Source organism: Bacillus sp. AP8 (assembly GCF_000321185.1).
Classification (GTDB): Bacteria; Bacillota; Bacilli; order Bacillales; family DSM-1321; genus Bacillus_AD; species Bacillus_AD massilioanorexius.
Map to the genome: position 1 here is coordinate 1 of NZ_CAPG01000071.1, position 57,671 is coordinate 57,671.

The window sequence follows — 57,671 nt, forward strand, 5'->3', positions numbered from 1 at the left end:
TTTTGAGAAAACAGCCAAGAATTTATTAGAAAAATTTCACATATTTTCTGTTTATCTTACTATTTCCTGTATCAATTTACGAATAAAAACCCTTATAGAATCATTCTTATTCATTTAGTTGAACGTTGGAATTACATTTCAAACCTCTAAAAGGGTATAATGAAAATATCTATGCACATTTTTATGAAAGAGGAAAAAATACTACTATGAACTTTTGGAGCATTACTCTTAATATTATTTTGGTGCTAAATATCCTTTTAGCAATTGTTGTTATTTTCCGAGAAAAAAGAGATCCTGCCTCAACATGGGGATGGCTATTAATTTTATTTTTCATTCCATTAGTAGGATTTGTTTTATATTTATTATTTGGACAAGATTTAACCAGAAAGCACATGTTTCAATGGAAAGATCAAAAAAAATTAGGCTTAAACGAAAAAATCGAACAACAAAGAGAAGAATTAAGTAACCAAACCTATCCGTTTCACAATCCATCAACTAGAGAACATTTTGATCTTATTTACATGCACTTGATTAACAATGGTGCACTCTTATCAGAAGACAATGATGTAAAGATTTTCACAGATGGCCAAGAAAAATTTTCACGTTTAATAAAAGATATTCGAGAGGCGAAGCATTTTATACATATGCAATACTATATCATCAAAAATGACCGACTTGGAAAAGAAGTCATTGCTGAGCTAACAAAAAAAGCTAAACAAGGCGTTAAGGTACGAGTTCTATATGATGAATTAGGTTCGAGAGGATTATCTAAAAAAGCTTTTACTGAATTAAGACAAGCTGGTGGAGAAGTCGAAGTATTTTTCCCCTCCAAGCTAAGATTAATTAACCTTCGTCTTAATTACCGAAATCACAGAAAATTAGTCATTATTGATGGACTAGTCGGTTATGTAGGAGGATTTAATGTCGGAGACGAATACCTCGGTCTCAATCAAAAATTTGGATATTGGCGTGATACTCACTTACGCATTTCCGGAAGTGCTGTCTGGGAAATGCAAATGCGTTTTATTTTAGATTGGAATCAAGCCTCACATCGTCATGATATTGCCTATCACCCATCCTTATTTCCGGAAAGTGGTAACTCCGGAAATATTAGTATGCAAATAGTAGCAAGTGGACCAGATTCAAAGTGGGAACAAATTAAGCAAGGATATATTAAACTAATACTATCCGCCAAAAAATCAGTTCTCATACAAACACCTTATTTCATTCCAGATGCGAGCTTGTTGGATGCAGTAAGAATTGCATGCTTATCAGGTAAAGACGTTAAAATTATGATTCCTAACAAACCAGACCATATTTTCGTATATTGGGCCACTATTTCCCATGTCGCCGATATGTTAAAAGCCGGTGCTAAGGTTTATATATATGATAATGGCTTTATTCATGCCAAAACAATTGTCGTTGACGAAGAAGTAGCTTCTGTTGGTACCGCTAATATTGATGTTAGAAGCTTTCGCTTAAATTTTGAGGTTAACGCTTTTATTTATAGCTCGAAAGTTTCAAAAGAGCTTGTAGAGGCCTTTAATCACGATATAACATTATCACGTTTACTAACTCTTGAAGAATATAATAATCGTCCACTTATAATTCGATTTAAAGAGTCTATATCCCGATTATTGTCACCCATCCTATAATAAGAAAAGCGCAAGTGCTTTGGTCAGCCCAGATCAGCATAAGGCGAGATGGCTAGAAGGTACTCTTTGCCTTCTGGACAGATCGGCTTATGACCTCGAGGAGCTAAGGCGCTGAAGCTAGACAACTAATCCAGCTCCAAAATTTTATCCTTTCTTACCTATAAAGAAAAGGATCTCTATAGAAGGCTAGGCTTCTAAGAGATCCTTTTTTATATGAGTTAAACAATAATCTAACTTTATGCGGAAGTACTTATTATTAAAGGACAGGTACTCCAACAAAAAACTTATTGTACAGTGCTTGCACTGCTTTCTTCTCATTAACCGCTTTAATACCAAACATCATACTTACTTCAGATGATCCTTGGTTAATCATTTCAATATTAACACCTGCATCTGCTAACGCTTGAGAAGCACGAGCTGTAGTACCTACATTATGACGCATCCCTTCCCCTACTAACATTAAGAGTGCTAGACCATGCTCTACTTCGACCTTATCAGCATGTAATTCTTCATAAATTCTCGCTACTACTTTCGCTTCCTTATCAGCATCTAGTTGATTTTCTCGTAAAATAACCGTCATATCATCAATTCCAGAAGGTGTATGCTCATATGATATATCATGATCCTCTAGAATTTGAAGTAATTTACGTCCGAATCCAAGCTCACGGTTCATTAAGTATTTACTAATATAAATACTGCAGAATCCTTTGTCAGAAGCGATTCCTATGACTGGACCATTCGTATTATGTCTTTCATTTACAATCAATGTTCCCGGCGCAGAAGGATTATTCGTATTTTTCACATTTACAGGTATTCCAGCTCGAAATGCAGGAATAAGCGCTTCATCATGAAAAACGGAGAAACCTGCATATGACAACTCACGCATTTCTCGATAAGTAAGCTCTTTAATTTCTTTAGGGTTATCTACAATATTTGGATTAACAGAATATACAGCATCAACATCTGTAAAGTTTTCATACATCGTAGCTTTTACTCCATTCGCTAAAATGGATCCTGTAATATCTGAACCACTTCTAGAGAACGTCGCAATTTCACCTTCTTTTGTATATCCGAAGAACCCTGGGAAAATAACGATTTCTTTACGATCTCTTAGCTTATAGAGATTATCATATGATTCTGTTAGCACTTGAGCATTTCCAGGCTCATCACTAACATATAGTCCAGCTTCCCTTGGATTTACATAGACAGCCTCGGTTCCCATACTAGTAAAATAAGCCGCTATTAATTTAGCATTATTATCTTCACCTGCAGCTTTCACAGCATCCATATATTTTTCTGGCTTGCTCCGATCTCCCTCTAATAGCTTTAATAAATCCTTTTCGATTGCATCAATAATATCCCTTGAAAGATTTAACTCATTAGCAATACTTGCATATCTGTCTAATACAGCATTAAGTGGTTTGCTTCCATCACTATTATTTAAATATAGCTCGGCACATTCAATTAACAAATCTGTTACTTTTGTATCGACTGATGTTCTTTTACCAGGTGCTGATACAACGACAATCTTTCGTTCTGGATCACCTGTAACGATACGATAGACTTTTTCTAATTGCTCTCCTGATGATAACGACGATCCGCCAAATTTCACAACTTTCATTATGACAACTCCTAATTGTTAAGATACACGAATAATTTTATATAATTATGAACTTTCCAAATAAAACTTGCAATACATTTTCGTAAGTTTATTCAAACTATTATATTTTTTTAGAAAATTAATCTTTTTTTATTAAATAGTATACAAATAATCTTCTAAACTACTTACTAAATGCATATTTTTAACAAATATTTTGAAATCAAAATTCATTATTTTTTTCAGATAAATATTTCATTTATATGTGCCAAGTACGAATTGACACACTTTCCTTTATCCTAAATAATGAACGTATAGGGAGTTGAGAAAATAGTGTGTAATAAAACCGTCGCTTTACAAAATTTCTTAATTGGTCATGCAACTGAATTTGCGCTAGAATGGCAAAACAAACAACAAATTAAAACAGGTTCTTTTTATTCACCAGACGCACCACCTCATATTCAAGAAAAAATAAAGGAGCAATTAGCCGAATATTTTATCCACATAGCAAACTCTTTACTTCAAGAAGAAGCAGTAATGAAAGAAAACATATCAAAACTAACAAGTATTAGAGCTGCTGAGCGCATAGAATCAAACACTACATTAGATGAAGTATTGAAAAACCAGAAGTACATAAGAAGTATCACATGGCAATACGTTCGTGAATTTTCCCATAGTGGACAATACGAAGTGTCGATTGATGATTTCTACGAATGGCAAACAAAATTAGATTTAACAACAGATTATATTTTCGAAAGCTTTTGTAATGAATATCTCAAAATTTTATTCAATCGTATAAATGAACAAACTTTATTAATCAAAGAATTAAGTGCACCTGTTATTACTTTAAATGAGAGCATCGGTTTATTACCAATTATCGGAAATTTGGATATTGAACGTGTACAAAACTTGATCGAATCTACGCTTCAAAAAAGCGTAGCAGCTGGAATTAATTTGTTAATCATCGATTTATCTGGTGTCGTAACGATTGATACAATGGTTGCTCATCAATTATTCCAATTAGTAGATTCATTACGCTTAGTCGGAATTAACACAGTATTAACCGGATTACGTCCAGAAGTTGCTCAAACTTCCATTCAAATCGGATTAAACTTCTCTAATATTCAAACGGAAAACTCATTGCAGTCCTTTTTTAAAAAACTTCCAAAAGAAAATGCTTTACTATAAAGACGAATCGCCAATTCGAAGTGATGTGATCACACAATGATTAGATCATAAGCTAGACTTCAATTCCTAAAAGATGAAAAAACGTAGCAATCAGCTACGTTTTTTATCTTTGACATATCATATGTTATTCTTTCTTATCTTCCTTCTCTTGTACAATAGCTGGAACTGGAATACTATTTCCCCCACTATAAAAATCTGGAACTTTTCCTGGAAGTAAATAACTACCTATTAGCATTTCTAATTTAATTGGTTCTTCATCTGTAGTAAATGGAATGACGATACCGATATCAACTTCTATATCAAGATATAATTCCATTAGTGTATTATTAATTCCACTACTAGTCATTTTCGTTCGAATCTTTGATTTCACTTCTCGGACCAAGGAGACTTCAACAGGAATTTTCGGTCCAACATTTGAAAGTAATGTATTACGAGTCGCCACTCCTAGCGGAAGATAATAAACGATATTTTCTAATTGACTGCTTTTGATTTGATTAAAGTCTCGATTTGAGAAATCACCATTGTGACCAATACCTAGTCTTTTTTCAATATCCTTAGTGGTTTCGGTCATTACACGTGTATATTCGTTTGGATCGAAACTGTAAATGGATGGATTTCCCCGTACAACAATTAATTTATTTATATCAATTTTACCTTTGATATTTTCATTTATCGATTCATTAATAATTTCAGTAGCTATTCTTTTAACCTCTGTTTTTGCAACCTCTTTAATAATGGGCGTAATAGATCGATTGACAATCCACAGAGAAAGTAAATTCAATAGTAGAAAGATAATAAACGAATAAAATAATACTTTAGGGAAGCTTAATGGTTTTCGACGAAACGAGCTCCTCCTGCGATATCTCCATCTCCTCACTAAGTACCAACCCCTTTAAAACATACATATGCCTGGTCACTCTAAAAAATGAATAGAATTGGTTTCTATAATTCCAATCAAAAAGAGCCGGCAGAATAATCTGCCGGCTCTATATTCCTATAAGTTCTACTTTATAGCACTTTACTTAAAAATGATTTTGTTCGATTATGCTGTGGGTTTTCAAATAGTAGCTTAGGCTCATTTTCTTCAACAATGTAGCCATCATCCATAAAGATTACACGATCACCAACTTCTCTAGCAAAGCCCATTTCGTGTGTAACGACAATCATCGTCATACCTTCTTTAGCTAATTGCTTCATTACTTCTAAAACTTCTCCAACCATTTCTGGATCTAGAGCTGATGTTGGTTCGTCAAACAGCATTACCTTTGGCTCCATTGCTAATGCTCTAGCAATTGCTACACGTTGTTTTTGTCCACCTGATAATGAATCAGGATAAACGTTTGCTTTATCTTCGAGACCAACTTTTCTTAATAGTTCTAAACCTTTTGCTTTTGCTTGATCTTGTGGGACACCTTTTACTTTAACTGGTGCTAGCATAATATTTTGTATAACGGTTTTATGTGGAAATAAGTTAAATTGTTGAAAAACCATTCCAACGTCTGTTCTAACTAAGTTGATATCCGTTTTTGGATCTGCTATATCTTTACCTTCAACAAAGATGTGTCCTTCTGTTAACTCTTCTAATGCATTGATACAACGTAAAAAAGTCGATTTTCCTGATCCTGATGGACCGATTACAACAACTACTTCTTTCTGTTGAATATCAATCGAAATATCTTTTAATACTTCATTTTTTCCAAATGTCTTTTTTAAATTTTTTACTGAAATCATGCAGTATCAAACCTCTTTTCAACACGGTTTAGGATGAAGCTTAGTGAAACTGTTAAAATTAAATAGATTAAGGCAACCGTTAAATATGGCTCCCATACTTTGAAATACTGAGTTCCCATTGCTCTACCCCAATACATAAGCTCTGGTGCAGCTACCACACAGGCAATTGATGATTCTTTAATTAATACGATAAATTCATTACCTAACGGAGGAATGATTCTTTTAGTAGCTTGTGGCAAAATAACATATCTCATCGCTTGGAAATGATTCATACCTAAAGAACGGGCAGCTTCCATTTGTCCTTTTTCAATGGATTGAATTCCACCACGGAAAATTTCTGCTACATATGCTGCTGAGTTTAAAGATAAAGCAATAATGGCTGCTAAAAGGCCATTTGTTTCCCCTAAAAACATTGGTACAACACCAAAGTGAATTAATAGCATTTGAACAAACAGAGGTGTTCCTCGGAAAAAGCCTATATAGATAACAAAAGGAAGAGACAAAATTTTATTTTTCATCATTTTCCCTAAACCAATTAATAAACCTAATATACAGCCAATTGCAATCCCTGCTAATGACAACCCGATCGTAACTAATGTTCCTTTTAATAGAAAAGGAGCGTATTCTACGATTATATCAAAATTAAAATCCATATTATTTCCTCCTAAGAATGAAGAAAAACCGGCACTGATTTTTCTTTAAATCAACTTATCCTATCCAAAAGCACTAAAAATATAACAAAAACATCTTAATACTTGCATAAACATCCCGAAATCGCTTTAACTACTTCAATACGACTTAATCCTCTAAAAAATAGTATTCTCCATTTCTTGAAGTGATTCAATTGTAATGAGGCATAGTAGGCATAAGGTGTAAAAAAGCTGCGCCGGTATATTTAAACATTATATATCTTTCTAAAATTCTAATTATATTTCTTAAAAAGTGGAAAAATTGCGTCCTTTAGCTTACAGTCCGCAATTTTTCATTTTTGATTGTTACTATTCTTGTTGTTTTTTTAAGAAATCAATATCAGGAGATTTTCCAAACCATTTTTTATAAATTTCTTCATATTTACCGTTATCTAGGATTGTATTAATGGCCTTATCTATTTTCTCTTTTAATTCTGTATTTCCTTTATTAAACAAAATACCATAAAATTCCGATTCAAAACCAGCTCGGTCTTCAATAACTACTAATTTATCTTTAGGATTATTTTTTACATATTCTTCAACGACTATATTATCGGCAATAACCGCATCTGCTCCACCTTTAGTAAGCTCCAAGATTGCTAGGTTATTACTTTCGAATTTTTTAATATTTTTGTTGTTCTTACCTAAATATTTCTCTGCTGCAATCATTCCAGTTGTACCAGATTGAACCGCTACTGTTTTCCCTTTTAAATCTTTAGCTGATTTAATCGGACTACCTTCTGGAACGAGAATCTCAAGTGTTGAAATGAAATAAGGTACTGAAAAATCATATGTTTTTTGACGATCCTCATCAATTGTAATAGCTGCTACAGCCATTTGAGCACGATCATTTTCAAGTTCAACAAACATTGGATCCCATCCAACATGGTCAATTTTCACATCATACCCAGCTTCTTCAGCTACTGCTTTGGAAAAGTCTACATCAAATCCTTTTACTTGATCTTTATCTAAATATTCCATTGGTGCAAAGGCTGCATCTGTTACAATACGTAATGTTTCTTTACCTTTATCTCCACCGCTCTTTTCATCCGATGTTCCGCACCCTGTTAACACTAACAGGAAGGCACAAGTTAACATTATTCCTATCATTATTTTTTTCATTACAATTACTCCTTCTATCTTAGTTAGTATAATAGTTATTATGATGAATTCATTATATCGATAGAATTATTTTTATGCAACTAAATGCATATTTATTTTGTTAAAAATTTTTAGATTCTACTAAAATATAAGAAAATATCCTTATTACATATAGAATAACTCATTACACTCAGAAATTCTAATATATATCACCGGCATTTTTCATGTTATTTACTTTATTATCCATATCTATTTACATTTAATAATAATAGAATTTCATTCTACATATAAATAAAAAATTGTATTTGTATTTCTTATACAACTAATAATTTATTTAGAATATTACATCAAGTCGTTTCGTACTATCTTTTTTTTAAAAACACAATAAAAAAGAGACTATTTTTCTACTTTCCATTACTAATCATTTGGTTTGATGTTACTATTATAATATACTTATTTTCGGAGTTATTTTAATAATCAAGCAATTTTTTCATGTTCCTTTCATAAACTAATTTGTAATGCATTTTTAGGGGGAGATTATTATGAGAAAAATACTAGGAATCTTCGTAACTGTTATTTGTTTATTCCTTTTAGGTTCATTAGTACCTACACACGAAGCAAGTGCGAAAGCTGCAACAAGTCAACAGCTGATTATTATAAATAAAAAAACCAATCAGCTTGCTTATTATGACAAAGGAAATTTAACAAAAGTACTTATGGTTGGTACTGGGCGACAATCATCTTATACTCCTGAAGGAAAATTTAAGATTGTAAATAAAATTGTAAATCGTCCTTATTATAAAGGTAATATTCCAGGTGGAAGTCCAAAAAATCCACTCGGCAATCGCTGGCTAGGTCTGAATGCTAGGGGAACTTGGGGAACCACATACGCCATTCACGGTAACAATAATCCTGCCACAATAGGAAGATACGTTAGCGCAGGATGTGTAAGAATGTACAATAATCAAGTGCAATGGTTATTTAATAGAGTAGCTATTAATACACCTGTTATCATTACAACAACGAATAAATCTTTTAATGCTATAGCCGCAGCCAATGGTTTTAAAGTAACTGGAGATGTTGATGTTTCATATCCTGCTGTTAAAACCACAATGAAAAAAGGCAGCAAAGGAGAATCTGTCACTATCCTTCAACTAAGATTAAAAGAACTAGGCTTTAACAATACTGTTGATGGCATTTTCGGATCAGGTACAGAACAAGCACTAAAAAAATTCCAAACTAGTAAAAATATAAAAGCTGATGGCATAGCTTCTATACCAACGCTTAATGCACTTGGTCTTAAATATTAATTTATTCGAATCATCAAAAGACCTAACATTAACTTTAGAAACCATTTCATTCTCCATATATGAAATGGTTTTTCTTTTTGTCATTTTTTTAGTTAAAACCATTCTTTACCCTTTTCAACTATCCTTCTTAATCGTTTCATCTTTAACCATCTAAACCAGCGAGCATGTCCATCAGTCTCTGCTATGATATTTTTAGATTCGGCTCCATCTAAGAAATAATCCAGATGTAAATATTTATCGTTCACATTATTATATAAATGATATACCTCTCTACTTTCTGCTATTTTTTCAATTTTACAAAGGAATTCTTCCTTTACTTCCTTTGGCATTTGATTCGCTACATGAGTATGATAAATACACAATGCTGAATCTGCTGGAATTTGTTCAACTAAAGATTCTAACAAGTCTACTCCATCACCTTCTATTAAATGCTTTTCTTGTTTTCTTACAATACTTGCTGCTGAATGAAAAAGCTGTAATCGATCTTTATGATCTGGCCAAATTAATGCTTTTAACCAAAGAAAGTGATCTGGATTATTTAAATCAATTATATTTAAATCAACTCCTACTCTCGATACAATAGGAGGACTATTCTTCAAGAGGAATGGGCTTTTTTCTCCCACTATTTCAGAAGTAATCAATACATTAGATTCCTTATTCCCATAAATTTCGCCATCATAATAGTTATATTTAAATTGATCCCAAAAGAGATTCATGCCTGAGCTTGTTCCTATTTCTAGTAATGATAACGCCTTCTCGGAAATATGGTGTACATAAGAAAAACAAGGATATAAGTATGCACACCGCCGAACCTCATTTGTTTGAACAGCCATACTTTGTAATAACTCTATTAGTTCTTGATCATAATTCAAGCAAAAATCTTTAAAAGGACCGAAGGAAGATTCCGCTTCCTCAATTTGATCAACTAGACTACGATAAAAGTATTTTAAATCATGCTCGACTCCTGATAACAATAAATAATGAACGCTCGCGAATAATAAATTTGGAATAGGTTGCCCTTTCTGAGAATGAGAAGCTAATTGTAGTAATTCTTCATCTTCTGCAATACATAAAGACAAAAACTCATACAAACGAGAGGATCCTTTACATTCTTGAACGGCAAATCTATTAAAAATATCCGAAATACCCATCCACCCCACTCCTTTCCTGTTAAGACAAACCTTTCCATATATATACTATATTCTTCACAATGAATCCTTCTTATAATGGCTTCTAATCTTTTTCTAATTTGAGATTGTCACAATTACATTTCATAATAGCAATGAAGAAGTAATACAGCTTCAGATTAACAGTAAATAGCCGCAAAAAAGAAAAACCTAAGAAGTTTCTCTTTTTTGCGGCTATTTGCCTTTTTTATCGTTTAATGAGGCTACATGAAGTAATTTATTATTATTTGTTCCATTACATTCACTTACCGCTTATTCTTTTCTTATTGAATGTAGCACTAATATTTATTCAATAGGAGATAATTCACTCTCGGTCACCCATTTATGATTTTTTTATTACTTCTTCGCTATTGGTTGGTGTGAAATCAATCATATATACAGTTGTTTGTTCTGCCGATTCTATCATTACTTTTGCATTTTTCATTCCTTCCATATGATAGGCCTCTGTAGCTACCTCTTCTCCAGGTTGGAATGTTTTTTCACTAGCATCTATAATTTCCTCTTGAATAATCCATTTATGATTTTCTACACGTTTACCACCAGAAGTTGGATTATAAGAAATAATATAGGCTGTAGTGTCATAAGCACCTACAATAGTTGTACCATCTCGTGGTACATCTTCAAATTTTTTTGAAACAAGCGTTTGCTCTTCGTCATCTAAATTCGAAGAAGAAATAATGACACGTTGGTTATAATCGGTAATTACTACTTCTGTTTCCGCATTCTCTTCCATTAATGCAATATGCTTAAGGGTTTCCGTTTTGCAAGAATTTTCCAAGACATCCCTGTGACTATTTCCTCTTACTTGAAAAGACGCCAATTCTTCTTTTATTCTGGAATCTACTATGCTTGTATGTAAAAAAAGAATAAAAACATTTCTAAAATAAGCATAGCCCCTAAAAACCAAAGGCCGAATTTCATAGAAATTTTGTTCAAAGAAATCACCACTTTTATTGAATTACAGTCATTTATTACAACTAAAAATATCAAAGAATTGTGCAGTTTCTTAGGATTTTTGATTTATTCCATTAGCTCATTACTTTCAAAAGTGGGTATAAGTCTGAGGGATATGCGACTGAAGGAAGATTAAAAGTATGTTATTAATAACGTCTAATCCGTTTGCTTTCCGTTAATCTCTTCTTATTAAAGGCTATTTTCGTATAATTTTGTTGCTTATGAACAAGTAGTGAAAGTTGTTTGAGATGAATTCCACTCCAGTGTCCTCCAAAAGACTTAAAAAACAACAATACAATAGAATAGAGGCAAATGAGAAAAAAAGATGAAAACCTTAGTCTTCATCTTTAATATCTTTATCTTCTGGAATTGGCTCATTGGCTAGCTCATCTATTAATAGCTTGTACTTCTCCAATTGTTCAAAATGCGTTTTAAATTGATCTTTGTATATAAGATATTGTTCACCATCATGGAGTGCACGAATTTGTCCTTTATAAATCAAGTTCTCTACGTAAGCTGGAGACACTGATAAATATTCCGCTGTTTCCTCTACTGTTAAATACAATCTTATCACTTCCTTATCTATATTATTGTAGCAAGAAAAAAGCTAGCAACTCAATTTAATTCTGTTGCTAGCTTTCATTTTATTTTTTCATTCGTTTTCTTTTATTCGTTTCCATCATGAATAAACCGATAACTCCCATGAGGAATCCAATAACTTGGATATACTTAATTCCTGCAAAATCCGAAAACAACGTTGATGCACTAATTGATGTCGCAACACCAAGTATGAGTAACACAATTCCTAGTTTAATCATTTCTTTTTCAATCCTTACTGCTCTATTTCCAATACTGTTACCATTATATCCAGAAACTAAGGGAATATCGTTTTGAAAATATTAACAGTATAAACCATTGCGCCCTATAAGAAACAATGTCTTTTTTTCTACCTATCCTTTCACCTACCAAACTCGGGCCTGCAAGATATAAGTCACAACAACTTTGTCATAGGAAGTAGTGTTTTTAATCGTTGTTTCTCTATATACGCCACCCCTTTTGGATGTAAAAAAATCCAGACTGCCTCTCACACCAAAAGGACTGTGACGTTTTTTTACTTTACGATATTTTTGTATCCCGTATAAGTAGCTAAGAAATAGCCTCCATAGACAACAATCATAACAATAGAAGTAAATGTTGCCGGCAGTATGACACTCGCTTTTCCTTGCTGCACTAAGATTTGATTAACGACTTGAATACCGAAAATGGAATGCACAATTGCCAATAAAAGTGGCATCATAAAATATATAAGGATTTGTCTAAAAATCGCTTTATTAACGACTTTCTTTGTCACCCCTATTTTGCGTAACATGATATATCTTTCTTTATTATCACTAGCTTCAGACAATTGCTGTAAAGCAAGTACAGCAGCACTTGAAATTAAGAAAATGATACCTAAATATATACCGAGAAAAACAATAATCGTTGAATTCCCTACTGAAACGTCATATATCATCTTCTTAGTTAAACCATAAAACTCTATTTCCTTGCCCTCTTTCATTGAAGACATCATGAATTTATCTATCTTATCATCATTATCTTTTTTATTACCCGTATACATAAGATTGGCCATAGAGGATTGTATCGGCATTTTAGATATTACTTGATTAGGAACGACTACAGTTAAAAAATCTCTTGCCATGTAATCTGTCATATAAGTAAATTCTCGTACTTCACTATTCACGTGAAACGTTTTCTTTGCCAAATTAATCGTTTTTTTGCCTTCAACAAGCTTCAAGATCGATCCTTTTAATTCTTTCATATTCGTCATATAAGCCACTTCATCATCTTGCAAATGAATAGGATCCTGATCTTGCATTTTAGCCAGAGCATTATAATCTGACTGTGTTAATGCAACTAATCGTAACGAAAGTGCGCCAAATCCTTTAAAAACATTTTCAACATCCTTTTCTAAATAAGGTGTAAGTAAATTCGGAATACTTAATCCCGTATCATAAAGGTAAAAGCTATGTGCCTCTCCCATTTGATCCAGGTCTAAGCCCTCTTGTTTAACAATCTCTTTTACATTTGTTATCTTACTATTTTCATCAACATTCAAAGTAAAAGTAGCGTCGTATGGTGTTGTATTTCTAAGGGTTTCATTTGCCATAGTTTTATAACTAAATCCTGTCGACAATACACCTATTGTAAAAAAGAGCATGATACAAATGACTGTCATTGAAATAAAAGTAGTATTTACCTTACTATTGATTTGACGCAAAATAAACATGTTTACTTCTTTGAAATAGATCTTCTTATTCTTTTGAATCATATTCAAAGCAAAGCCTGATAGTGACATGAAGAACAAAAACGTTCCTAAACTTCCTAATGCAACGCAACCCCAAACTATATTCATATCCTTCAATAAACCATTTTTAAGAATCACTGTATAAGATATTCCTAAAATAATAATCGATAAGATAAAAATAATAATAGAAGTCGATGTCTTTCGAACCTTTAACGTTTCATTCTTTTTAGCTGCTGTTATTAAATCTATTAATTTATATCTAGAAATAATGATACTGTTGAAAACCATCACGAGGAAAAAGATAATTCCAAAATACAATATCGTTTTTAACATTGCTTCACTAGAAAATACAAATGAATAGTTTGTTATATTCACTTCAAACATCTTGGCTGTTAATACAGACAGTCCTTGAGAAAAAATAATTCCTAATAATAATCCAACAATTAAAGAAACTAGCCCAACGAATACTGTTTCAACAACGATAATTCGAGAAATAGAATATTTACTCATGCCGAGTGTCATATAAATTCCAAGCTCTTTTTTCCGTCTTCTAATTAAAAAATTATTAGCAAAAATAATTAAAAAACCAAGAACAACCGATACAAATACTGAAACCATTGATAGAATCTCTGTTAAGCTTTCAATCATTGCTGATTGAGTCGCATTCAAACGCATCATAGCGTTTTGAGAGGAAATTGAATTGAAACAATAAAATACACAAACCGCAAAAGTAAGCGTTAAAAAATAAATAAAATAATCTTTAAAGCTCCTTTTTACGTTTCGAGTTGATAACTTAAAATACATTGTTCGTGTCACCTCCAAGTAAGGTTACAACTTTGATAATTCGATTAAAAAACTGTTTCCTTGTATCATCTCCACGAATTAATTCATTAAAGAGTTTGCCATCTTTAATAAATAGAATCCGTTTAGCATAGCTTGCAGTAAAAGCGTCATGTGTGACCATTAAGATGGTTGCATTCAATTCTTCGTTTAATTTTTCAAATGAATCTAGCAAAAGACTAGAGGATTTTGAATCCAGTGCCCCTGTCGGCTCATCAGCTAATATAAGAGTTGGATTTGTAACAATCGCTCGAGCTGAAGCTACTCTCTGTTTCTGACCACCTGACATTTGATAAGGAAATTTATTAAGTACTTCCTTAATTTCTAATTTAGTCGCCACTTGGTTAACTAATTCTGTAATCTCACTTGGTTTTCTCCCTTGTATCGTAAGGGCTAAAGCAATATTTTCAAATGCTGTTAGTGTATCCAATAAATTAAAATCCTGAAAAATAAATCCTAATTCATCTCTTCGAAACTTCTCTAGCTTTCCTGCTTTTAATTTTGTAATATCTTGATCCTTAATTCTAATTTGACCAGTCGTTACCGTATCTATTGTGGAAATACAATTGAGCAGAGTCGTTTTTCCGCTTCCTGAAGGGCCCATAATTCCAACAAACTCTCCTTGCTCCACTTCAAAACTAATGCGATCAATTGCTTTTGTAACATTACCTTTATTACCAAAATATTTTTCGATATCCGTTACCTTTAGTACGTTACTCATCCTCTTCCACTCCTCGTTTTCTTATACTCATAGTGTACACTCTCTAAACAGAATGAAATATTGGTTAATATTTCACTAAGCTTACACTTTTGAAAGATTTGAATTTTATAATAACTACGAAATAATTTAGAAATGCTTCTAACAAAAAATAATCGTTTATTAGAAAGTCATATAGAACAATAAGAGGCGTCCAACAGTGATATTCCATCACTATTGGACGCCTCTAATCTTATTTTTAACAATAACCATGTTTATGAATATTTGTTCATTGGCAACAAAGTATGCGGTAAAACCTCTATTAAAAGATAGATTCAACTTTTAATCCATGAAAAATAATAACAAATGACCTTTTAAGTCAAGTTTCTTTTCTATTCCTTGACGATATTTTTATACCCAAAATAGGTTGCTAAGAAGTATCCTCCATATATAACAACTATTATGATCGCAGTAATTACGGAAGGTAGTAAAACACTGGATTCACCAAAGAAAACAATCGCTTTATTTACTACTTGAATACCAAATATAGAGTGAACGATCGCTAAATATAATGGCATCATAAAATAAATAAAGATTTGTCTAAAGATTGCTTTATTAATTCCTTTCTTTGTCACACCTATTTTTCTCAACATTGTGTAACGTTCGATATTATCACTTGCCTCAGATAATTGTTGTAAGGCAAGTACTGCTGCACTTGAAATTAAGAATACAATACCAAGATAAATTCCAATGAAAACGAAAGTTGTAGATTGTCCTACACTCATATCATAAACGAGCGTTTTTGTAACACCATTTAAGAAGAAGTCATATTTCTCCGTATTACCGCCTGGTGTCATAAAGGAATTAAACATTTGATAAAATTCATCATCAAATTTTTCATTGTTACCTTTATAGCTTATATTGACGTTAGACATACTTGGCTTCCAATTCTTCACCGCTTGATCTGGAACAACCACTACTAGCGTTTGCATGGCTACATAATCTGTCTTAATAGATAATGTTTGCACTTCATTTTGGGTAATCTTATATTCCTTACCATCTAAAGTGATTTTTTGTTGATCCTTAATAAAGCGATTTAATGTATCTTTCATCGCTGATACATTTGATAGTAAAATGGCTTCATCTTTGTCACTCGACAATGGTTCTTTCCCTTGCATTTTGGCTAAGTGCTCATAATCTGATTTCTTAATAGCCATAATAGGAGCATCATACGATCCTGAAAACATCGATGCTGTTTTTTCATCTGCATATGGTTTTAGCATAGCATTCATTCCAGTATGCGTGTTGTACTCATAAAAGCCAAAAGCATTTCCATAATGGTTCATATCAATCTTCATTTGCTTTAACGCATCTGGTACAGATAATGTATTCTCTTCATCAAGATATTTATAAATAGAAACATCATAAGGTGTAACTTGATCTAAATCCTGCTGCATAGAATTTTTCAAGCTAAAGCCAGTCGATAATACCCCTATCGTAAAAAATAACATAATGCAGATAATAGTCATTGAAACAAAGGTAGTATTAACCCTGCTATTAATTTGACGCAAAACAAACATATTGACATCTTTAAAATAAATATTTTTGTTTCGTTGTAGCATGTTTAAGGCAAATCCTGATAAAGACATAAAGAAGAGAAATGTCCCAAGAGATCCTAAGCCAACACAAAACCACGTTAGATTCATGCTTTCAACAAGGCCGTACTTTAGCATGACTCCGTAAGAGACACCTAAAATAAGCACCGATATAATAAATAAAATGACAGACGTTGACGTTTTACGTATTTTTAAGCTCTCATTCCTTTTAGCTGCTGTTAATAAATCAATCAGCTTATATCTAGAAACAATAACGCTATTAAAGAGCATCACAAATAAAAAGATAATACCAAAGTATAGAACCGTTTTCACTAAAGCATCACTAGAAAAAACAAATTGAAACTTCGTGACATCAATTTCAAACATTTTTGCTGTTAATACTGAAAGACCTTGAGATATGAATATCCCTGCTCCTAAACCAGCTGCTAAAGAGATCATACCAACAAAAAACGTCTCTACTACGAGAATACGTGAAATAGTATATTTGCTCATACCAAGTGACATGTACAAACCAAGCTCTTTTTTCCTTTTTTTTATTAGAAAATTATTCGCAAAAATGATTAGAAATCCCAAAACGACAGAAACAAATACAGAAATCATGGAGATGATTTGAGTTAACATCTGGATATTATCTGATACACTTGCTGATACATCAGCCATCGCCTTTTGATCAGACAATGAATTGAAGCTATAAAAAATACAAACAGCAAAAGTAAGTGTTAAGAAATAAATAAAATAATCCTTAAAGCTTCGTTTCACATTTCTAGCTGATAATTTAAAGAACATTATTTGTGTCACCGCCTAAAAGAGTTACAACCTCGATAATACGATTGAAAAACTCTTTTCTTGTATCATTTCCACGTACTAATTCATTGAAAATCTTACCATCCTTAATGAATAAAATTCGTTTTGCATAGCTAGCTGTAAATGCATCATGAGTGACCATTAATATGGTAGCTTGTAGCTCTTCATTTAATTTCTCAAAGGAATCTAAAAGCAAACGTGCTGATTTTGAATCAAGAGCTCCAGTAGGTTCATCGGCTAATATCAGTGTAGGATTCGTTACTATTGCGCGAGCTGAAGCGACCCTTTGTTTCTGTCCACCAGACATCTGATACGGAAATTTATCTAATACGCCTGTAATTTCTAACTTTGTAGCCACGTCTTTCACAAGCTTTGTTATTTCAGATGGCTTTCGTCCTTGAATCGTTAAGGCAATCGCAATATTCTCAAAGGCTGTTAAGGTATCTAAAAGATTAAAATCTTGAAAGATAAAGCCTAGTTCATCTCTTCTAAATTTTTCAAGCTTACCTGCTTTTAACTTCGTAATATCTTGTCCATTAATAGAAATCTGTCCTGTCGTAACTGTATCAATTGTAGATATACAATTTAATAAAGTCGTTTTTCCACTTCCAGACGGACCCATAATTCCAACAAATTCACCCTTCTCTACTTCAAAACTTATATGATCAATTGCCTTAGAAACATTACCTTTATTTCCAAAGTATTTTTCAATTTGATTCACTGTAAGAACTTTTGTCATATTCATATATTCTCCTTTTCTTAATGTTCTTAGTGTATCTATAACTAGACAAAATACATATTGAAGTATATTTCGAAAAGCTTACATTTTTGTAAGTTAGCAAACCGGAATAACACGTTTAGCTCCGCATGTTCGGGAGCCTGCCGCCTGAAATTAAGGAATTAGAAATGTATAGAATTACGCTCTGTCTATGACCCCGAGTGGCTAGGTGCTGGAGCTAGACAATAAGAAATGCGGAAGTGCCTTACTCAGCCCCGACCAGCACAAGACTAGCTGGACAGAAGGTTGCTCTTTGACCTTATGGACAGATTGGCTTGTGTCCCCGAGGGGCTAGGTACTGGAGCTAGACAATAAGAAAAACGCAAAAAGAGTCTTTATCAAGACTCTAATAACACCACTTTACTTTTCGGAAAGACAAGTTGTACTTCCGTTCCTTCGTTTTTAGTTGATTGAATAGAGATACCTAAATGCAATTTATCCGCTAACATCTTGCATAAATACAAGCCCATTCCAGTCGATTTCCTATATATTCTACCATTTTTACCTGTAAAACCTTTATCAAAAACGCGGCCTATATCTTTTTCATCGATTCCAATACCATTATCGACAATATGCAATATTAGATTATGATTACTTTTACTCGTGAAAATACGAATTTTACTATCTTCTTTCTGACAATAGTTAATACTATTCACGATTATCTGATTTAAAATAAATTCAACCCATTTTTCATCACTAAAAACTACTTCATCTAACTCAGTTAATTGGAGCTGTATTTTTTTATGAATAAATGATTTGGCGTTTTTCTTTATAATCTTTGAAACACAATCTTTAAGATGAAATTCCTTAACAATATAATCTTTACTTGCACTACTACTACGTGCATAATAAAGTGCCTGCTCAACATAGTCTTCGATTTTCTCTAATTCTTCAGCTAAACCCTTCGTTAAAACATTCTTCTGGTTTTCTAGCATAAGCTTACTTGAAGCAATTGGAGTCTTCACCTCATGTACCCATGCTTCTATGTATTCTCGATATTCTGTTTGACTATTCTTGTACTTATTTACATGCTCATGCATTTGCGTATCTGTCATTTTTAAAATATCATATAAAATTTGACCTTCTAAAAAATCTGGTTCATCTACAATTTCTGGCAATAAATATTTTTGATCTAGAGATTCAACATTTGCTATTAATTCATCATAAAATCTTTTTCTTCGAAAAAAATCAATAAAATAAGAAGTAAGTAATGGTACAAACCAGCCTAATAATACAATTACCATTACGACTAGCTGCGCGTGAATTAGCCATAAAAAAATCAACACAAAAATACAAAGAGATATATTAATAAACAAAAACAGGAATCTTTCTTTGAAATAATCTCTGATGTTCATGACATGATATATCCTAATCCACGTCTAGTTTCTATTGGATTATTCATTCCAATTCCCTCGATTTTTTTACGAAGTCTTGTTATGTTAACTGATAAAGTATTATCATCAATAAATAAATCAGATGACCATAAATCTTCCATTAATTCTTCTCTTGAAACTATGTTCCCTTTGTTTTTCATTAAACAATGAAGAATTCTTAATTCATTTTTTGTTAACTCTTCCTGCCTATCGCGATATGAAATCGTACCATTTGATAAATGTAATTTTAACTCACCACTTACTAATATTGCTGCTTCTTGATTTGCATAAGTTCTTCTTAATAAATTTTCAATTCTTGCTAATAAGATTTGTGTATTATAAGGTTTAGTTACAAAATCATCGGCTCCTAAATTCATACTCATTAGTTCGTCTATTTCATTATTACGACTTGTTACAATAATAATCGGTACTTGCGATGACTTACGAATCTCTCTACAAATATAATAGCCATCAAATACTGGTAAATTGATATCTAATAAGATAAGATGTACATCCTCCTTAGTCGTATAGCTCATAATGTTCTGAAAATCGTCAGGTGCTTCTACTTCATACCCATAGTTCATTAAAAATTCCTTCAATTCATTTCGAAGTGATTCTGCATCTTCAATAACTAATATCTTCATTTTCGACAAGTGTTCTCACTCCTAAATTCAACTTTTTTATCTATTCAAATTAACTCAATGTCTACACAATGAAAGTTTAATCATCCACTATTATCGTTCATTTTATTATTAGAAAAACAAATAAACATCTCACCAATTAAAAGGTTCACTTCATTATAACTGTTTTTAACCTTTGATGTCTTTTACCCTGAAAAGGATGTCGTTCAACACCGTACATTATCATGAACATTTTTTATGCAACCTTTTATCATTCAGGAAATATGACTAATGTAAAAGGGGGGATGTTAGTTGAACACATCAAACACAGCTGCGTTTACGTTTTTAGCCTGGGCTAGTTTTATTCTGGCATTTTGTGCAGAATATATTGGCATTTATAACTTACAAGAGTCATTAAGTGTAAAAGGGTACTATGCCGTTTCAGGCGCATTTTTAATTATGAGTAGCTTTGTTTTACAAAAAACAATTCGTGATAATCATGAAGCCAAAACGCAAGAGGAAGTTGAATTAAAGGAAACTACTAAACAAGAAGAATGATAAGGAAAATCGTTATAGGTCCTTATTGATATAGCTATTATCTCAGAGAAATCGCGAAACCATTTACATTTTTATTCTATGATATACTTCAACTAAAAAAGGAACGGCTCATAACCAAGCATGGCGTGTATTAGGTTAGACAATTGTCCTGGCTCCAAATTATATACTTTCTTATCTTATCAAAAATCCTCTCATAACAAGGTAAGTACTAACTTGTTATGAGAGGACTCTTTCTACCCATAAAAATATTCATCATTTTATTCAAAAAAATTCACTAAATCATAACAACGCTTCCTTAATCAAGCTAGCATATGATATTACTCCTAAAAATGCTATAAAAAAAGAACGCTTCCTAGCAAGAAGCGTCCAATATGGCTTAATCATATTTTTTATCGAAATCAAATTTAATGTCTTCAATTTTGACAAATTTAGTCTTTTTAATCAACTTATAACCAAACCACAAAACAAGGAAAAGTGGTATTCCTAAATAAGCTGCTACTATACTACCCCAATCAATCTTGTCATCAAGAAATGCTTGAAAATTTTGAGCTAGAATTACTATTAAACCACATGCAATTGCAAAAATTGGTCCAATTGGATACCATTTCGCTCGATACGGTAATTTATCCAATGAATGACCTTGAGAGATATATGCTTTTCGGAAGCGATGTGACTGATGGAGATACCTAACCAGAAGATAAACCCTGTAATGCCTATGGCGTTCATTAACCAAATATATACGATGCCATCTCCGAAGAAAGAAGCTAAGAATGCAAGAGTTCCAATAGCACATGTTAAAATCATACCTGCTACAGGTACACCACGTTTGTTTAATTTAGCAAAAATGCGTGGTGCTTGTCCTTCTTTTGCCATTGAATATAACATACGTGTTGACGCATATAAACTTGAATTTCCAGCAGACAATACAGCTGATAGAATAACAGCATTCATAAGAGATGCAGCAAATGCAATACCTGCTTTTTCAAAGATAAGTGTAAATGGACTAACCATAACATTATCATTTTGTAAATTTGGATTTGTATAAGGAATAAGAAGTCCTACTACAAAAATAGCTAAAATATAGAATAGCAATATTCTCCAGAAAACACTTTTAATTGCTTTAGGAACATTTTTCGCTGGATTTTCACTTTCACCAGCTGTAACACCTACAATTTCAGTACCTTGGAAAGAAAAACCAGCAGCAATAAAAACGATAAATACGCCTAATACGCCACCAGAAAAAGGAGCATCATCAACTGTAAAGTTTTTAAAACCTACAGCTTCCCCACCCATAATTCCGATAATCATGAGCACACCCACGATGATAAAAATAACAATCGCAGATACTTTAATTAAGGAAAGCCAGTATTCACCTTCTCCATACCCTTTAACTGATAAATAGTTTAAAAGAAAAATAAGAGCTAAAAATAAGGCACTCCATACCCATGATGGGCTATCTGGAAACCAAAATTTCATAATCATTGTGGATGCAGCTAACTCAGCAGCTATCGTCATCGACCAATTAAACCAATATGTCCAACCAATCGCGAAACCAAATGCTGGATCAACAAATCTAGTACCATACGTACTAAAAGCACCGCTTGTTGGCATAAAAGCTGCCATTTCTCCTAAACTAGTCATAACGAAATATACCATTGCACCAACAAGTGCATAAGCAAGTAGTGCTCCACCAGGTCCAGCTGAGCTTATAGCTGCTCCACTGCTTAAGAACAATCCAGTACCAATTGCTCCACCAATAGAAATCATTGTTAAATGTCGCGACTTCAAATCACGTTTCAATTTCTGTTCTTGTTTTGGGAGTTCCTGTGTAATGTTCTTTTCTTCTTTTACTATCATTCTTTTTTCACTCCTTTTCCATGTTAATAAAACGCTTACAATTCCTTCGTTAAGCTTTTTATTTTTAAAGGCATTGTTAAAGGATACTGCTATTGATGAAAAAGCTTGCTTTCTGCGGTCAATTCGTAAGCCTCCACACGCTTGAACTGTTTTGCCTCAGTGATCTTGCTGTTCTCGCTCATTCACTACTTCGGTGAAAATCAACATAGAAATTTAACAAAGCCTTCTATTAAAAGTTATCTTTTTACAAATCATGTAATAAAATAACCTTATTTCAAAATAATTGCAATTTCCATACCATTATTCAAACAACCGCAAAATTCAACAATTTTCTAACATTTTTTCCATGAACAGCCGAATTCTATTGCTTTTCGAGCAAAATAATTTTTCTTCGCGCAAATATTTTTTGCTTTATTAAAAGAAAATGGATGTCTTTCGCACAAAAAAGGTAACCACCTAAAAAGTAGATGATTACCTTTTTTCACTCTTACTATTTACAAATAGATTAAATGAATGTCTGTATCCTTTTGGACACTGTAAACAACTCACTACGCCAATGAAATTGACTCTACATTAACGTATCTCTTTTCCAAAAGGCATTAATGATAATTGAGCCATCTTTAATGCCTGTACTGCAAATGGAATACCTATAATCGTAATAGCCAAAATAAACGCACTAACTAAGTTAGCAATGGCTAATGCCAAACCCCCAAAAACAATCCATAAAATATTTAATAATAAGCTACCAGCTCCGTCACTGACTGTGACAATTTCTTTTCCAAACGGTGCTAGCTGTAGTTTCGCCATTTTAAAACATTGAAGTCCTATCGGTAAACCGATAATAGTAATACTCCAAAGGCAGCCAATCAAAAACCAGCCAATTGCATTAATAAATCCTCCAAATATAAACCATAATATATTCCCGATACAACCCATTTAAATCACCTTCAACTTTCTTTCTATAACCTGTATACGATTTAAATAGGTCAAAAGTTCCATATAACCTTCTTAATCATTATGAAATTTTCATTCGTATCTTTATAGGATAACTCTATTTTTCATTTATCTCACAGCACTAGCACCGCCCAAAATGGGTAATTCAACTTTACTTAATGTTGGAACCACTTTTATTTTTGTTCCTGCTTTAGGGCGAATGGAATAATCATAATCCGAAGAAATAAGCACTACACCTATACGGTGGCCTGTCTGAAAAACATAATCTTGAGGTTGCATATCCCATTTAAATGAATAAGCATGCCCAGGAACAAGTGGCTTGGAATTGCTAGAAGAAGTTAAATTCTGTGGGTCCATCCATCCTCGTGTTACAATTTTAGGCGTTGTGCCACCATAATCAACTAATAATGCTGTTAAATTTGCAACATTACGATCGATACTTGCCCTTATATTAACCATTGGTGTTCCACTTATCCGAACATCTTTCGTTAATTGACTTGAAAGATATGCAAGTCTGTTTGGTAATGTTGTTTCAGGATCAGCAACAAGAACATTTGCTTTCTTTAACGGATCATCAATAATGGTTTGATTTTCGTGTGGCTTAGTAGGTAATGATTTTAAATTTAAAGTACCTGCCCCGCTTTCGCTAGCGTTTAATTGAAATTTAGTTGATACTGCATTGATCTCCGGCCAATTTGCTTCTTTGCTCCATGTCTTGTCTTCACGTTGGATATCTACCATCGGCTCTTCCATAATTCCATTTTCTACTCCATACAACCAATAATCGAACCATCGATTTTCAGTTTGCTTATAATTATTAGCTGATGTACCACCATGCCCACCTTGATGTAACCACATTTTTCGTGGTACCTTGTTTTTTTCTAATGCTTCCCACCATTGTGCAAAATGCTTTGTTTTAACATTCCAATCACTAAGACCATGTACAATAAACACACTTGCTTTTACTTTTTTAGCATCTTTCACATAATCACGTTCTGCCCAAAAATCATTATAATCACCTGATGAACGATCAAGCCCTTTCGTTAATTGTTTAATTACTTTTTGACATGCTTCAGGGTTCTTTCGCGTTAAAACAGCTTCAGCCATATTATCAGCATCTTCTCCTTGATAACCACCTGGCGCTATTACTGCACCATTCGCACGATAATAATCGTACCAACTACTAATAGCAGATGTAGGTATAATAGTTTTAAGTCCTTCTACACCAGTAGTAGCAACTGCATTAGGTAAAGTTCCATTATAAGAAACACCCGTCATTCCTACATTTCCTGTTGACCAATCTGCTAAAACTTCTTGTCCATTTGCAGTAAATGCTTTTGCCCGCCCATTTAGCCAATCAATTACAGCCTTAGTACCTTCAATTTCACGATAATCACCAGTTGTAGGACATCCATCTGAAGCACCTGTTCCAATACTCTCTCCTAAAATAACCCCATATCCACGAGGTACATAATAATTCCCAAGAGATCCGAGATTGGCTGCCTGTCCTTCCGCAATTGCGTAAGCTTTATTCATTGCAACTCTATTTCCAGGTCTACTTACAGGTATCAGGTCAACATCGACATTATAGACTGGTGGATTAAGTAGTCCGGAACGATAAGGGCTCATTTCATAGATGACGGGAACTTTCACATCAGGAGCTGTTTTAGGACGCATTACTTTAATTGATACTCGATCTTTCTTCCCATCCGAATCACTGTCTACAGTTGTCTCTACTAACAAAGTTTCAATAATGGCATTATCTGTTGAATAAATTGGTTTTGTCATACCATTTTCTAATTCAATCCTCGTAGAGTTTATCAAAGTTTGTGAAAGGTGTTCATCTAACACTTGATTGCTCGACGGTGTGAGCGACGTCTTATTTTTGGTTGTAGTTGCACTTACTGTTGAACTGGATGCTCCAATTAGTACAGATAGTGACAATAATGAAATAAAACAAACTCCTAACAATTTTTTGTTCAATCAGATCTCCTCCTAAATAAAATGATTTAAAGATTTTATTCACCTTAATTATAGTTATTTTATTCTGAAAATTATGTAAATTTATGTTGGAAATAGAAAATAAATCTGATGTTGTTTCATTAATGATCTGTTCATCAGCATCCATTTCAGTTGTCAGCCAAGCAAAATTACTAAATTTAAAGATCAATTATATTTAGATAAGCTTTTAATAAAATGATAGAATACGAGAATTTATGTTATTTCTCTATTCGTATGAATATCTTTTGATTTACGTTTCTTTGATACTCGGTCATACACTTCTAAACACACATAACCAGTAGCTAATATTAAAATAAATAGAACAATATTTAAATTCCTTCATATAAAGTAGTTTTAAATAAGCACATTCTCAGAAAAAAACTGTCGCATTAATACACGACAGTTTTATCTCGCTCCATATTACTACTAGATACATCTTTAATCATTTTTGACTTTAACTGAATCCCTCTAATTGATTCTCTACGTTTCGAATTTTCTCTATTCTATTTTGCTTTTCTTCTTCAGATAGGTCATTCTCATCTTGGCCTAAAAGAGCTAACATCTGTAATTCTAATAAATACTTTTCTGTGTTTTCTCCTATAGACAATGACGGATTTTCATTTCTCTTTTCCCATTCCCTAAAGCTTCCTAAATAGGTTTTAACTTGATGATTTTGAAGAGATATTACCTTATTAGACAAACGACGTAATAAATAAGAATCATGAGAAACAACTATTATAGAACCTTCATATGCATCGAGCGCCTCTTCAATTTTTTCACGAGTAGCGATGTCCAAATAGTTTGTCGGTTCATCTAAAATCAGTAAATTTGCATCTAAAAAATACAATTTAACAAAAGCAACCCGACAACGTTCACCCATGCTTAATTGTTGAATCGACTTATAAACGTCTTCTCGTCGGAACAAGAATGAGGCTAAAATAGTCCTTGCTTCCGCTTGCCCCATTTCAGGTATAGTCAATATTTCTTCTAGAATGGTATGATGCATATTTAAATTATCTAATTCCTGCATAAAGTAACCAATACGAAGCTGAGGATTCTTTTGGATACTTCCATTAGTTGGTTTCAATATTCCACTTAAAACTTGTAATAAAGTTGTTTTCCCTGATCCGTTTTTACCAATAACTGCAGCTCGATCTCCTCTTTCTATCATCAGATTCACATCTTGAAGAAGAGGTTCATCCTTAACGTAGAAAAAAACACATGTGATAATTGAATCATTTTCTTTGCCGAAAAATCACCGCTTTGAAAGTGAGCTGAAATTGTAGCCGTCTCTTTCGGTTTAGGAATACTATTCTTTTCTAATCGTTCTAGTATTTTCTCTTTAGCCTTATATTTGTCTGCACCTCTACCTGCCTGCTTTTGAGCAAATGGATCTCTTACACTAGCAGCAGACTTCGCTTTTTGATGCCAATTCTTATAAACTTGAATCATTTCTCTTATTTTTTTCTTTTCTTTTTCCCCCTTATCATAAAGCGTTCTTTCCGATTTTATTTCCTGTTCTTTTGAACTTTTGTAGAAGGAGTATCCACCATGATAGGTTCTAGTACCATCTGTAGTTAACTCAATTGTTACTGTAGCAACATCATCTATAAAAGCACGATCATGTGAAATAAATAAAACGGTTCCTCTAAAACTTTTCAGCCACCTAGTTAACCATTGCACGGTCTCAAAGTCTATATGATTGGTTGGTTCATCCAAAATTAAAAAGGTTGGTTCATTTATCATAATTTTAGCTAATCCTACTTTTGTTTTCTGTCCACCACTTAATTTTTGAAATGGTGTTTTCCATAGAGACTCACCAATATCCATTTTTAATAAACATCTGTCTATGTCTTCTTCCCATTGATAGCCATCATTTTCTATATATTTCTCCAGAAGCTTGTTATACTCTTCAACTTGATTAAAATGATCACCTTTTTGTTCCCATTCTTTTAACATAGTATCTAATTTTGTTTTCAAAGAATATAAAGCTGGATTTTGTTTTTCTACCCCTTCTCTTACAAGCTCACCCTTTTGTTCAGAAACATCCTGATGAAGTATTCCGATTTGTTCCTCTTCTATATTCATTAAAAGTGTTCCTTTAGAAAGCTTTCTCTCTCCAGTAATAACCTTCATTAACGTTGTCTTTCCCACACCATTTTCTCCAATTAATGCAACTCTCTCACCAAGATTCACACCAAAGTTCATATGGTCTACTAATACTTTTTGGTTTATCTCAATCATTCCATTATTTATTTTCAAAACAGACATCATACATATCACTCCATTTCTTCAAACATGCTTTTATAAATGCTTAAATTCAAATAGTGAGTATGATTTTCTACAAAAATAAAAAACCACAAGATTTTCCTGTGGCTTGAAATGGATTAATTTCATTTGAATCTTCAACGCTTTAAAAATGTCTAGCTTCATAAGCCGTAGCCTAAGAATATTAGTTATCCCTACTAGTAATGGAAACCTTATTCCTTTCGAGATTACTTTTTGAGGAACTCTAATAAACCATATTTATTCATGGTTTACTCGTTTCCTTAACTAAACATCTAAAAATATACATACTAATCCTATTTCTCTACCAACAGGTAAAGACCTTTTCACTATTAAGTTACATAGAAAAAAGTTATAGGATATCCATGATATATAAATTAGATGCCTCCTCCATTAATATACGTTCATTGTAACATCAATCAAAGTCATTTTAAATGGCTGTTTTCACAAAAAATTGTTAGCTACTAACAAAGCAGATCTTATTGACAAACTGCCATCTTTTAGAAAATAGCCTTTTAAATCCTTTCCTTTAACATATACAAGTTTTTCTTTTTACACCAATCTTGCCTTTATCAGCTACTTTTTCAATATACTCAGTTGCTAACGGAACCTTACAAGCAGTGTCTCCCATATGAACAGTTACTTTACCAATCGCTTTTGCCGTGTCTATTGCTTCTTGATTTAGATTTTTAACAAATGATCCAACACCAATAACAAATCCATTCATTACATAACGAACGCGATTCTTCTCCTTCGATATCGTATCTTCTATTTTCTTTAATAATTGTTTTATTTCATTTATATTCAATTCCTCATCAGGTGTAATAGATATGTAATTTGTATATGTACTCCAACCGCCAGCGGCCACTATTTCATCATCAGAATCTATCCATTCTAACGCAAGCTCGATAGCAAATGGACTTTCTGCAGCTACATTAGCAACTGTATATTCAGTAATGGCATGCCAATTGGCACGATTCATCCAATCTTCTAGCTCTTCCTTTGTTACATGCTTAGGATTTATCGTTAAACCCGCTAAATACATGGCATCTGAATTCCCTGTTCTGTACAATTCCCTTACAAGCTCCTGATCTTTTTTAACAAATTTCGTTAACTTTTTCAAATCACCTATCTTTACTCCAAATAACGGCTCTTTTGCTCCATGTCTTAAAAAAGTTTTCTTCGTTTGCTCTGTTCCTAACTCTTCTAACTTTTCCATTACATCTTGTAAATTCACTTCAATAATCATCCTTTACCATCGGTTTGCTACTCGTTCTGCAAATCCTAATAAATCTTTTATCCATAAAACGGTACCATCATCTAATACTGCTCTACCAGAAAAACGACCAAATACCTGATGCTGATCACTTGCTATAAACCCTATCGACGTATAATCACTACGATCCAAAATTGGAACAAAATCCATTTCAAATCGCCCGTCACTCGATGTAAATGTCCATGAACTCATAAAATTATATTCTTCCCCGTTCATCGGTATCTTAAAAGTTATCTCTTCAAGCTTGTGAGCTCTACCCTCATAAAACAACATGTTTTCACTAGCTGCCGAAGTGTCTCCGAACCCATAACCAATATTAAAGCCAAAACTTTTTCCATTAACTACTCCTGAGGAAGAGCCCCAATACCAAGTGTTATTATATGTCCATACACCTCTACCCCAATCTAATGTTCCAAATGAAGAATGAGGTTCAAACACATATTTTCTTCCATCATACGCAACATAACCATCCGCTTTCATACAATTAATTTTTTGATTATAATAAAATGCCTTTGTATCTTCTTTAAAAGGTGTTGCAATAACCATTGAATCCTCTGGTTCATCAAACAAAGTAAGATCGCATTCTATGTCTTTTCCATTACTAAAATTTCGCAAATAGCATTGCAACCTGCGTGTTTGACCATCATTTAAAAATCGGATATCAACTCGCCTATCTTTGTATAACACATCACCATTTTTTGAGCTAGATGGAAGTTTAAACTTTCCAAAGGTAAATGGTTTAATAATGCTCGTTGTTTTATACCATGGATTATGGAAATCCAATAAAGAAATACTGATTAATCCCATATAAGAATTGTCTGCTATTGTTAACGCTACTGCAAATTCATCATTTGTAATTAAATAATAATCCCATTCCTTTATCCGCATAAAGTTGGCTTTTACATCATTCCGATGATATTCCAGAATTAATTCTCGAGCATATCCTGCTTCTTGAAGCTGTCCTTTACTGTTTAATAAACGCTGAGGTGAAATAATTTCTTTTTGCATAAACATCCCCCTATAGTATTATCAACCAAATCGAACACTTCTTCTATTCCAAAGAGCTTTCTCAAATATATATATAGACATATTCTCAAAATACCTACAAAGTCCTTCTTTCTTTTCTAAATCTGACGGTGATTTTAATAGTCCTTAACTATTCCAATAAAAACTGCTCAACAAAAGAGGTAGTATACCTCTGCATACTACCTCTCGTTTTTTTAAAATATATGATATTCATTATAAGTTCATGATTTTTTTATGAAACTTCTTGCTCGCTTTTATCACTTTTCTCTTCAGGTTTAATGGTTGGGATTCTAATAATAACAAATAAATGACAGCATCCAATAAATAATAATAACAACCTGATATATATAGTAGAAACAACAATTCCACTAATCATTAATATCGTGAAAGACGTTAAGGTAATCTCGATTTTGGTACGTAAGGTTAATCCACCTTTCGTTTTAAAAGGTACGACATAGTTTTTATATACTTTCGTCGATTTCAACCAAGCCTCATACTTTTTCGAATTTCTTGCAAATAATGTAGCTGCTAGTAACAGAAACGGTGTTGTAGGTAAAACAGGTACTACTACACCAATCATTCCTAAGCCAACACACATCCAACCAATAGCTATCATAAATTTTGCTTTCATAATCCATCTCCTTTATTTAAAATAACGAAACACGTTATCCAACGGAATTTTATATCAAAAAATGCAATTCTAGATGATTTTTAATTAAATCTATACTTTAAATAATAATTTTTACCTCAGCCGATATTATAACACTACATGAATTCAACCGTATTTGGTAATTGTTTCGTTATATTAAATAAACTCACATAAAAAAGCACTGTAATCGAGTTATCCTTTCACTCTTATACATGTGCTTTTCATATAAAGTACTATTTTTTTGATTGAAGCAGAATTTCGGCAACCTCAACAAAATAATCTACCCCGTATTGCAGAGCATTTTCATCAATTTTGAATTGCGGGTGATGCAATGGATATGCTTTTCCTAATAAAGCATCATTATGCACACCGATGAATTGCATAGAAGCAGGTACAATTTCTGAATAAGAAGAAAAATCCTCTGTGCCAAACATTGGATCCTCAACATGTATGACATTTTCTTTACCCAAAACCTTCTCAACGGCATTTCTTGAGATAGATACAGCATTTTCTTCATTTACTACCGCTGGATATCCTAAATACCATTTCACTTCATATTTCGCTCCATGTGCATCACATATTCCTTTAATGACTTGCTCTAAATACTCTCTTGCCTTAACACGACTTTCTGAATCTAAAGAGCGAATGGTTCCTCCAATTTCTGCGTATTCAGGAATAACATTTAATGCACTTCCTGAATGAAATTGTGTAACAGAAATGACAGGTGCTTTTAAGGCAGAGATTTTTCGAGATACAATATATTGAAGGTTTGTTGTAATTTCTGCCGCAATAATTAATGGATCAATTGTTAGCTCTGGGGTTGAGGCATGACCTCCCTGTCCAATAATTTTCACTTCAAAATCATCAGCCGCTGCACATAATACTCCTTCTTTAATACACATTGTACCTGTTTTTTCATATGGAGTTACATGAAGGGCAAACACATAATCTACACCATCCATTACACCTTTCTTCACTAATTCTGATGCACCACCTGGATACGATTCTTCCGCATGTTGAAATATAAAACGAATTTCTCCAGTCAACTCTTCTCGCTTTTCAGATAAAATTTTCGCTGCCCCCAGAAGCATAGCGGCATGTACGTCATGGCCACATGCATGCATGACTCCTGGATTTTTTGATTTATAAGGAACATTTGCTTCCTCTTCAATTGGAAGTGCATCAATATCTGCTCGAAAAGCAATCGTATAACTCTCTTCAAGAAGACTTTTTGAACCTTTTAATACTGCTAGGACACTTGTTTCAGTAGGTCTTGTCACAATTAAATCTGGAAAATCACTTAGAATATTGTAAATATAGTCAGAGGTCTGATGCTCTTGATAGGAAATTTCAGGATTTTCATGGATATGACGTCTCCATGAAATAACATCTTCTAGAATACGTTTCATTTTACTATCCCCTTTTTTAAATATTCCATTATTTTAAAACGGACCATAATTAATGAATTGAGCAATGATTAAAAATACAATCGATATGACGACTTGCAATAAAAAATATGGGAAAACCCATTTAATCCATTTTGTAAAAGGTATACCCGCAACAGCTAATCCGGCTAAAAGCACTCCTGCAGTTGGGAATATCATATTGGAAATACCATCTCCTAATTGAAACGCCAAAACAGCTGTCTGTCTGGTAATTCCGACGATATCAGCAAGTGGAATCATAATAGGCATTGTTAATGCAGCTTGACCGCTTCCGGACGGAACAATAAAATTGATAAACATTTGCAAAACAAACATCCCTAATGCATTGATAGAAGGTGGAAAATGTTCAACTAAATCAGACGTATAATACAAAATCGTGTCTAATAAACCACCTTTTGTCAGAATAACTAAAATAGTTTGGGCTACCCCAATAATAAGAGCTCCTGATACCATCTCACCTGCTCCTGAAATAAAGCCATTAGCCATACGCGAAGGTGTTAACCCACTAATAAATCCCATAATAATCGCACAGAATAAAAACAAACCAGCAATTTCACTAATGTACCATTTCAGCTCAATAACCCCATAGATTAATGCAAGAAAATTTAACAATAACACGAGTAAGGAAAACAGATGTTTTCTGCTCATTTTAAAGCTTCGATCAATCTCCGTATTCTGACCTCGATTAAACTTCCCATAAATACCGATTTCAGGATTTCTTTTTACTTTTCTAGCATGTAGATATATAAAAGCAACTGTTGCAACATAAAAAGTTGCATACAGAGCAATACGTAGTCCCATTCCAGAATACATAGGTAATTCAGCAATACTTTGAGCTACTCCTACATTAAATGGATTGGTTATACCAGAAACAAAACCCGTAGCTAATGTTCCCAAAATCACAATAGCAAAGCCCGTCATCGCATCAAAACCTAGTGCCAAACATAACGGAACAACGATTGCTATATAAACTAAGGAATCCTCTGCCGAACCAATTAAAGCTCCTAATAAAGAAAAAATCAAAACTAACAAGGGAATCAGTATTTTCTCTCTCGCTCCTAATCGGGCTGCTACAAATTTTATTAAAGAATCTAGGGCACCAGATGCTTGCATAATACCAAGAGCTCCTCCAAACATAAAGACAAAAAGAATGATTGTAGCTCCTTCCACCATCCCTAGATGCACGCTACTGAACATATCCAAAAGTCCTACAGGGGAAGAATCAACAAATTCGAATGAATTAGGATTAACTACCATGCGTCCATCCTTTTCAATACGTTCATATTGTCCTGCTGGCACAATATACGTAAGGATTGTCGCAATAATTATAACGATAAACATTAATACGAAAGGATTCATTTCTTTTTTAGGTTTAACATCATGTTGAAATGCTGGATCTGATTGTTCTTTAGGAATATTACTCATAACTGACCCCCATTTAAATTGGATTATTGAAAGGATGGAGCTATCTCTGAAAAATTGTGTTTGAGTAAAGTTAATATGCTATATTTTTTTTCGTAGAATAGGAAGAGGTTATTACTTAAAATGACCCTTTTAAAAATATAGTCATTTCGAATAACCTCTTATTTTAATAAGAAATGGATAACACAGAGGACAAGATGTTTAACAAGATTGTAAATCTACTACATTTTGAAACAGATGTTTTATTAGCCCTTCAAGCATAGCGGGTGTTTGAATGAAGGCACTATCTATATGAAGACGTTCTGTAAGCTGATGAGCATCCTTTCCAAATGGACCAACATTAAATACCGGCGCTTGTAGTTGAGCCATTTCTTTAAATGGAATACTATAGGAATCTCCCCAGACAGGTGTATTTTTTTCAAAAGCGGTCCATCCATCGTCATGATTGTTATATTGAACGTAGCTTAGATCACACAGACCATTAAAATAATGGATTTGGTTCACTTCAATACTGAATTGGTTAGCCACTTTCTTAATTAATTGCACAGATTCTATGATGAGTGGATCATGTGATGTATTAACTGGAGGATAATATGGTGGTGCAAATAATAGAACAATTGTAGGTGCTAATTCTTGGCATTGTATCATTAATTTATCAGCAATTCTTAATGACTTTTCTCGGTCATCCCATTGAGGTTGCTTCATAACTTCCTGTTTAATCTCTTCTACAATCGAATTTCCTAGTTTTTGCTCCGCGTATGTAAGTAATCTATCATAGCGTAATACTTGTACTTTACCTACCCCATTCATTTGTTCTCGTCGACAAAGTTCTTCATATGATCTATTACAATTATTTGCTGCTTCTTGTGCAACCTGTTCAAATAAATCCATGACTTTTGAAGCACTTCGTTTCATAACGAATACATTGTATAACGCAACAGCACGATATGGCGTTTGAGTAGAATAATGTAATTTTAAATCCTTTTGCTGAAGAGATACTGGTAGCGGTGCTTTTTCTCCTAAATCTTGCTCACTGAAAAGAGAGTTCCACTCCATTAATTGGGTTAAAAAAGAAGAAATATAGTTTGCTGTCATTCCTTTTAAAGGTTCACCAACATGTGTTTCTTTTCCATAAAAAAGAGCAGCTGGCATAATCTTGCCTATAGATCCTGTGTATATATAGTGCTTGGTATCACCTGGTTTTTGAGAAAAAGATGGTTCGCTATTTAAAAATAGTTTATATCTCAGATTATATTGATTACGAAGTTCAACAAGCTTTTTAACAGCTGCTCGCATACCAGAAGAATTCACTTCTTCATCAGGAACTGTTAAAAGTATTAAATTTATTGGCCATTCTTCTACACTCGCTTTTTCAATAAGAGACATATGAAGAGCTAATCCCATTTTCATATCCATCGTGCCTCTTCCAAACAAGTATTTTCCTGACTCAAGATCATTTCTGGCTTCTTCTGATAAATTATGTTTCCGTGTATGAAGCACCTTCGTAAGCTCTTCAGGAAAAAATGCTAACGGCTCTAAATCTCCATACTCTTCTGTATGAACTGTATCAAAATGACTGATTAGAACGACCGTATCTAGAGCATTTTCATTTTGATAAAATGCTGTGACAAAATTCCGATCCAAATCCACTTCATGCAAAGAAACATTTTGTGGATTTTTTTTAAAATATGTCGTTTCCCGCAGTTTTTCTCCCACTTTATAAGCAAAATCTTTTTCGCCTTCTGTTAGAGTTCGACTTTCCCAACTTACAAGTTCACAAAGTAGTTCTCTTAGTTTTTCAGGTTTTCTCCATAATAGATGATTCATGAACGTTCTCCTTTCTAGCTAACAGATAAAGGGATTATAAACTCCTTCAACCCATTCCTTTCACATGACTAAAAACGAAGAGATAAACAACTTAATCCTCCATCTTGCTTTTGGAATTCAGACATTTCAAGTTCAATTGTTTTCAATCCAACTTCTTCGATTTGACGTTTTGTATTTTCATAACCTTTAGGGATAATGACATATTCATTAACTAAAATACAATTTGCCGCATATTCCTCTTCAGTTGGAACAATAATCTTCTCATATTGTGCGAAATCAGGATGATCAATAAATTCACCAGCAGCAACTATTGTATTGTTTCCAAGATAAGCAATACCTGTTTTCAAATGAAAAAACTTTTGCAAAGGTACAATAGAAACCACATAGCCTTCACCTTCTAAAATTTCTTTTAGCTGTCTAGCTCCATCTTCGTTTGTCCGATCAGAAATTCCAATATAAAAATGATTTTCAATTTGGAGAATATCTCCACCATCTAATGTTCCAGGATTTTTAATATAGTACAGTTTTTCATAAAATTTCTTTAAGATAGGCTCCATCTCAATAATTTCTTTATTTCTAGATTCAGCTCCTGGGTTTGTAACCGCCGCAAATTCTGGTGTTAAAACAGCGGTATCTTCAACAAATGTAGAATCTGGAAATTCTTCGTTAGCGGGCATATGAGTCACAGATACTCCGCATTTTTTTAATGCTTCAACATAAGCTTGATGCTGAACAAGTAATTTTCCATAATCTGGTTTACCAAGATTTGAAGTCGTTAACCCTTTCACGTAGCTTTCTCCTGGCGATTTTACAATGACATTTTTGAACATTTTATATACCTCCATTAAGTTGAAATATCATCCATTTTTAGAAGCATTATCACTTCTTTTTCCGTATTACGGAAAAACTTTCCTAACAATGGAAATTTAATTAAATTATAAAATCATCTATGTTATACTGTCAATGTATTTTAAATTTTCTAAAAATAAATTAAGAGGTGCTTTTTAACATGCAATCCATTGATAGAGCCATGAATATAGTGAAAGTTCTCGTTACAAACGCTAATGAGGACGGATTATCTATCACAGAGCTATCTCATATTTGTAATTTACCTATTAGTTCCATGCACCGCATACTAAAAGCGATGATCGGGCATCGATTAATCAAACAAGATGAAAAAACGAAGCAATATCAATTGGGAGACATTTGGATGGAATATGGTTTAAAAATGTACGACTCGATGGATTATATCAGTTTAATCCGTCCAGAGTTAGAAAAACTTATGCATCTTACAGATGAAAGCGTTTATTTAAGTCGTCCAATGGGATCTGAGTCACTTATTATTGAAAGAATTGATAGTGAGAATAATACAATTCGAATCTTTGACCAACTAGGATCTCGAATTCCAATGCATATCGGAGCTGCCAACAAAGTTATGCTAGCCCACATGCCTATTAAAAAAGCAAAAAAATTAGTTGAAGAATATATTGCGGAGCAAAATCGAATGTCTTTTTGGAATACTCTTAAAGAAATCAAAAAACAAGGATATGGCATTAGTCATGGTGAACGAACAGAAGGTACAACGTCCGTTGCAGCTCCTATATTAAACCACTTTGGTGAAGTACATGGTGCCGTAAGTGTAGGATGTATTAGCTATAATCTTTCCGATGAAAGACTACAATTTTTAATAAACAATGTGAAAGAAACTGGAAAAATCACATCTGCCAAATTAGGCTATATCGGTTATTAAATCGAGGGTTATTTCTCTACTACAAAAAACATGTTATTGTAGCATGAGTAAAATATTAAGCTACAAAGTATCCGAAAACTGATATAAAAAAAGAGTGCGTAACTTCGATCAGAAATATTCGGAGCTACGCACTTTCTATATTAAATTAGGGTATTTAATGCTTTTACTATCTGATTTCAGATAGCAATAAGGGAAGTAACTATAATAGTCAGGGTATCTTATAGTTACTAAAATTTATAATTAATAGATAAAGGGTTATTAGGGTTAAAAGTTTTTCTTCCTAAACTAATACTCTCCGCTTTACTGAGAGTATGTACTATAAAAATAGGAAGACATAAGAAAATGAGAATTTCTATACAACAAATTGACGTTTCTTAGTAGAGTAATTCCTCTACTTAAAGAGGTTACCTCTTACAATTCCAAATCGTACTTTCTAGAGAATGTATTATGCCCATCCTCTTAAATTTACAGCTTCAGCAGTTCGTCTAATTCCTGTAATAAAGGCAGCTAGACGCATGTCAACTTTATAACGCGTAGCATTTTCATATACAGAATCAAATGAATCAACCATTACTTTTTGAAGCTTCTGCATAACTTCCTCTTCAGTCCAATAATAGCCTTGATTATTTTGGACCCACTCAAAATATGAAACTGTTACACCACCAGAGCTTGCTAAAATATCAGGCACTAGTAAAATTTCACGTTCTGTTAAAATCTTTGTAGCCTCAACAGTAGTAGGACCATTTGCAGCTTCCACAATAATTGAAGCTTGAATACGCCCTGCATTATCTTCCATAATTTGGTTAGCGATGGCAGCTGGTACAAGAATATCACAATCTAGTTCAAGCAATTCTTGATTAGAGATAGTGTTTTCAAATAAATTTGTAACAATTCCAAAGCTATCGCGACGATCAAGTAAATAAGGAATATCTAATCCATTTGGATCATGAATCCCACCTAGAACGTCTGAGATGCCAATAATTTTTGCACCTTCATCGTAAAGAAATTTTGCTAGGAAGCTACCAGCGTTTCCAAAACCTTGAATTACGACACGAGCATCCTTTAATTGCATATTTTTCTTTTTGATAGCTTCTTTAATACAAATCGTAACACCTTGTGCAGTAGCTGTCTCTCTTCCAAAAGATCCTCCTAAAACAATCGGTTTTCCTGTTATAAAGCCTGGAGAATCAAATTCACGGATATGACTATATTCATCCATCATCCAAGCCATAATTTGTGAATTCGTATAGACATCAGGAGCCGGTATATCTTTTGTTGGACCTACCATTTGACTAATGGCACGGACATAACCTCTACTCAATCGTTCTAATTCACCAAGGGACATTTGTTGAGGGTCACAAATAATTCCCCCTTTTCCTCCTCCATAAGGTAAGTTAGATAAGCCACATTTTAGAGTCATCCAAATTGATAAAGCTTTAACCTCATCTTCATTTACATAGGGATGAAAGCGAACACCTCCTTTTGTTGGACCAACAGCATCACTATGCTGTGATCTAAAACCAGTGAAAACTTTTACTGTTCCATCATCCATTTTTATAGGGATACGTACTGTCAGCATACGCATTGGCTCTTTTAAAAGCTCATAAACACTTTCAGAATAACCTAAAGTATCAAGAGCTTTTTTTATAATTGATTGGGTTGATTCCAACTGACTATACGTTTTTTTCTTTGTTTGCTCTTTTGAAGTAGATGAAGATTCTTTTACTACAGTCATTTTTTCACCTCATATATTTTTAATAAAACTTCTATGTAGCATCTTTATCAAAACTTTCTTTTGATAAAGACTCCGTTCTACAAGAAATTGGTGACATTTTTTATCACTTATACCTAATAATGCAAATAACATGCCAATGTAACTTAAAACATACCTACAATTGGAGAAATTAATCTTATCCATTAAATTGGCTAACATTTTTCACTTAATAATTTCGCTAATAGACAAGACCATAGAAGGATTTAATGCGCTAAAATCACGTCAATCATCTTCACAATAAATATTTAATGTTACAAATCTTTCCAACTATTTTATGTTAGTAATGATAAACTCTACAATTTCCTTTAACAAAAATAGACGTAAAAAAGAAAAGTAATTTTTGCATACATGTGCAAAAATTCTTTTCTTTTTTTTAAGTGTATTGCCCCTTATTTAAAGAGTTTAAGACATAACTTACTATAAATATGCTCTAACACCCAAAAATGTTTTTATATAAAAATACTAAACCAAATCATCATTATATCAATAGAATAATTATCAGAATATTCTATCTTAAATATACTTAATTTACATAGAGTCAAGATTTAGAATATAATAAATATTACTGTATAATTAGTATTAAATCCCATTCTCATCTTTTAAACCTTATTCACAACCTAAATAAAAGATATAACAAGAAAGAATTTTAAAATAGTTTATGATAAACCAATTACCTTTTTTGATATATCTTTTATTCATGATTAACAAATTTTTAATAAAGGGGAAACGCGAATGAAAAAAATTCAACTTAGTTTAGCTAGTCAAATTCTAATCGGATTAATCATTGGGATTATTGTCGGAGCTATTTTTTACGGTAACGAAACGGCTCAAAATTATTTACAGCCACTAGGCGATATTTTCTTACATTTAATCAAAATGATTGTAGTACCTATCATTATTTCAAGTATCATCGTAGCTATTGCAGGTGTTGGGGATTTAAAAGCAGTTGGAAAATTAGGAGGAAAATCGATTCTCTACTTTTTTGTTGTTACTCTAACGGCAATTGCAATTGGATTGATATCAGCAAATATTTTTCAACCTGGACAGGGTTTAAATATGGACAAGCTGGAACAAACCGATATTTCCAAATACGTTAACACAGCTGAAACACAAGAAGATAAATCTATTATGGATATGATTGTTCATATTGTTCCTTCTAATCCTTTCGAAGCAATCGCTACTACTGATATGCTTGCTATTATTTTCTTCTCTGTTATGTTCGGACTAGGTATAGCAGCTGTTGGAGAAAAAGGAAAAACCGTATACTCCTTCTTCTACGGAACTTCACATGTCATGTTCTATATAACTAATCTTGTTATGAAATTTGCTCCTATTGGTGTATTCGGTTTAATTGGGGTAACCATTTCGAAATTTGGTCTATCTTCCCTTATTCCTTTAGGAAAATTAATTATAACGGTTTATGGAACAATGATCTTTTTCGTAATTGTTATTCTTGGTATTATCGCTAAAATGGTTGGATATAGTATTTTTAGATTAATTAAAGTTCTGAAGGAAGAGTTAATTTTAGCTTTTTCAACAGCTAGCTCTGAGTCTGTACTTCCAAGAATAATGGATAAAATGGAACAAGAAGGCTGTCCAAAACATATAGCAACCTTTGTCATTCCTACTGGATATTCATTTAATTTAGACGGTTCCACTCTATATCAAGCATTAGCAGCTTTATTCATCGCACAAATGTATGGAATTCATCTAAGTATTTTTGAACAAATAACATTAATGTTTGTATTAATGATTACATCTAAAGGAATTGCTGGTGTTCCAGGTGTTTCTTTTGTTGTATTGTTAGCAACATTAGGAACTGTTGGGATTCCAGTAGAAGGATTAGCATTTATTGCTGGTATTGATCGTATACTAGACATGGGTCGTACAGTAGTAAATGTACTAGGAAATTCTCTTGCTTCAGTTGTTATTTCTAAATCTGAAAAACAATTTAATCCACCAACTCAACATTAATGAACCCAAGCTCAAGCGGCTTGGTCAGCTACTACTAGAAGATTGATTTGACCTTCTAGTAGTATTGACTTATAACCCTAAGAGGTCAGGAGCCGAAGCTGGACTTCAACCTATTCGAAAAAATTTTCCACAAGTAGGTTTTTCTAATTTCCTAACCAATAAAAAATCCTTTTTATTATTCGAGGTTGTCCAACTGTGACAACCTCTTTTTAAATAAAAAGGACTGATGAACCACGATAATTACACTTATTTTAAAAATTTGAATACAGCATTTACAAAAATATTCATTCCATATTCCATCGCATCTTCATCAAAGGTAAACTGAGGATGATGGTGAGGGTATGTAATTCCTTTTTCCTCATTTCTAGCTCCAATAATAAAGTAGGCTCCAGGTGTATTCTTAGTAAAAGCAGAAAAATCCTCCGCTCCCATATTAGGCCTCAATAATTGGAATGTAGATTCACCATATACTTCTTTTATGGTTTCTTCAATAATAACTGATGGTGCTTCAGCATTAATAACAGGATCATATCCACACTCGTACTTAAATTCATAATCCGCCCCATGAGCAGCTGTTACACCCTTAATTACACGCTCCATTAAAACTGGTACTGTTTCGCGATATTTAGTATCGAAACTGCGGACCGTTCCACTAATTTCAACTGTATTTGCAATAACATTGGCAGCTTCTCCACCTACAAACTTTCCAATAGATATAACAAGGTTATCAAGTGGATCAACGTTTCTGGAAACAATATATTGTAAATTCGTCACAACCTGTGCACCAATTGCTATGCTATCAATCGTTTCATGTGGAGCAGAACCATGGCCACCTTTACCTTTAATATTTATCCAAAAGCCATCAGGAGCTGCCATTGCTGGGCCGTAAGTGATTCCTAGTTTTCCAATTTCAACTGTAGACATAAAATGAGCAGCTATCACTACATCTACACCATCCATAACACCTGCTTCTACCATTTCCTTCGCTCCACCAGGGAAATACTCTTCAGCATGTTGGAAGAAGAAACGAACTTCGCCTTTAATTTGATTTTGCATTTTGGAAAGAATCTTCGCTGTACCTAGTAGCATAGCTGTATGTCCATCATGACCACAAGCATGCATTACTCCAGGTACTTTTGATACAAAGTCAAAATCGTTTTCTTCTGGTATTGGAAGAGCATCCATATCTGCACGAATTGCTAATGTCTGCCCAGGTTCTGAACCAATTAGCCGAGCCATCACACTATATTTTGTAGGTCTTGTTATTTCTAAATTACCAAACGAAAGAAGCTTATCATATACGAATTGTGCTGTTTTTTCTTCTTGAAATGATAATTCTGGATTTTGATGAAGATAACGTCTCCATGCAATTACTTCATCTTTAATACTATTAATTTCACTAGCCCAAATATTTTTCATACAATAATCTCCTCTCTAATTTAGCTAATTTCAGCTACTTCTTTTTGGTAAACTAGACTACCAGATATATATGTTTGTTCCACTGATATTTCTCCAATTTTATTTGCTTCAATACTCAAAATATCTTGATCTAAAACGATAAAATCAGCAGAATAACCTTCTTTTAATTGTCCAATATTCGGTATTCTTGTGATTTCTTGTGCAGCTCTTGTGTATAATTCAATGGCGGTTGCAACATCTACACGTTCTTGTTGCCCAGTATCAGTACAAGCTACCCTAGTAATAGCTGATTGTATGGTTACAAATGGATTCACTGGATCAGCCCAGGCTGTAGCAGGAGCATCTGAAGAAAACGCAACTGGTACACCTGCTTTTAATAAAGATTGAATTGGGTAGGCCTTTTGTGTACGTTCTAACCCAATGTTATTTATATAACTTTCAATTTCAGCGAATTGGAAAATAGGCTGTGTTACAACTGCTATTTTTTCTTCTGCCATTCTCTGAATCGCTTTTTCTGTTGGCAATGCTGCATGCTCCAAACGTATAGATGGACCATCCTCCAACCATGCCGGAATTTCTGCAAATGTATTAATAATAAAATCAATAGCTTGCTCACCCATTGCATGTATTACTAATTGAATACTATTTTGCTTAGCAGCTTCTGCAGCATCAAGTAATTCCTTTTCTGTCACAGTTTGAATTCCACAATTATCTTCTGTCCCGACAAAAGGTTCACTTACCCACGCAGTTTGTCCAGACACACTCCCATCAGAGAATAGTTTAATTCCACCTATATGAATCGCTTTTTCACGATCAAGTTTCTCTGTTTCAATAGTAGATTGATTCTCAATATGATCCCACATATAATACAATACCGTTCTTTGCTTGAAGACTTTTTCTTTTGCAGAAGTATATATATCATAGTAATTAACCGGCATTTTTAAGGCCATCAAATCTGTTATAGCAGTGATACCTTTTGATAGCAAAACCTTGCTCAATTCAGCTAATAAAATCGCATCTTCTTCTACCGTTTTCTTAGGCATGATATCCTTTACTAAGTCTTTTGCATTTTCTCTTAATATTCCCGTTGGCTCTCCATTTACATCACGATCTATTTTTCCTCCAACTGGATCCTTCGTTTCTTTTGTAATTCCTGCTAATGCTAATGCTTTACTATTTACTGAAACGATATGTCCACACGTTCTTGTTATAATAACAGGCGCATTTGGAACTGCTTGATCAAGATCAGAACGAAGAGGTGCTCTACCTTCTGCAAGTTTTCCTTCATCTTCTCCCTATCCCATATTAATCATATGGGATAGGGAGAAAAGAAAAGAAAAGAAAAAAGCTAACGGTATAACCGCTAGCTTCGAAGAATACCTTACGCAAATACTTTTTTAATCTTTTCAATCGCCCAATCAAGATCCTCTTTTGAAATAATAAGAGGGGGTGCAAAGCGAATTACAGTATCGTGTGTTTCTTTACATAAAAGTCCTTCATCTTTTAATTGTTCGCAATAAGGACGAGCCTCTTCAGTTAACTCCATACCAATGAATAATCCACGTCCACGTACTTCTTTAATAATTGGATTTTTAATTTCAGAAAGTTTTGCTTTGAAATATTCACCAAGCTCAAGTGATCTATTTACAAGCTCTTCTTCTTCAATTACTTCTAAGGATGCAATTGAGACAGCGCAAGCAAGTGGATTCCCCCCAAAAGTAGAACCATGTGAACCAGGATTAAAGACATTTAAGATATCTTTATTAGCCACTACACATGAAATTGGGAATACACCACCGCCTAATGCTTTACCAAGAATTAAGATATCTGGATTCACATCTTCCCATTGATAAGCAAATAGTTTACCTGTTCTAGCTAAACCAGTTTGTATTTCATCTGCTATAAATAACAAATTATTTTCTTTACATAGAGCACCTGCTGCTTTCAGGAACCCTTCAGGTGGAATAACAATTCCCGCTTCTCCTTGAATTGGTTCAATTAGAAATGCTGCTGTATTTGGTGTAATTGCTGCCTTTAGCGCTTCTAAATCTCCATAAGGAATTAATTTAATTCCAGGTAACATTGGTCCAAAGCCACGTTTGTATTCTGCTTCCGATGAAAGTGAAACAGCTGTCATTGTACGGCCATGAAAATTCCCTGTACATGCAATGATTTCTGCTTGATTTTCTGCCACGCCTTTTACATCATAAGCCCAACGTCTAGCCGCCTTTACAGCCGTTTCTACCGCTTCTGCACCAGTATTCATAGGTAAAACCATATCTTTATTTGTTAAAGAGCTTACTTTTTCATACCATGGTCCAAGTTGATCACTATGAAATGCTCGAGATGTCAAAGTTACACGATCCGCTTGATCTTTTAATGCTTGAATAATTTTAGGATGACGGTGACCTTGGTTTACAGCTGAGTATGCACTAAGCATATCAATATATTTATTCCCTTCAGGAGATTTTACCCACACTCCTTCTGCTTCAGAAATAACGATTGGTAGTGGATGATAGTTGTGCGCACCAAATTCTTCCGTTTGTTTAATAATTTTTTCAGATACATTTACAGTTGTTGCCATATTATTTCCTCCTAAATGATTATTCCTTATTTTTATATTATTTTAATATTCTATCTTTTTAGCTGTTAATCGATGTCAGTACTATCGATTATCACTTCTTGATTTTGATTATTAGATGTAAATTTATATATGATGGCTCCTATGATAAACCCTACAATAGCTGGGACAAGCCATGCAAATCCATTGGGACTAAAAGGTAGATTGGCAATGAATGCATCCATTAAAGAGATTTTCAAACCAAGAGACATTACTGTTTCAGATAAGCTAATAATAAAAGTTAATAGAATTGCTCCTCTATAAGCTCCTGGATTCGGGATATATTTGCGAAATACACCTAAAAATACCAAGACGATGGCTACAGGATATAGTGCCAAGAAAATTGGCATTGCATAATCCACAATTTTTTCAACTCCAATAGATCCAATAGCAATTCCTGCAAGACAAACGACTAACGCCCATATGCGATATGAAATTTTGTTTTTAGTAAGATCATTCAAAAATTCAGCCGTAACAACTGTTACACCTATTGTAGACGTTAAACAAGCTAATGCTATTGCAACTGAAAGAGCAATTGTACCGAATTGTCCTAAAAGCATACGTACAATTTGTGCAACAAGTGCTGTACTATCAATATTATCAGGAAAAATCCCACTGCCAGCTGCACCGATAAAAAGCAAACCGCCATAAATGATAAGTAAACCAAGTCCAGCTATAAATGTACCAATTAATGCGATTTTTCTCATTTGAGTACCTTTGTAACCATATGCTTTAATCGCTGCGATAAATATGGGGGCACAGAATATTCCTGTTACTACATCACCAGTCTGGTATGCATTTATAAATGCATTGGAGAAGGGATTCGATAGAGTTGTCTTTATAGGTTCTCCTATAGGAGAAAAAATTCCTTTACCTACAATAAATAATAGAATAATTACTAGTAGAGGTGTAAGGATTTTGCCAATTTTTTCGATAACATTTGATTGATCCATAGAAAAATAATAGCTTATAGCGAAAAAGACAACAATCGTCACGATAGATGGGACCTGTGGAAATAATGTGTGAATTCCTAATTCATGCGTCGTCGCTCCCATTCTAGGAATGGTGACAAACATACCTATTCCCACCATAAGAAAAAGATTAAAAACCTTATAAAACCACGGACTAATAGGTCTTGTTAAATCCTCGAATTTACCTCCAGCATTTTAAATAGCAATTACTGCTAATAAGGGTAGAACAATACCTGTCGTACAAAATCCAATCAACGCTGATATCCAATTCGTTCCAGACACATGACCAATGGACGGAGGAAAAATTAAGTTTCCTGCGCCAAAGAATATAGCGAAAAGAGCGAAACCTACAATTAAGCTATGTTGTATTGTTTTGTTCAAATCATCTTCTTTCCCTTCATTCAATCTAAACCTTTGCTAAAACTACATGTAAAATAAATTAAATCGTACTGCCTAAATGAGAAGAAATTATTCTTCTAGATTTTCCTATATCGTTAATAAAACCAGGAGGAAATCAATATTCCTCCTATTTTTTCACTGAAATTAGAAGTTTGTTTTTCTAGCTCCAATTCCATTTCTACACTTCATATATTTGCAATACTTGCATCCTTCGAAACGTAGCTGGTAAAAGGTAGTCGTTTTCGCAAAGATGATTGAATAACAAACTTAAACGTTTGTACTTCGCTATTTCTATTCTTTTTATCTCTTTGGAGATCAAATGGAACCTTAGCAAAATAATTGTGAAGTATATTTATACTTTCTATATCCCGTTCAAACTGGCGCTAAGACTCCCACTTCAAAACGAAGAGGAAACATAGTTATTTAAGTGGGAGACAAGTGCTAGTAAGAACCCAATTGGTTCAACTAATGAATGGTGGAGGATGAAGAAAAATCCCCACCATTCAAAGTTTCACTTTATTAGAATGTTTCAGCAATCGTTTTACCTTGCATATGAAGAAGTAAATAATCTGGGCTTCCTGCTTTGGAATCTGTTCCAGACATATTAAAGCCCCCAAAAGGTTGATATCCCACTATAGCTCCAGTGCATCCTCTATTAATATATAGATTACCTACATGGAACTCTTTTCTCGCACGTTCAATATGTTGACGATTATTTGAAATAATTGCTCCAGTTAAGCCATAATCTGTGTTATTCGCAATTTCCAGCATATGATCAAAATCATTTGCTTTACAGAAAGCTACAACTGGTCCAAAAATCTCTTCCTGCATGAGGCGGTCTTTTTCTTTTACATCTGCAATAATAGTTGGCTCAATGAAATAACCTTTTTCATTATTTCCTACTCCACCAGTCATAAGGCGGCCTTCTGATTTTCCAATTTCAATATAGCTCATAATTTTTTGATAAGCCTTTTCATCTATAACAGGTCCCATATACGTATCCGCCTCTTCAGGACTACCCATTTTTAATGTTTTTGTTAGTGCTACAGCTCTTTCCAGTACTTCATCATATACATCTTGATGAATAACTGCACGAGAACCAGCGGAGCATTTTTGACCTGAGAAGCCAAAAGCTGAATAAACAATGGATGGAACTGCGATATCTAAATCCGCATCTTTATCAACGATAATCGTATCTTTACCACCCATCTCTGCGATAACACGTTTCAACCAAATTTGGCCATCTTGTACTTTTGAAGCACGTTCATAAATACGACAGCCAACTGCACGAGAACCAGTGAATGATACAAAACGAGTTTTTGGATGTTCAACTAAATAATCTCCAATTTCAGCTCCACTACCTGAAATATAGTTCAATACACCAGCAGGAAGACCTGCTTCTTCCATCACTTCAACAAATTTAGCTGCGACAACTGGTGCTGTTTCTGCCGGCTTCAATAAAACGGTATTTCCAGTAACAATTGCTGCGACAACTGTTCCAGCCATAATAGCTAATGGAAAGTTAAATGGTGAAATAACAATACCTACCCCAAGAGGAATGTAATTATATTCATTATGTTCCCCTTCACGACTTTTAACAGCAGAACCAGTTTTCAATTCAATCATTTGTCGTGCATAAAATTCAAGAAAATCAATCGCTTCTGCAGTATCAGCATCTGCTTCTTTCCAAGGCTTAGCAGTTTCTTTTACTAGCCAGCTTGAAAATTCATGTTTTCTGCGTCTTAAAATAGCTGCTGCACGAAATAGTACGCTTGAACGTAGCTCAGGATCTGTCATTTTCCATGATTCAAATGCTTTTAAAGCAGATTGCATAGCTTTTTCTGCCAGTTCTTTATCTGCCATCGATACTGTTCCAATTACTTCATCTTTTTGAGCTGGATTTATAGAACTTGTTTTAACGTCTGATACAACTCGCTCTCCATTAATAACAAGTGGATATTCTTTTCCAAGCTGTTTATTTACATAAGCTAACGCTTCCAAAAAAGCTTGCTTATTCTCTTTAATCGCAAAATTTGTAAACGGTTCATGTGTATAAGTAGTAACCATTAATATCCCTCCAAAACGATATGTATTTAGTCTACTTAACAACTTTGCAAGAAACATGCCAACACTAAATATATTGCTATTAATGGATTTTACTATGATTTGATCACTTGAATAGCAAAATTTTTTGGCACACCATGCAAAATTCTTTTCAGAAAACTCTTTCTATTATATAGTGTTTAATATTAAAGTAATTTACTTGTTAAGTTCTTGATTCCTAACCGTTTCATTTTGGAACCTATTCTACTATTGGTATTTCTACCCTAGAACCAGTTTGAATAAGATAAACAACAGAGAGGGATGAATAAATTGAATGAAGATCATCTTTTATATTTAAATTCTTTTTATGAAGAAATCATAGACAAAATTGATATAGGGATCCATGCGGTTGATGCCGAAGGAAAAACCATCATATACAATCAAAAAATGAGAGAAATGGAATCTATGGATAGCAAAGACGTTTTGCACAAAAATTTGCTCGATGTTTTTATGTTTCAGGAAAATCAAAATAGCACCCTTGTTCATTCTCTTCAAAATGCAGAAGAAATCATGAATGTTAAACAAACATACTTTAATAACAAAGGAACAGAAATCACCACAATGAATAATACCTTTCCATTTATTGTTGATGGAAAAATACAAGGTGCTGTAGAGATCGCTAAAGACATAACCAAAATCGAACGACTTATGCGTACTAATAGCATTCGTAAAACAGACACACGTTTTACCTTCGAAAGTATTATCGGGAATAGTGAAGCGATTAAAGAAGTCATTGAACTATCTAGACGTGCAACTCGTACATCTTCATACGTTTTGATTGTCGGAGAAACAGGAACAGGGAAAGAATTATTTGCACAAAGTATACACAATGGAAGTGCTCGGTCGTCCTCACCATTCATTTCTCAAAATTGTGCTGCTCTTCCAGACAATCTAATAGAAGGATTGCTTTTTGGTACAACAAAAGGGGCTTTTACAGGAGCAATTGATAGTGCTGGATTATTTGAACAAGCGGAGGGCGGAACCTTACTGTTAGATGAAATCAACTCCTTAAATATCCATCTACAAGCTAAGCTCCTAAGAGTACTCCAAGAAAAGAAAGTAAAACGTATTGGCGGTTCAAAAGAAATTCCTATTGATGTACGTGTTATTGCAACAATGAATGAAGATCCAGTCGACGCGATAGCCAATCATCACCTTCGAAAGGATTTGTATTATCGTTTAGGGGTTGTAACAGTCTTTATCCCTCCACTTCGTGAAAGATTTGGAGATATTCCATTATTAATCGAAAAATTCATTTCCAAATATAATGCTCTGTTTCAAATGAATGTTTTAGGTGTGAAGCAAAACGTTTTACAATCTTTTCAAGACTATCATTGGCCAGGAAATGTACGAGAACTAGAGCATATTATAGAAGCTTCTATGAACTTACTTCTTGACGAAGAATGGATAGAATTCGAACATCTTCCATTTCATTATCGAACAAAATCTACACATAAAGAACAGTCAACAAACTCAATAACTTTTGACCATTTTCTAAATGAAGAAAAAACACATTTAAAAGACCAACTAGAGTTATTTGAACTAAAATATATTAAACACTTCTTGAGTAAAAATGACTTCAGTATCACCAAAACAGCGAAACAATTAGGTTTAAGCCGTCAAAGTCTTCAATATCGAATAAAAAAACTAGGACTACAAGCAAAGGAAGAATAGTTATTCACGCTTCTTTTTTATAATCATGAGCAATAATTGTCCTCTAACAAGGAGTGTTAAAATTGAATCCGGTTTTATTAGATTTTCCAACTGAATTCACTACTGAAAGACTTATCATTCGTATGCCGTTACCCGGTGATGGCCAAGCGGTGCATGATGCCATTATTCATTCTCTTCCCGAATTAAAGCAGTGGATGATTTTTGCACAAAAAGAACAGTCACTAGAAGTAATCGAAACGAATGTACGTGAAGCCTATGTGAATTTCCTAAAGAGATCTGACTTGCGTTTACATGTTTTTTCTAAAGAAACTGGTGATTTCGTTGCTTCATCTGGTTTACATCGTATCGATTGGTCAATTCCTAAATTTGAAATTGGCTATTGGATAAATTCCTCCTATTCAGGTAAAGGGTATATGAGCGAAGCTGTTCAAGGTATAACAGATTTTGCTGTAAAAGAGTTAAAAGCTAAAAGAATAGAAATTCGCTGTGATTCAAAAAACAGTAGAAGTCGTGCTGTCGCAGAAAGATTAGGATATACTCTCGAAGGTATTTTAAGAAACAATGCTAAATCTGTAGCAAATAATGATTTAATTGATACTTGTATCTATGCAAAAATTTTTTAGTAAGCCTTTTAAAGTACAGACACAGGATTATTATTTACTATTTGCGAATGGAGAACTCTCCTACAAAAAAATAGGCTAATCCAAATCCCCCCCCTGAAACGAAGAGGCTGATATGTACTGTTCATTGAAAAAAAATATCAATGAACAAGCCAAAATACAAAAGAAGTTCACATGATGAAATGTGAACTTTTGTATTTTGACTTTAATTATAGTTACTTTTTATCAAGAGCATCCCGCTCAACAAGATCCATTATCAGTAATGGACTTTAAAACAGCCTCTTATTTAATTCCGTTCACTTTATACTGGTAATAAGCTGATTCATTCTGTCCTCATCCATTGGTCCGACGATTTTTTGGGTGATAATTCCTTTTGAATCAAGAATATAACTCGTTGGTATCGAATATACCTTGTACATGTTCCCAACTACTCCCTCTGTATCAAGTAGTATAGGAAATGTCAATTGATAATCTTTAACGAATTCATCCACTACATCCAATCCTTTATCCGAGCTTGTTAAATTAACGGCTAGTAAAGTCACATCTTTATTTTGATTTTTTAAATAAAAGTTTTGCATATGAGGCATTTCGGCTTTACACGGTGGACACCATGTAGCCCAAAAATTTAGAATCACTTTTTTTCCTCGAAAATCGGTTAGCTTTACCTGTTGTCCGTCTAAAGTCTTCAACTCAAAATCTGGTGCCTTAGCTCCTACCTCAAGTGAGCTCTGCTGCTCTATTTCACTTACCTCTTTAGTATTTGCTTCTTTTTCACTAGAAATCTTTTTCTCACTTTCAACATCCGATGGCTTCCAAATGTTCACAACTATAATAGCAACAGCAATAATTAAGATTGCTATAGTTAGTAAGTTTTTTTTCAAGTGAACGATTCCTCCTTATGAAATAACTTTAATAATATAAAAAATACGCCAAATACAAGAAACACGATATTCTTCATGACCATAAATCCACCAAATAAGCTGAACAATAACAATTGTATTAACAACAGTAATAGAAACATTTGTGTAGATACTGCTGGGCTATACTCACTTTTTCTTATAAATAAAATGGAAACGAAAACGAGTAAAATAACCTGGATTAGCGTAGGTAAAGCTTGCTTTTCAAAAATAGAAAGGCCCATTTCGTATAACAGAAGAAAAAAGATATAGGAAGGAATGAACTCCTCTTTTATGATTAATCTATTCTTTTTAGTTCGAAACATGATATAGATAGCAACAAAACAGAAAGCTAAAATATGTCCTTTTATTCCTCCATTAAAATAAAAGACTGACCAGGGTGCTTCCCAAAAAAGATTAAAGTGGAACAAAAGATAACTTAGTTTGTATACTCCTATATATATAAAGATACTATTCCAATACCAATCCCCTAGACTCTTTTTTTCTATGACTTTAAAAAGAAACGCTCCAATAAAAAGGGCTAAAAATGAAGCGAGAATACTCACCTGAATAGTAAATTTGCCAAGTGTAAGATAAGACAAAATATCTCTCCATTTCTATCAAATGATTAGAATCGTTACCAAAAAAGATTAAAAGATGAAAGCCAAGCACTAATTTTTTGCATTTGACCTGATAATACTAAGAAGCCTAGTAGAATCATAATCATTCCATTAATAAAAGAAAGCTTTCCTAAATATTTATTAATGCGTCGAAGAGTTTTTAATGAATATGATAAAGCAATTGATATTATGAGAAACGGGATAGCCATACCTACAGAATAAGCAATTAATAGAAACATACCTTGGTATAACGTATCTGTAGAACTTGCTAATAAAAGAATAGAAGATAAAGCCAGTCCTACACATGGAGTCCAACCACTAGCAAATGCCATACCTAAAAGTATGCTACTGAATATCCCTTTTGTTTTTTTCTCGGTGTGAAACCTCTTTTCTTTCATTAGAAAATTAAGCTTTAAAAGTCCTGCCATTTGTAAACCGAAAATAATGATAAGAAAACCAGCTATTTGCATTATAATCATTCTGTAATCTAAGAATACTTTTCCAAGAAAACTCGCTGAAGCACCCATAACGGTAAATATTAAACTAAAACCAATAATAAATCCAAATGAGCGAATATAAAGTTTACTTTTATTCACATCAATTTTGGCATTTTCTATTTTCCCTCCAGTTAAATGCGTAATGTATGCTGGCAAAAGTGGGAATACACAAGGGGAAAAAAAAGACAATACACCTGCTGCAAGAGCAAAAAAGACTCCTATATCCTCCATTAAATGAAAAGCCTCCAATCTAATACAATTATGTACAAAAGCTTAACAATACCCTATATGGTATCATTTTAATTTATATCATTTATATTTCAAGAGAAACGACTTATTTTACTCCAATCCATCATATCTTAAGTAAAACAAATTATTTGTCATAATGGAAATTATTGATAATATATAAGAAAAACCGTCATCGGACCTTTTTGGTTCATCGATATTTTCAAGAAATGATTTCTCTGTAAATAAATAAGTTACAAGTCCTTTTAAGTAAAATGAAGTGTTATCAAATATATATAGAAAGAAGTGAGTGAACATGCCTGGAGATGAAAAATGTCTTTCCGATATCCCTTTTTCTATTTTAGATCTCTCTCCAATCCTATCAGGTGGAACTGTTCAAGATTCAATGAAAAACACGTTAGATTTAGCTCAGCATGCTGAAAAATGGGGATATAACCGATATTGGTTGGCGGAACATCATAATATGCCTGGAATCGCGAGCTCAGCTACATCGATTATGATTGGATATGTTGCTGCAGGAACAAAATACATACGAGTTGGTTCAGGTGGCATCATGTTACCTAATCATTCACCTCTTGTCATTGCTGAACAATTTGGAACTCTTGAATCAATCTATCCAAATCGAATTGATTTAGGACTTGGTCGTGCCCCAGGAACTGATCAATACACAGCTTATGCTTTGAGACGAGATAGTCGACGTGATGGTCATGATTTTCCAGAACAACTTCAAGAGCTGCGCACATACTTCAATCCTTCATTAACCATTGGGAAAAAGCATGTCAGAGCTATTCCAGGTGAAGGATTACATATTCCTATATGGTTATTAGGTTCTAGTGGATTCAGTGCTCAGCTTGCCGGACAATTGGGGTTACCATTTTCTTTTGCTAATCATTTTTCTCCTGAAAATACATTACCTGCATTAGACTTATATCGAAGAAGCTTTCAGCCATCAGATGTACTCGAAAAGCCATATGCAATGGTAGCATTGAATGTCATTGCAGCTGATACTGATGAAAAAGCCATGAAGTTAGCAACTTCAATGCAACAGCAATTTTTAAAATTAGTTCGTAATCAACCTGGTCCTCTTGATCCACCTATCGATAATATGGATGAAGTATGGAATCCAATGGAAAAAGCTGCATTAGAGCAACGAATTGGCTCATCTATAATCGGTAGCCGTGAAAGCGTTAAGAAGCAATTACAGGCTTTCCTGAATGAAACACAAGCTGATGAATTCATGATTAACTCACAAATCTACGATCATAGAGAACGATTACGATCTTATGAAATTGTTGGGATGATTTAAAAAACAAACAAAAAATGACTTGAAAGTATGATTTTCAAGTCATTTTTTTACTTCAATTATTTCTTATAGTTGTTTTAATAAATTCATTACAATTTGTGCTGACTTTTCAGCAGCTTTCGTTTCAAATTCTTCATAGGTTACATCTGCTTCACCATTAGCTAAATCAGAGATTGAACGAATAATTGTTACAGGTACCTTGTTTAAATAAGCAACGTGTGCGATAGCTGCCCCTTCCATTTCAGCAGCATATGCATCAAATTGTTCTACTAGTGATGTTTTTAAAGCCGCGTCACTAACAAAAATATCACCAGAAGCAATTGTTCCAATGTATGCTTTATTCTCTTTTAATACTTCACTAGCAACTTCTTGAGTTTTCTTTGCTAAATCTGCGTCTGTTTCAAAATAAGTTGGTTCACCATCACCGTGCATACCAGAAATATAACCTTTTTTATGTCCAAATGCTGTTACATCTGAGTCATGCTCTACTGCACGGTTAGAAATAACAACGTCCCCAACTTTTAAATCCTTATATAAACCACCAGCAACACCTGAATTAATGAGCGTGCTAACATTGAAATCATCTACTAAAATTTGTGCACATAAAGCTGCATTTACTTTTCCAATTCCTGATTGAACAATTACTACTTCTTTGCCGTTTAATGTTCCTTGATGAAATTCTAGGCCTGCTTTTTTTACGATCTTTTCATTATCTAATTTTGATTTAAGCGTTGTTACCTCTGAATCCATCGCACCGATAATACCTATTGGTTGTACTTGTTCATTTTTTTCAGCTGCGTTCTCTTTTTTCGGCTCATTTGATGAACATCCAGCTAAAATTGTAAATAGAGCCATAATTACTACTATAAGCTTTTTCATTTATTTGATCTCCTTAAAATTGGTTTTCATTTAATATGAAACTTATTATATAAATATAATATATAATTCGTCAATAGAAATTACGAACATTTTTATATAAGTACGTATTTATAATTCGCCTTTAAAGCTCACATACTAAAAAAACCAATAAAAAACCCATTATTTATAAGTATTTAAGGTTAACATTCAATATCCAATTTATATTTTGCTCTACAAAAAATAAATTATTCTAAAATAAAAAAAGAAGATCTACATATAGCAATGCTATTAGACCTTCTTTCCTTATATTTCATACATAAGCTTTTTTCTGAATTTATCGTCATACATATTACGGTCTGCTTCTTCAAATACACGATCCATTTGACCAATTGAATATGGACTATAAGAATACCCTACAGACATTCTTATTTTCATATCTGCACTATTGTCATTATATTCTTCAATGGCTGCGACTACATTATTCATTAATTGTTTAACATCCAGTTCAGTCCCTTGTGTTGTCAAAATAACAAACTCATCGCCGCCAATTCTTGAAATAGTGATATGATCGTTTGAAAAAATATTTAGTAACCCGGCTGTAATCTTAATTAATTGATCTCCTTTTCTATGACCATATGTGTCATTTACATATTTCAAATTATCTAAATCAAATATGATCATTCCAATAGGTGTATCTACTTTCGTATTATACGTATGAACAATATCATCATAATAATTGCGATTGTATGAGCCCGTAGCATTATCATGGTTAAGACGATATTCTACCTCCTGCTCCATTCGCAATTTTTCATCTATATTTCTAAGTATCCCCTGTATGCCAATCAATTTACCATCTTCATACACAGGAGTAGTAAATTCTTCAAAAGAGTGATACTCACCAGACCTATCCGCAATTCGAAAAATAAGTGGTTTACTATAATCTACCTCACCTTTTATTTTCTTTATCTGCATATCATAATCTTCCGGATGTATTAAGTTTAATAATATTTGTGGATCTTTATATATTTTCTCTGCTAAGTCCTTACCATACGTATCTTCTAACGGAGGATATATATACTTATACTTCCACTCAGGGATAAGTTCAAAATAGTATAGAGCATCCTTTGTATTTTCTACTAAAGAGTACATTTGCTTTTCCTTCATTAAGCTACTTTGTATTTGTTTACGTAATTTTTTATGAATCATTTGATAAAAAGCGCATGTTATAGCTACACCAATTACTAGACCTAGCACAAATCTAAACATGAAGCGTCCCTTTCTTTATAAACAGTAATAAATTTACATCACATGAACTTATTTTACCATGTAAATATACCTATTTCTATTTCAACTCATCTATATAAAGGAAAAATTTTACACATTTTTCATATCGTTTTATACTCTTCTTAACAATCAACCTAATCGTGAATGTACCTCTACATAAAAAATGATGTCTTATTTTTATGATGCGAGAGATTGTTCAAGCAAAAAGCCATATATAACTATCATTATATATGACAATAATTTGAAGAAGCTTCTTGAATTAATCTATATGGCAAGATATATAAAAGGTTTATGTCAAAAATGATTTCCATTCACTTTTGACATAAACCCTTTTCTTCAGGAATTAAGTAACGCTTTTAGTTACTGCCACAGCATTTCTTGTACTTTTTACCGCTATTACAAGGACACGGCTCATTTCTACCTATTTTCTCACTAGTAACAGGAGTTGTATTTTTTTCCTGTGCTGGAGATAATTCATTTGGTGTATACCCTTTTAAAATCCACAATCTTGTGTAATTAGCAACTTTCACTAATAAATCTACAAACTCTTTTATAGCTGCTTCATTTGGAAATTCAATTCTTTCTCCAATAGATGTCATAATATCTGTTAATGAATTTTGTGTTTGAATCATAAAGATAAAATCATCCACTAGATTCTCTAACAGTTCTGCAGATAGCTCGTAATTTTCTTGCAAATACTTCGCTAAAATCTCTACTTGTGGAGTCTTCTCAAACGTTTGCTTTCCGCTTACGTTAAACATCATTTCTTTAGGAATTGGACAATAAGGGATATTTAATCGATTTTGTTGATCAAGGATTTCCTGCTTCACATCCACTGCCAACTCATTCACAATATAGCCGTCTACTAACTGAAATCCACCGTAAAACTCAGATAAATAGGCAACATATTCTTCAAA

43 protein-coding genes and 4 pseudogenes (1 of these 47 running past the window's edge) are annotated in these 57,671 nt (G+C 33.3%); 9 read left to right on the forward strand and 38 right to left on the reverse strand.

The features are described 5' to 3' along the window. Positions 1–206 precede the first annotated feature (206 nt). Positions 207–1,655 (forward strand): cardiolipin synthase, encoded by a 1,449-nt coding sequence (gene cls, locus BN349_RS16880; protein WP_019243513.1) that lies wholly within the window; start codon positions 207–209, stop codon positions 1,653–1,655. Positions 1,656–1,911: 256 nt separating this feature from the next. Here the strand turns inward: cls and BN349_RS16885 are convergent, their stop codons facing one another. Beyond that, positions 1,912–3,276, reverse strand: a complete 1,365-nt coding sequence (locus tag BN349_RS16885; RefSeq protein WP_019243514.1) for an aspartate kinase — start codon at positions 3,274–3,276, stop codon at positions 1,912–1,914. Positions 3,277–3,585: 309 nt separating this feature from the next. Between BN349_RS16885 and BN349_RS24190 the strand changes: the two genes are divergently transcribed. Then, entirely contained in the window at positions 3,586–4,440 is an 855-nt protein-coding gene (locus BN349_RS24190; RefSeq protein WP_019243515.1) for an STAS domain-containing protein, read from the forward strand. A 124-nt stretch (positions 4,441–4,564) separates the two neighbouring features. Here BN349_RS24190 and yunB read toward each other — a convergent pair whose 3' ends face one another. The 4 genes from yunB to BN349_RS16910 form a co-directional block, all read right to left on the reverse strand. Beyond that, positions 4,565–5,317, reverse strand: a complete 753-nt coding sequence (gene yunB, locus BN349_RS16895) for a sporulation protein YunB (protein WP_019243516.1) — start codon at positions 5,315–5,317, stop codon at positions 4,565–4,567. A gap of 131 nt (positions 5,318–5,448) precedes the next feature. Beyond that, positions 5,449–6,171: an amino acid ABC transporter ATP-binding protein gene (locus BN349_RS16900; protein ID WP_019243517.1), complete on the reverse strand. Its 723-nt coding sequence runs from the start codon at positions 6,169–6,171 to the stop codon at positions 5,449–5,451. After that, positions 6,168–6,824, reverse strand: a complete 657-nt coding sequence (locus BN349_RS16905; protein WP_019243518.1) for an amino acid ABC transporter permease — start codon at positions 6,822–6,824, stop codon at positions 6,168–6,170. Before BN349_RS16905 ends, BN349_RS16900 begins: the two co-directional genes overlap by 4 nt. 345 nt (positions 6,825–7,169) lie before the next feature. Next, entirely contained in the window at positions 7,170–7,982 is an 813-nt protein-coding gene (locus tag BN349_RS16910) for a basic amino acid ABC transporter substrate-binding protein (RefSeq protein ID WP_019243519.1), read from the reverse strand. A gap of 521 nt (positions 7,983–8,503) precedes the next feature. On the opposite strand from BN349_RS16910, the gene BN349_RS16915 reads away from it, so the two are divergent. Then, entirely contained in the window at positions 8,504–9,271 is a 768-nt protein-coding gene (locus tag BN349_RS16915; protein WP_019243520.1) for a L,D-transpeptidase family protein, read from the forward strand. A gap of 92 nt (positions 9,272–9,363) precedes the next feature. On the opposite strand, the gene BN349_RS16920 is transcribed toward BN349_RS16915, so the two are convergent. From BN349_RS16920 to BN349_RS16965, 10 genes and pseudogenes are all read right to left on the reverse strand, one after another. After that, a complete protein-coding gene (locus BN349_RS16920) occupies positions 9,364–10,422 on the reverse strand; it encodes a DUF2332 domain-containing protein (protein WP_019243521.1) in 1,059 nt (352 codons plus the stop codon). Positions 10,423–10,743: 321 nt separating this feature from the next. Beyond that, positions 10,744–11,056: pseudogene (locus BN349_RS24985) on the reverse strand (DUF1541 domain-containing protein); the annotation flags it as partial. Between the two features lie 690 nt (positions 11,057–11,746). Continuing rightward, entirely contained in the window at positions 11,747–11,977 is a 231-nt protein-coding gene (locus BN349_RS16930; RefSeq protein ID WP_019243523.1) for an excisionase family DNA-binding protein, read from the reverse strand. Between the two features lie 79 nt (positions 11,978–12,056). After that, positions 12,057–12,230: a hypothetical protein gene (locus tag BN349_RS25950; RefSeq protein WP_019243524.1), complete on the reverse strand. Its 174-nt coding sequence runs from the start codon at positions 12,228–12,230 to the stop codon at positions 12,057–12,059. 293 nt (positions 12,231–12,523) lie between these two features. Next, positions 12,524–14,521 (reverse strand): FtsX-like permease family protein, encoded by a 1,998-nt coding sequence (locus BN349_RS16940; RefSeq protein WP_019243525.1) that lies wholly within the window; start codon positions 14,519–14,521, stop codon positions 12,524–12,526. After that, positions 14,511–15,278 (reverse strand): ABC transporter ATP-binding protein, encoded by a 768-nt coding sequence (locus BN349_RS16945; RefSeq protein ID WP_019243526.1) that lies wholly within the window; start codon positions 15,276–15,278, stop codon positions 14,511–14,513. The genes BN349_RS16940 and BN349_RS16945 overlap by 11 nt, the downstream gene beginning before the upstream one ends. Before the next feature lie 368 nt (positions 15,279–15,646). Beyond that, entirely contained in the window at positions 15,647–17,656 is a 2,010-nt protein-coding gene (locus BN349_RS16950; protein WP_019243527.1) for an ABC transporter permease, read from the reverse strand. After that, the gene (locus BN349_RS16955; protein WP_019243528.1) at positions 17,646–18,413 is read right to left on the reverse strand and encodes an ABC transporter ATP-binding protein; all 768 of its coding nucleotides are present in this window, start codon (positions 18,411–18,413) and stop codon (positions 17,646–17,648) included. Before BN349_RS16955 ends, BN349_RS16950 begins: the two co-directional genes overlap by 11 nt. 377 nt (positions 18,414–18,790) lie before the next feature. Further along, positions 18,791–19,807 (reverse strand): sensor histidine kinase, encoded by a 1,017-nt coding sequence (locus tag BN349_RS16960; protein ID WP_019243529.1) that lies wholly within the window; start codon positions 19,805–19,807, stop codon positions 18,791–18,793. Next, entirely contained in the window at positions 19,804–20,469 is a 666-nt protein-coding gene (locus BN349_RS16965; protein ID WP_034294645.1) for a response regulator transcription factor, read from the reverse strand. The genes BN349_RS16960 and BN349_RS16965 overlap by 4 nt, the downstream gene beginning before the upstream one ends. 288 nt (positions 20,470–20,757) lie before the next feature. Here BN349_RS16965 and BN349_RS16970 point away from each other — a divergent pair, with 288 nt between their 5' ends. After that, positions 20,758–21,003, forward strand: a complete 246-nt coding sequence (locus tag BN349_RS16970; protein WP_019243531.1) for a YiaA/YiaB family inner membrane protein — start codon at positions 20,758–20,760, stop codon at positions 21,001–21,003. Between the two features lie 376 nt (positions 21,004–21,379). Here BN349_RS16970 and BN349_RS24200 read toward each other — a convergent pair. From BN349_RS24200 to BN349_RS17025, 12 genes and pseudogenes are all read right to left on the reverse strand, one after another. After that, positions 21,380–22,860 (reverse strand): annotated as a pseudogene (locus tag BN349_RS24200) (amino acid permease). Positions 22,861–23,433: 573 nt separating this feature from the next. After that, the gene (locus BN349_RS16980) at positions 23,434–23,796 is read right to left on the reverse strand and encodes a YccF domain-containing protein (protein WP_019243532.1); all 363 of its coding nucleotides are present in this window, start codon (positions 23,794–23,796) and stop codon (positions 23,434–23,436) included. A 126-nt stretch (positions 23,797–23,922) separates the two neighbouring features. Continuing rightward, positions 23,923–25,665: a Xaa-Pro dipeptidyl-peptidase gene (locus tag BN349_RS16985; RefSeq protein WP_425457683.1), complete on the reverse strand. Its 1,743-nt coding sequence runs from the start codon at positions 25,663–25,665 to the stop codon at positions 23,923–23,925. A gap of 604 nt (positions 25,666–26,269) precedes the next feature. Further along, the gene (locus BN349_RS24990) at positions 26,270–26,986 is read right to left on the reverse strand and encodes an ATP-binding cassette domain-containing protein (RefSeq protein ID WP_051024279.1); all 717 of its coding nucleotides are present in this window, start codon (positions 26,984–26,986) and stop codon (positions 26,270–26,272) included. A 5-nt stretch (positions 26,987–26,991) separates the two neighbouring features. Further along, positions 26,992–28,089: an ATP-binding cassette domain-containing protein gene (locus BN349_RS24995; RefSeq protein ID WP_051024281.1), complete on the reverse strand. Its 1,098-nt coding sequence runs from the start codon at positions 28,087–28,089 to the stop codon at positions 26,992–26,994. A gap of 541 nt (positions 28,090–28,630) precedes the next feature. Further along, entirely contained in the window at positions 28,631–29,338 is a 708-nt protein-coding gene (locus BN349_RS16995) for a DNA alkylation repair protein (RefSeq protein ID WP_019243534.1), read from the reverse strand. 15 nt (positions 29,339–29,353) lie between these two features. After that, positions 29,354–30,385, reverse strand: coding sequence for a DUF2804 domain-containing protein (locus tag BN349_RS17000; RefSeq protein ID WP_019243535.1), 1,032 nt, complete (start codon positions 30,383–30,385; stop codon positions 29,354–29,356). Positions 30,386–30,635: 250 nt separating this feature from the next. Beyond that, positions 30,636–31,034 (reverse strand): YbaN family protein, encoded by a 399-nt coding sequence (locus BN349_RS17005; RefSeq protein ID WP_019243536.1) that lies wholly within the window; start codon positions 31,032–31,034, stop codon positions 30,636–30,638. A gap of 251 nt (positions 31,035–31,285) precedes the next feature. Further along, the gene (locus BN349_RS17010) at positions 31,286–32,461 is read right to left on the reverse strand and encodes a M20 metallopeptidase family protein (RefSeq protein ID WP_019243537.1); all 1,176 of its coding nucleotides are present in this window, start codon (positions 32,459–32,461) and stop codon (positions 31,286–31,288) included. 33 nt (positions 32,462–32,494) lie between these two features. Beyond that, positions 32,495–33,922 (reverse strand): YfcC family protein, encoded by a 1,428-nt coding sequence (locus BN349_RS17015; protein WP_019243538.1) that lies wholly within the window; start codon positions 33,920–33,922, stop codon positions 32,495–32,497. 198 nt (positions 33,923–34,120) lie between these two features. Then, entirely contained in the window at positions 34,121–35,746 is a 1,626-nt protein-coding gene (locus BN349_RS17020) for a M20/M25/M40 family metallo-hydrolase (RefSeq protein ID WP_019243539.1), read from the reverse strand. Positions 35,747–35,814: 68 nt separating this feature from the next. Further along, positions 35,815–36,576 carry a dimethylarginine dimethylaminohydrolase family protein gene (locus BN349_RS17025; protein ID WP_019243540.1) on the reverse strand — a complete coding sequence of 254 codons (762 nt, stop codon included), beginning with the start codon at positions 36,574–36,576 and terminating at the stop codon, positions 35,815–35,817. Between the two features lie 179 nt (positions 36,577–36,755). On the opposite strand from BN349_RS17025, the gene BN349_RS17030 reads away from it, so the two are divergent. Continuing rightward, entirely contained in the window at positions 36,756–37,496 is a 741-nt protein-coding gene (locus tag BN349_RS17030; protein ID WP_019243541.1) for an IclR family transcriptional regulator, read from the forward strand. Positions 37,497–37,941: 445 nt separating this feature from the next. Here the strand turns inward: BN349_RS17030 and BN349_RS17035 are convergent, their stop codons facing one another. Then, positions 37,942–39,231, reverse strand: a complete 1,290-nt coding sequence (locus tag BN349_RS17035) for a Glu/Leu/Phe/Val family dehydrogenase (protein WP_019243542.1) — start codon at positions 39,229–39,231, stop codon at positions 37,942–37,944. A 771-nt stretch (positions 39,232–40,002) separates the two neighbouring features. Between BN349_RS17035 and BN349_RS17040 the strand changes: the two genes are divergently transcribed. Beyond that, positions 40,003–41,244 (forward strand): cation:dicarboxylate symporter family transporter, encoded by a 1,242-nt coding sequence (locus BN349_RS17040; protein ID WP_019243543.1) that lies wholly within the window; start codon positions 40,003–40,005, stop codon positions 41,242–41,244. 246 nt (positions 41,245–41,490) lie between these two features. Here BN349_RS17040 and BN349_RS17045 read toward each other — a convergent pair whose 3' ends face one another. The 5 genes and pseudogenes from BN349_RS17045 to pruA form a co-directional block, all read right to left on the reverse strand. Continuing rightward, entirely contained in the window at positions 41,491–42,663 is a 1,173-nt protein-coding gene (locus tag BN349_RS17045; protein ID WP_019243544.1) for an amidohydrolase, read from the reverse strand. A 20-nt stretch (positions 42,664–42,683) separates the two neighbouring features. After that, positions 42,684–43,937 (reverse strand): annotated as a pseudogene (locus BN349_RS24210) (amidohydrolase); the annotation flags it as partial. Positions 43,938–44,044: 107 nt separating this feature from the next. Beyond that, the gene (locus BN349_RS17055; protein WP_019243546.1) at positions 44,045–45,247 is read right to left on the reverse strand and encodes an ornithine--oxo-acid transaminase; all 1,203 of its coding nucleotides are present in this window, start codon (positions 45,245–45,247) and stop codon (positions 44,045–44,047) included. Positions 45,248–45,312: 65 nt separating this feature from the next. Continuing rightward, positions 45,313–46,659 (reverse strand): annotated as a pseudogene (gene brnQ, locus BN349_RS24215) (branched-chain amino acid transport system II carrier protein). 513 nt (positions 46,660–47,172) lie between these two features. Beyond that, the gene (pruA, locus tag BN349_RS17065) at positions 47,173–48,720 is read right to left on the reverse strand and encodes an L-glutamate gamma-semialdehyde dehydrogenase (protein ID WP_019243549.1); all 1,548 of its coding nucleotides are present in this window, start codon (positions 48,718–48,720) and stop codon (positions 47,173–47,175) included. Positions 48,721–49,017: 297 nt separating this feature from the next. Between pruA and BN349_RS17070 the strand changes: the two genes are divergently transcribed. Together BN349_RS17070 and BN349_RS17075 are read left to right on the forward strand one after the other, a co-directional pair. After that, positions 49,018–50,430: a sigma-54 interaction domain-containing protein gene (locus BN349_RS17070; RefSeq protein ID WP_026089359.1), complete on the forward strand. Its 1,413-nt coding sequence runs from the start codon at positions 49,018–49,020 to the stop codon at positions 50,428–50,430. Positions 50,431–50,492: 62 nt separating this feature from the next. Further along, entirely contained in the window at positions 50,493–51,053 is a 561-nt protein-coding gene (locus BN349_RS17075; RefSeq protein WP_019243551.1) for a GNAT family N-acetyltransferase, read from the forward strand. 293 nt (positions 51,054–51,346) lie between these two features. Here BN349_RS17075 and BN349_RS17080 read toward each other — a convergent pair whose 3' ends face one another. Both BN349_RS17080 and BN349_RS17090 read right to left on the reverse strand, forming a co-directional pair. After that, a complete protein-coding gene (locus BN349_RS17080; RefSeq protein WP_019243552.1) occupies positions 51,347–51,931 on the reverse strand; it encodes a peroxiredoxin family protein in 585 nt (194 codons plus the stop codon). 652 nt (positions 51,932–52,583) lie between these two features. Further along, positions 52,584–53,294, reverse strand: a complete 711-nt coding sequence (locus BN349_RS17090; protein ID WP_019243554.1) for a cytochrome c biogenesis CcdA family protein — start codon at positions 53,292–53,294, stop codon at positions 52,584–52,586. A 310-nt stretch (positions 53,295–53,604) separates the two neighbouring features. Between BN349_RS17090 and BN349_RS17095 the strand changes: the two genes are divergently transcribed. Continuing rightward, on the forward strand, positions 53,605–54,615 hold the full coding sequence (locus tag BN349_RS17095; RefSeq protein ID WP_019243555.1) for an LLM class flavin-dependent oxidoreductase: 1,011 nt from the start codon (positions 53,605–53,607) through the stop codon (positions 54,613–54,615). 63 nt (positions 54,616–54,678) lie between these two features. Here the strand turns inward: BN349_RS17095 and BN349_RS17100 are convergent, their stop codons facing one another. The 3 genes from BN349_RS17100 to BN349_RS17110 all read right to left on the reverse strand — a co-directional run. Continuing rightward, positions 54,679–55,491, reverse strand: a complete 813-nt coding sequence (locus BN349_RS17100; protein WP_019243556.1) for a 5'-methylthioadenosine/adenosylhomocysteine nucleosidase — start codon at positions 55,489–55,491, stop codon at positions 54,679–54,681. A 282-nt stretch (positions 55,492–55,773) separates the two neighbouring features. Beyond that, positions 55,774–56,736 (reverse strand): sensor domain-containing diguanylate cyclase, encoded by a 963-nt coding sequence (locus BN349_RS17105; protein WP_019243557.1) that lies wholly within the window; start codon positions 56,734–56,736, stop codon positions 55,774–55,776. Positions 56,737–57,110: 374 nt separating this feature from the next. Beyond that, a protein-coding gene (locus BN349_RS17110; RefSeq protein WP_019243558.1) for a Rho termination factor N-terminal domain-containing protein crosses the window boundary here: on the reverse strand, positions 57,111–57,671 show its 3' portion. Its footprint extends 525 nt past the window's final position; only the last 561 of its 1,086 coding nucleotides appear in the window; the start codon falls outside the window, past its right edge; it ends in the stop codon at positions 57,111–57,113.

Bases quoted from the DNA above. Each gene is read 5' to 3' on its own strand.
- BN349_RS17020 (WP_019243539.1), bottom strand. From the start codon at position 35,746: ATGAATCATCTATTATGGAGAAAACCTGAAAAACTAAGAGAACTACTT.
- BN349_RS17045 (WP_019243544.1), bottom strand. From the start codon at position 42,663: ATGAAAAATATTTGGGCTAGTGAAATTAATAGTATTAAAGATGAAGTA.
- pruA (WP_019243549.1), bottom strand. From the start codon at position 48,720: ATGGTTACTACTTATACACATGAACCGTTTACAAATTTTGCGATTAAA.
- BN349_RS16945 (WP_019243526.1), bottom strand. From the start codon at position 15,278: ATGAGTAACGTACTAAAGGTAACGGATATCGAAAAATATTTTGGTAAT.
- BN349_RS17015 (WP_019243538.1), bottom strand. From the start codon at position 33,922: ATGAGTAATATTCCTAAAGAACAATCAGATCCAGCATTTCAACATGAT.
- BN349_RS16900 (WP_019243517.1), bottom strand. From the start codon at position 6,171: ATGATTTCAGTAAAAAATTTAAAAAAGACATTTGGAAAAAATGAAGTA.
- cls (WP_019243513.1), top strand. From the start codon at position 207: ATGAACTTTTGGAGCATTACTCTTAATATTATTTTGGTGCTAAATATC.
- BN349_RS16915 (WP_019243520.1), top strand. From the start codon at position 8,504: ATGAGAAAAATACTAGGAATCTTCGTAACTGTTATTTGTTTATTCCTT.
- BN349_RS17030 (WP_019243541.1), top strand. From the start codon at position 36,756: ATGCAATCCATTGATAGAGCCATGAATATAGTGAAAGTTCTCGTTACA.
- BN349_RS25950 (WP_019243524.1), bottom strand. From the start codon at position 12,230: ATGATTAAACTAGGAATTGTGTTACTCATACTTGGTGTTGCGACATCA.
- BN349_RS16950 (WP_019243527.1), bottom strand. From the start codon at position 17,656: ATGTTCTTTAAATTATCAGCTAGAAATGTGAAACGAAGCTTTAAGGAT.
- BN349_RS16910 (WP_019243519.1), bottom strand. From the start codon at position 7,982: ATGAAAAAAATAATGATAGGAATAATGTTAACTTGTGCCTTCCTGTTA.
- BN349_RS17105 (WP_019243557.1), bottom strand. From the start codon at position 56,736: ATGTTTAGATTTGTGCTAGGTCTAGTAATTGGTGTAGCTATAACATGC.
- BN349_RS16960 (WP_019243529.1), bottom strand. From the start codon at position 19,807: ATGAACATCAGAGATTATTTCAAAGAAAGATTCCTGTTTTTGTTTATT.
- BN349_RS16965 (WP_034294645.1), bottom strand. From the start codon at position 20,469: ATGAAGATATTAGTTATTGAAGATGCAGAATCACTTCGAAATGAATTG.
- BN349_RS17025 (WP_019243540.1), bottom strand. From the start codon at position 36,576: ATGTTCAAAAATGTCATTGTAAAATCGCCAGGAGAAAGCTACGTGAAA.
- BN349_RS17010 (WP_019243537.1), bottom strand. From the start codon at position 32,461: ATGAAACGTATTCTAGAAGATGTTATTTCATGGAGACGTCATATCCAT.
- BN349_RS17000 (WP_019243535.1), bottom strand. From the start codon at position 30,385: ATGCAAAAAGAAATTATTTCACCTCAGCGTTTATTAAACAGTAAAGGA.
- BN349_RS17005 (WP_019243536.1), bottom strand. From the start codon at position 31,034: ATGAAAGCAAAATTTATGATAGCTATTGGTTGGATGTGTGTTGGCTTA.
- BN349_RS16905 (WP_019243518.1), bottom strand. From the start codon at position 6,824: ATGGATTTTAATTTTGATATAATCGTAGAATACGCTCCTTTTCTATTA.
- BN349_RS17040 (WP_019243543.1), top strand. From the start codon at position 40,003: ATGAAAAAAATTCAACTTAGTTTAGCTAGTCAAATTCTAATCGGATTA.
- BN349_RS16885 (WP_019243514.1), bottom strand. From the start codon at position 3,276: ATGAAAGTTGTGAAATTTGGCGGATCGTCGTTATCATCAGGAGAGCAA.
- BN349_RS24990 (WP_051024279.1), bottom strand. From the start codon at position 26,986: ATGATAGAAAGAGGAGATCGAGCTGCAGTTATTGGTAAAAACGGATCA.
- BN349_RS17070 (WP_026089359.1), top strand. From the start codon at position 49,018: ATGAATAAATTGAATGAAGATCATCTTTTATATTTAAATTCTTTTTAT.
- BN349_RS16955 (WP_019243528.1), bottom strand. From the start codon at position 18,413: ATGACAAAAGTTCTTACAGTGAATCAAATTGAAAAATACTTTGGAAAT.
- BN349_RS16980 (WP_019243532.1), bottom strand. From the start codon at position 23,796: ATGGGTTGTATCGGGAATATATTATGGTTTATATTTGGAGGATTTATT.
- BN349_RS16940 (WP_019243525.1), bottom strand. From the start codon at position 14,521: ATGTATTTTAAGTTATCAACTCGAAACGTAAAAAGGAGCTTTAAAGAT.
- BN349_RS17055 (WP_019243546.1), bottom strand. From the start codon at position 45,247: ATGGCAACAACTGTAAATGTATCTGAAAAAATTATTAAACAAACGGAA.
- BN349_RS17090 (WP_019243554.1), bottom strand. From the start codon at position 53,294: ATGGAGGATATAGGAGTCTTTTTTGCTCTTGCAGCAGGTGTATTGTCT.
- BN349_RS17035 (WP_019243542.1), bottom strand. From the start codon at position 39,231: ATGACTGTAGTAAAAGAATCTTCATCTACTTCAAAAGAGCAAACAAAG.
- BN349_RS16920 (WP_019243521.1), bottom strand. From the start codon at position 10,422: ATGGGTATTTCGGATATTTTTAATAGATTTGCCGTTCAAGAATGTAAA.
- BN349_RS17100 (WP_019243556.1), bottom strand. From the start codon at position 55,491: ATGAAAAAGCTTATAGTAGTAATTATGGCTCTATTTACAATTTTAGCT.
- BN349_RS24995 (WP_051024281.1), bottom strand. From the start codon at position 28,089: ATGATGTCTGTTTTGAAAATAAATAATGGAATGATTGAGATAAACCAA.
- BN349_RS17095 (WP_019243555.1), top strand. From the start codon at position 53,605: ATGCCTGGAGATGAAAAATGTCTTTCCGATATCCCTTTTTCTATTTTA.